This window comes from Bacillus sp. ISL-7 (assembly GCF_018613065.1).
This window is the reverse complement of sequence record NZ_JAGGQW010000016.1, coordinates 1-42,427: the sequence shown is the minus strand read 5'-3', so window position 1 is coordinate 42,427 and position 42,427 is coordinate 1. Positions and strand designations below refer to the sequence as shown.

Sequence of the window (42,427 nt, the reverse complement as noted above, 5' to 3'; positions counted from 1 at the left end):
TTGTCTTTTGTTCAACCATAAAAAATAAAAACGTAAGTTTTTCAGTGCCCTCCGCTTCAGCGCCGAGGGGCTCCCCGGCACGCCCGCGGAAAGCGAAGTGCCTGGAGCGCAAATCAACAGACATGTTGCAAAGCCTATATATTAATAATATTATAATAAATTAACACGGTGAATGGTTATAGTTATTGTAGAAAATAAGAGGCTGTCGAAAGTTTCTCGACAGCCTGAGCACTCAGAGGAGTGTTTTTTCTATTTTGTATGGAAATATTTATTAAACAACAAATTTATCTTAAAAAACAAATAACTATACAATCTAAATCATTCAAGTTAAAATGGCTTTAAGCATACAATTCCAATAAGAAAGGTGGGGATTTTGTTGGCAGATAAGATTTTATCGATTCCGCGGCCTCTAGTTAGAACAAATCAATCCATTATAGTTCTAAGTGTGATGTTAACATGGGTGTCAGGGCTAGAGTGGTATTTATTAGTTCCGTTGATTGCTGGGCTTACGGGGATTATCTTTGGTTATAATCCAATTATGCAGATTCGAAAACAATTCTTAAGGAAGGACCCAAAGTCCTACATTCCGGAAGATTGGGAACAGCAGCAATTTAATCAGAAGATTTCAGTGGCATGTCTTGGAATAGGCTTCCTTAGCTTTATTCTTGGTTGGAACACGGTTGGTTATATTTTCACTGCACTTGTTGCAGTCGCCGCTTTTGTAGCCATTTTGGGTTTTTGTATTGGTTGTTTCATTCATTTTCAATGGAAACAATATAAATATAGACGAACAATCGGATAAATACAAAAGATTTTTTAATATCTAAATAGATTCAATCTTTATATAGAAGTTCTTTAAAAGACAGTGAATTTTAATATGTTCACTGTCTTTTGCATACATTAAGATGTATAAAAATTGTATAATCTACCATTCTATTTTGTAAGCGTTTTCAAAAAAATGGGCAATTATTTTCAATAAAAACAGAAAATTAAGCTGTTTTTTTATTGAATAATTATATATATGTATGTATAATAATTCATTATGAATGACACTTAGGAGTTGGGTAAATTGAAGGCTGCAATTATTGGTGGTACCGGTTATGGATCAATTGAATTAGTGAGGTTAATCAATAAACACCCTTATTTGGAGATTGGTTCAGTTATTTCAAACTCACAATCAGGGTCAAACTTTAGCGGAATTTATCCACATCTTTCTGAGATTGTTGATCAACCTCTTGAAACCTTTGATGTTGATAGATTGTCTGAAAAGAATGATATTGTATTTTTTGCAACCCCATCAGGTGTGAGCAGCAAACTTTTGCCACAACTAGTTGATAGAGGGATTAAAAGTATAGATTTATCCGGTGATTTCCGGCTAAGGTCTGCTGAAGAATTCGAAACTTGGTATAAACATTCACCTGCTGAGGAGAAATATTTAAACCAAGCAACCTATGGTTTGAGCGAAATTTATCCAGACCAAATAAAGCCGGCCAAATTAATAGCCAATCCGGGCTGTTATCCGACTGCGACCACACTCGGTCTTATTCCGATATTAAAAACAAATTTGGCTGATGAAAAGTCGATTATCATTGATGCAAAATCTGGTGTTTCTGGCGCTGGAAGAGGACTTTCCTTAACAGCCCATTATTCGGAAATCAATGAAAACTTAAAAGCTTATAAACTAGGAGCACATCAACATATTCCGGAAATTGAGCAAGTACTTTCAGATGAGAGCGGTAATCCAATTACCATTTCATTTACTACCCATCTTGTTCCAATGACAAGGGGAATCATGTGCACGATGTACTTGAATCTAACAGAAGAAATTTCATCAAAAAAAATTATAGATTTATATAAACAATTTTATCAAGATTCTCATTTTATAAGAGTGCGGCCAGAAGGAAATGTACCATCAACAAAAGAGGTACTCGGTTCAAATTATTGCGATATCGGCCTGCATGTTGACGAAAGAACAAACCGCCTGACCATCATTTCAGTTATCGATAATTTAGTTAAAGGGGCTGCCGGGCAGGCCATCCAAAATGTGAATTTGATGAATGGCTGGGATGAGCGAACAGGACTTACAGACATTCCAATGTATCCATGAGTAAAACTACTACCTTTTATGTATAGAACGAAGGGAAATTTGAAGGGGGAAATTAAATTGACACAAGCTACATCAACAAATGAAATCGTAATTATAGAAGAAGGTAGTGTGACCTTACCTAAAGGATACAAAGCAGGCGGCATGCATTGTGGAATAAAAAGAAAGAGACTTGATCTGGGATATATCGTTTCAGAAGTTCCTGCAACAACTGCGGGAGTGTATACAACCAACACCTTTCAAGCAGCTCCATTGTTAGTTACCCAGGAAAGTATCGCAAAAGAAAATAAGATTCAAGCAATTATCGTAAACTCTGGGAATGCCAATGCCTGTACAGGAGAGCAAGGTTTACTTGATGCATTCGCTATGCAAAAGGGCTTTGCAAGCCAACTGGGAATACAAGACCATCTCGTAGCGGTTACTTCAACGGGAGTGATCGGGGAACTACTGCCGATGGATAAAGTAAATGCAGGGATAAAACAAATCCTAAATAAAGATAATGAAAATGAAAATAATTTTATGAATGCTATCCTAACAACTGACACTTGTATCAAACATTTAGCAGTGCAAATGAAAATCGATGGAAAAACAGTTTCCATTGGCGGTACCTCAAAGGGTTCTGGAATGATTCACCCTAACATGGCTACCATGCTTGGATTTGTAACAACAGATGCAAACATTGCCCAAGAAGACCTGCTTGGAGCATTGAGAGATATAACTAATCAAACTTTCAATATGATTACGGTTGATGGTGATACAAGTACGAACGATATGGTCTTAGTTATGGCAAATGGCTTGGCTGATAATGAACCACTAACTAAAGATCACCCTGAATGGAATATTTTTAAACAAGGGTTAAAAATCGTTTGTGAGTCACTTGCTAAAAAAATTGCAAGAGATGGTGAAGGTGCTACAAAACTAGTAGAAGTTCAAGTAAATGGTGCCTACAGTCAAAACGCAGCAAGTGCAGTCGGTAAAGCGATTATTTCATCCAACCTAGTTAAAACTGCAATTTATGGAACGGATCCAAACTGGGGAAGAATTGTTACTGCAATTGGCTACAGTGGTGTACCAGTTGAACCTAACGCAATTAAGGTGGCAATTGGACCATTTACAGTATTCGAAAATGGACTTCCGAGCAACTTTGTTGAGGAAGAAGTGAAGGAATACTTAGAGTCGGAAAATGTTAAATTAAGTGTTGAATTAAATCAAGGTAAATATAACGCTACAGCCTGGGGATGCGATTTAACTTATGATTATGTGAAAATCAACGCATCTTACCGCACATAAGGGAGGACCTGAAAATGAAATATATAGTCATTAAGTGCGGCGGAAGTGTGTTAGATAATCTCCCAAGATCCTTTTATGAAGATATTGTTTCACTTCATGAATCTGGTGAATGGATACCGATCATCGTTCATGGCGGCGGTCCACTAATCACATCGTTATTAAAAAATCTAAACGTCGAAACCACCTTCGTGAATGGTCTTAGAGTAACCAATCACGAAGTGTTAGATATAGTGGAAATGGTATTAAGCGGTTCAGTTAACAAACAAGTTGTTCGGAACATTATCGAAGTTGGGGGAAAGGCCATTGGCGTAAGTGGCGTGGATGGTTGCCTTTTACAAGCTGAACCAACTAAAAATGCAGATAAATTAGGATTTGTTGGGGAAGTAATTGGTGTTAACCACGAAGTAATCGAGGGAATCATTGCCCAAGGAAATGTTCCTGTAATTTCTCCAGTCGGCATCGATGCAGGTGGACAACGATATAACATTAATGGTGATATCGCTGCCTCAGCTATAGCCAAAGCTTTAGGAGCAAACCTATGTTTTATCAGTGATATCCCTGGAATCCTAGTTGAGAAAAATGGTGCTAAGACAAAACTTGATAAAGTTTCAAAGGCAACAATCGAGGAACTGATAAATAATAAGACTATTTATGGGGGAATGATTCCCAAAGTAAAAGCCGCAATTGATGGTCTTGTCCACAAAATACCCGAAGTGGGTATCATCAATGGCTCTGAAAAAAGTAGCTTAATAGATTATACAAATGGTAAAATGACTGGCACAAAAATTGTCTTAGAAGAGGGGATCGCGTAATGTCAATCAATAATTCAATCTCCCTAGCCTCGCCAGTGATGGCAACATACAGTCGATTCCCTGTTACTGTCGTTAAAGGGAAGGGAAGCTATGTTTGGGATGAAAAGGGTACTCAGTATTTAGATTTCACTTCCGGTATAGCGACCTGTAACCTAGGGCATGTGCCTGATGTCGTAAAAGAAGCACTTGAGGAGCAATTACAGAATCTTTGGCACTGTTCAAACCTCTATAACATACCGAATCAGCAGCAATTGGCCGCTCTTCTTACCGCCAATAGTTGCGGGGACCAAGTTTTCTTTTGTAACAGTGGGGCGGAAGCAAATGAGGCAGCGATCAAGTTAGCTAGAAGGTATGCCAACAAAGTGAAGGGGAAGGAATCACCTGAAATAGTAACATTTCAGCAATCCTTTCATGGTAGAACGCTAGCCACCTTATCGGCAACAGGACAAGAAAAAATTCAGCAAGGATTTTTTCCATTAGTATCCGGGTTTAATTATCTTCCTTTTAATGATGAAGAAGCACTTGAACTGCTCTATACACTCGAGCCTGCAGCCGTTCTCCTTGAGCTTGTTCAAGGCGAAGGTGGAGTAATCCCAGCGAACCAAGAATGGGTTAGTAAACTTGCAAAGATTTGCCAAGAAAGAGAAATCCTCCTGATGGTGGACGAAATCCAAACAGGGATCGGTAGAACGGGCACACTGTTTGCATATGAACAATACGGTATAGAGCCCGATGTCATTAGCATTGCAAAGGGACTTGGTTCAGGTTTTCCAATTGGAGCAATTATCGCAAAAGAAGAAGCCGCAAAAGGATTTGACCCAGGAAGCCACGGCAGTACTTTTGGAGGAAATCCATTAGCAACAGTAGCAGGACTCGCGACTGTTACACATATTACTGAAAGTAATTTATTAAATAACGCCAACGAAATTTCAGGGTACTTAGATAAAAAGTTACAAGAACTGAAGGAAAAGTACTCTTTTATAAAAGATATCCGCGGACTCGGCCTATTAAAGGGAATGGTCGTCGAAACGAATGCTTTAGGAATTGTTCAAAAGGCAATCGAAAACCATCTTCTTATCTTAACAGCCGGACCAAATGTAGTGAGAATTTTACCTCCGTTAACAGTAACAAAGGAAGAAATAAATGAATTTATTAAAGCATTGGAAATAACTTTCCAAGGTATTGAGAAAGGCGAGTGAGTATGTTGCAGAATGGATACCTTACTTTGGAAACGGGAGAAGTATTTGAAGGGGTACTAATTGGTGCCGAAAAAGAGTCTCTAGGAGAAGTGGTTTTTAATACAAGCATGACTGGGTATCAAGAGATTATCACCGATCCATCATACGCAGGACAAATCATTACCTTCTGTTATCCCATTATCGGTAATTATGGGGTTAACGCAATCGATGATGAGAGCATCACACCAGCATTATCAGGGGTGATTATCGGTGATTTATGTGAAACACCGAGCCATTATCAATCCGTAAATAAATTCTCTGAAAAACTAAAGCAGGCAGGAGTTCCTGGGATTGCAGGAATTGATACGCGTCTTTTAGTAAAAACTATTCGCAGCCGTGGGACGGTAAAAGGGTATTTAAGCCAGTCCAAGAATGGCGAAATATCAGCACCAGAAAAATCTTCATTTTGGGTGGAGAAAGTATCAACTAAAAAAATACAATATTTCAAAAACCAAGGGCCACATGTGGTGCTCATGGATTATGGATTTAAAAAGTCGATTCTCAACGCCCTGCTAGATGAAAACTGTGCGGTAACAATTGTTCCATACAATACTCCTTATGAAAAAATAAAGGCCTTGAATCCAGATGGTGTCCTGTTCAGTAATGGACCTGGGGACCCAATGGAATTAAAAAAATGGTTTCCAGAAATAAAAAAAATAAGTCAGAACTATCCTACACTGGGCATTTGTCTTGGGCATCAATTAATCGCCCTTGCATATGGGGCTAAAACAGAAAAACTAGCCTATGGGCATCGCGGTGGTAATCATCCAGTTAAGGAACTTACGACTGGAAAAGTGAAAATCACAGCACAAAATCATGGCTATGTTGTAGTTGACGAAAGTATTGACAACAAGGAATTCGATGTCACCTACCGAAACGTAAATGACCGTTCGATTGAGGGGCTAATGCATAAGAACCATCAGATACAAACCGTGCAATTTCATCCTGAAGCCCATCCAGGACCAAGCGATACAGAATATATTTTAAAAAATTTCGTAACTCAGATAGCTTCTATGGGAGAGACTGTTTATGCCATTAAATAAAAGTTTAAAAAAGGTATTAGTGATTGGATCAGGTCCAATTGTTATTGGGCAGGCTGCAGAATTTGATTATGCAGGTACACAGGCATGTATAGCCTTGAAAGAAGAAGGAATTGAAGTTGTTTTAATTAATAATAACCCGGCCACCATCATGACAGATGAAGCCGTTGCCGATAAGGTATATATTGAACCGCTTAACGTTGAAACCATTGAAAAAATCATCAAGAAAGAAAAACCAGATGGAATTATTGGTACACTAGGCGGCCAAACGGGTCTGAATTTAACTGTGCAGCTTTACGAACAAAATATTTTAGAAAAATACAATGTTGAATTATTAGGAACATCTGTTGAGTCTATCAAAAATGGTGAGGACAGAGAAAAGTTCCGTAACTTGATGCTTGAAATTGGTGAACCAATTCCAGAGTCCGCGATTATTCACAGCTTTGAGGAAGGCGTGTCCTTTGTAAAGGAAATTGGATTTCCAGTCATCATTCGCCCTGCGTATACACTTGGAGGGGATGGAGGCGGCTTTGCTTATAATGATGAAGAACTTGAAACTGTTCTAAAAAAAGGCTTAGCAGCAAGTCCGATTCAGCAGGTGTTGGTAGAAAGAAGTATCAAAGGCTGGAAAGAAATTGAGTATGAAGTCATGAGAGACGACAATGACACCTGCATCATCGTTTGCAATATGGAAAATATGGATCCAGTCGGTGTTCATACCGGGGATTCCATTGTCGTTGCTCCGTCGCAAACATTAACAGATGTCCAATATCAAATGCTTCGTGATTCTTCTATAAAAGTTATTAAAGAATTAAAGATTATCGGTGGTTGTAACATCCAGTTTGCTCTTCATCCGGCATCGAATCAGTATTACATTATCGAAGTAAATCCAAGGGTGAGCCGTTCTTCTGCACTTGCATCTAAAGCGACTGGTTATCCCATTGCCAGGATGGCAGCAAAGTGTGCGATTGGGTATCATTTGGATGAGATTGTGAATCCGATAACAGGTAATACCTTTGCATCATTTGAGCCAGCGATTGATTATATTGTGGTAAAACTACCTCGCTTTCCTTTTGACAAATTCCCTGAAGCGGACCGGACCTTAGGAACGCAAATGAAGGCAACTGGGGAAGTCATGGCGATTGATCGGACATTTGAAGGTGCCTTAAACAAAGCCATTCGCTCGATGGAAATGAATGTTTATGGACTTTGCCTCGAGGGAAATAAATTAATTGATGAAAAGAACTTGCTTGAACTTCTTAAACAGGCAAATGATCAGCGATTATTCATCATTGCAGAATCGTTTAGAAGAGGGATCTCACTTGAAAATGTTCGGCAGTTGACCGAGATTGATCCATGGTTTTTACACAAAATTAGCTCAATCGTTACGTTAGAAACGGAATTAGCTTCCTATAATTGGAGCGATGTTCCAGTTTCTTTGCTTAAGGTAGCAAAGCGGAATAATATTTCCGACAAGCTCTTATCTCAAATATATGCTATTCCTGAAAAGCGGGTAAGAAGCAAGTGGAAAGAACTCAACTGGAAACCTGGTTATAAAATGGTTGATACCTGTTCAGCTGAGTTTGATGCTGTTACACCTTACTATTATTCAACCTGGCACGGGTTTGATGAAGTTGAAGTGACGAGCAAGAAAAAGATTCTTGTCATTGGCTCTGGCCCAATTCGAATCGGCCAAGGGATTGAATTTGATTACTGTTCAGTGCACGCAGCAAATGCGATCAAGAAAAAGGGCTTTGAAGCGGTTGTTATCAATAACAACCCTGAGACTGTTAGTACCGATTATTCGATTGCAGACCGCCTTTATTTTGAACCACTCGCAGCAGAGGATGTACTTCATGTCATCGAAAAAGAACAGGTGGAAGGTGTATTGATTCAGTTCGGCGGCCAAACAGCCATAAATCTAGCCCATGATTTGGAAGAAGAAGGGATCAAAATTTTAGGTACTACGGTAAAAAATGTTGATCGCTTAGAAGATCGTAAAGAATTTTACCAGTTGCTTGAAGACTTAAACATTCCGCATATAGAGGGTCAAACCGTTTCGCATTCTGACGAATTAATAGAAGCAGCCACTAAACTTGGTTATCCAGTCCTTGTTCGCCCATCCTATGTCATTGGCGGCCAATCAATGTTTACTATTTTTTCAGAAGCGGAATTGAGCCAGTATATACTGCAACTCGAGAAAAATTCGCAAGCAACGATGTGGCCATTATTAGTAGATAAATATTTACCTGGATTAGAGTGCGAGATTGATGTCATATGTGATGGGGAAAATATCGTCGTCCCAGGTATCTTTGAACATATAGAAAAAGCTGGGGTCCATTCAGGGGATAGCATCTCGGTCTTCCCGCCGATTTCACTGTCAGAGAAAATTAAAGAAACGTTAATAGATTATGCAGAAAAAATTGCAAATTCAGCACCAGTTATTGGAATCATGAACATTCAATTTGTTATCTATGAAGGCCAGGTTAATGTGCTTGAAGTCAATCCGCGTTCTTCTAGAACAGTGCCAATCATGAGTAAGGTCACAGGAATTCCGATGATTGAATGGGCGACACGCGTTCAATTAGGAGAGACCCTCTCAGATCTATGTTCAACAAAGGGACTAATGGATGAGCCATCCTATTTTTCAGTAAAAACACCTGTATTTTCATCGAGTAAGCTAAAAGGTGTTGACCATGTGCTAGGACCAGAAATGAAATCAACCGGTGAAGCGCTTGGCATGGGAGTAACCTATCAAGAGGCACTTGAAAAGTCTATTCCTACTCTTGGCGGGCAAAAAGGTGAAAATTATATTTTTTGTTCTATTTCTGATCGAGATAAGCAAGCATCTCTTCCTATCATTCAAGAACTTGTAAGAAAACAGTACAAGATTGTTGCTACCGAGGGGACTGCTTCATATTTCCAAAACCATGGAATTGATGTTAAAAAAGTGATTAAGGACGATGCAGAAGTCATTGAACTTTTCCGAAAACAGTCCATGAAGGCTGTCATAAATATACCGAATCAAGGACGAAATAAAATTAAATTTGGTTTCCAGATTCGCGAGCATGCTGTACGCTACAAGGTACCAGTATTTACACACTTAGATACAATTGAAGCGATAATCGGCCTGGAAAAAGGATCTCAATCCGATTCTGAGGTTCGATCTATGAATGAATATTACAAGTTGGAAGAGAGAGGTGCCGTTCATGGGTGAGGCCATTAAATTAAATGAAATTAGTAATATAAATAAGCCGAAACTTAAAGGAAAGGGATTTTTACAGCTTTCCGATTTTAGTACAGATGAAATCCTCTATCTTCTAAACGAGGCGATAGAGATGAAAAAGCTTCAAAAACAAGGGAAACCGCATCCGTATTTAAGCGGGAAGGTTTTAGGGATGATTTTTGAAAAATCATCCACCCGTACAAGGGTATCATTTGAGGTAGGGATGTTGCAGTTAGGCGGTCATGCAATATTCTTAAGTTCAAAGGATATCCAGCTTGGAAGAGGAGAGAGTATTTCTGATACCGCAAAAGTGTTGTCTCGCTATGTGGACGGATTAATGATTCGAACGTTTTCACACGATTCAGTCGAAGAATTAGCTGAGCATGCAACAGTACCAGTTATTAATGGTTTAACTGACCTGCAGCACCCTACCCAAGTGTTAGCGGACCTTTTAACGATTCTTGAGCATAAAGGGAAACTGTCCGGTTTAAAGATGTGCTATATTGGGGACGGCAATAACAATATGGCTCATTCTTTAATGGAAGGCGCGATGAAGGTTGGAATGGATATTAGCATTGCCAGTCCACCTGGATATTTGCCTGATGGAGAAATAACAGAGAAGGCAATTAAAGTTGGAAACCAAACTGGATGTAAGCTCGTGATTACAAATAATCCTCTAGAAGCTGTTAAAGATGCAGATGTCATCATAACAGATGTCTGGACCAGTATGGGGCAGGAAGAAGAAACTTCAAAAAGACTCGAGGCATTCCATGGATTTCAGGTAAATAATGAACTTTGTAAGAATGCAAAGGAGGACTATATCTTTTTGCATTGCTTGCCTGCCCATCGAGGCGAAGAAGTTACAGCAGAGCTCATCGATGGTCCTCATTCAGTGGTTTTTGATGAAGCGGAGAACCGTCTTCATGCCCAGAAAGCAATTTTAAAACTTTTACTAGCATAATGGTTTCTTTTCTATGAGACTTGTTGTATAATAATTCTATCGGGTGAATAAAAATACACAGACGGTAAGAGGAGAATAAAAACAATGACAAAAGAAAAAATCATTCTAGCCTACTCAGGCGGTTTAGATACATCAGTTTCAGTAAAATGGATTCAAGAAAAATATGGCTACGATGTGATTGCATTAGGCCTAGATGTCGGTGAAGGAAAAGACTTAGAAGCCATCAAAAATAAGGCACTGAATGTCGGAGCCATTAAAGCCTATATGATCGATGCTAAAGAATTATTAGCAAAGGAATATATTTTACCAGCATTAAAAGCTAATTGCTTATATGAAGGAAAATATCCATTATCTTCAGCTTTATCTAGACCGCTTATTTCAAAACTATTAGTAGAGGTAGCAGAAAAAGAGGGCGCCACTGCTGTTGCTCATGGCTGCACAGGTAAAGGAAACGACCAGGTACGTTTTGAAGTTTCGATCCAAGCATTGAACCCAAGTTTAAAAGTTGTTGCCCCTGTTCGTGAATGGGGAATGACACGTGACGAAGAAATCAAATATGCTGAGGAGAACGGAATTCCAATCCCAGTCGATTTAGATAATCCATTTTCAATTGATGCCAATATCTGGGGCCGTGCTTGTGAGGCTGGTGTTCTGGAAGATCCATGGGCTGAGGCGCCAGAAGCAGCCTTTGATTGGACGAATCCAATTGAACTAACACCAGATGCAGCAGAGTATGTTGAAATCGAATTTGAACAGGGGGTACCTGTTGCCATTAATGGTGAGAAGCTCCCGCTTGTTCAATTAATTGAAACCTTAAATGAACTTGGCGGCAAGCACGGTGTTGGCCGTATTGATCATATTGAGAATAGATTAGTAGGAATTAAATCTCGTGAAGTGTACGAAAATCCTGCTGCGCTAATTTTAATCAATGCCCATAAAGAATTAGAGTTTTTAACTCTAACTCGTGAGGTTACACAATTTAAGACACAGGTTGAACAGCAAATGGCTAAGATCATTTACGAAGGACTTTGGTATTCTCCTATAAAACCAGCACTTGATGCATTTATTGATGAAACTCAAAAGAACGTTTCTGGAACAATTCGTGTCAAGCTTCATAAAGGTAATCATACGGTTGTTGGCAGAAAGTCTCCTTACAGCTTATACAATGAGGAACTAGCAACATATTCAAAAGGCGATGCATTTGATCATAATGCCGCAGTTGGATTTATTAAGATTTGGGGTCTGCCAACAAAGGTCTATTCAGAAGTGAATAAAAAGGAATCAATTTTAAAATAATTCGGATTGCCCTCGAATCCTTTTTCGAGGGCTGTCTTGTTAGGTTAAGGGGGAGCAATCAATGTCTAAGTTATGGGGCGGCCGTTTTACGAAAGAAACGAATAAGCTAGTTGAGGAATTTACAGCCTCAATTACTTTTGACCAAAAGCTAGCTAAGGAGGATATCGCAGGAAGTCTTGCCCATGTGCAAATGCTGGGTGAGTGCGGTATTATTCCAATGGAGGATGCTATAAAGATTAAGGACGGACTACTCTCCATCAAGAAAATGGTCGACGATAACGCGGTAGAGTTTTTAGTTGAAGATGAAGATATCCATATGAATATCGAAAAGTTATTGATAGAAAAAATTGGTCCGGTGGGAGGAAAGCTCCATACAGGGAGAAGCCGTAATGATCAGGTGGCCACCGACATGCACCTATACTTAAGAACGAAAACAACTGAGCTGATTAAATTAATAGAAGATGTCCAGCAGGCATTAATTGAGCAGGCGAAAGAGAATGTCCAAACGTTAATTCCTGGGTATACTCACCTGCAGCGTGCCCAGCCTGTATCCTTTGCCCATCATTTAATGGCTTATTTTTGGATGTTTGAACGTGATAAAGAGAGATTGATTGATAGTTTGAAGCGTATCAATTGGCTGCCTCTTGGTTCAGGAGCATTGGCAGGAACGACGTTTCCGATCAACCGTGAACGTGTCGCGGAACTGTTAGGTTTTGAAACGGTTTATCCTAATAGTATGGATGCTGTCAGTGATCGCGACTTTATCCTTGAGTTTTTATCGATTGGTTCAATAATCATGACCCATATTTCCAGATTATCCGAAGAGCTTGTCATTTGGTCGAGCCAGGAGTTTCAGTTCGTCGAGTTGGATGATTCGTTTTGCACAGGTTCAAGTATTATGCCGCAAAAGAAAAATCCAGACGTACCTGAGCTGCTACGTGGAAAAACCGGACGGACATATGGTAATTTAATCGGACTGCTCACCGTCCTTAAAGGTCTGCCACTCGCTTATAACAAGGATTTACAGGAAGATAAGGAAGGCATGTTTGATACGGTTGAAACGCTTGAAGGTTCCTTAATGTTATTAGCACCGATGATTGAAACGATGACAGTAAATAAAGACGTGATGCGTAAGGCCATTAACAATGACTTTTCTAATGCCACAGATATTGCTGATTACTTGGTAAGAAAAGGTCTGCCCTTCCGTGATGCGCATGAAGTTATCGGAAAAATTGTTTTATATGCGATTCAGTCTAACAAATTTTTGCTAGATTTGAGCTTCGAGGAATATCAGGGCTTTAGTCCATTATTTGAGGAAGATATTTATGTTGTATTGGCTCCTGAGCATGTTGTTGGTGTCCGAAATAGCTTTGGGGGAACGGCTCCAGAGCAAGTGGAAAAGCAAATCAAGCTTGCAGAGGGAAAACTAGAGCAATAAATATAATTTTTTTCAAAGCCTGCCATTTGGCGGGCTTTTAGTTTTTAAAATTTGTATTAAATACTAAAATATTAGATAATTTTCCCATGGGAATTATACCTAATGACAGGAGGAAAAAATGATGAAAATTCGTGTGTCTGCCGTTCAGTACCAACTACATACCATTCAATCCTTCGAGGAATTTACCTCACAATGTGAGCACTACATAAAAACTGCTGAGGAATTTGGGGCAGAGTTTGTCTTATTTCCAGAGTTCTTTACAACTCAACTACTTTCAATAGGTAATGGTCAAGGCAAGAACCTGACAATTAATGACCTGCCAAGTTATACCCAACAATATCTAGAACTGTTTTCAAATTTTGCACAAAAAAAGAACATACATATTATTGCGGGAACACATGTGATTGAAAGGGATGGCAAGTTGTATAATACAGCACATTTATTTTATCCAGATGGAAGAATTGGTGAGCAGGCCAAACTCCATATTACACCGACTGAAGTAAATGAATGGAATATGGCACCTGGGGATTCATTTCAGATATTTGAAACAGAAAAAGGGAAAATCGCCCTCCTTACTTGTTATGATATTGAATTTCCAGAAATTGTACGTATGGCAAAGGCCAAAGGTGCCGATGTGATTTTCTGTCCATCATGCACAGATGACCGTCATGGTTTTCATCGTGTTCGTTATACCAGCCATGCTCGTGCAGTTGAAAACCAAGTATATGTCGTCTTAACGGGAACTGTCGGTTCACTGCCGACTGTTGATTTTATGCGCGCTAATTTTGGCCAGGCGGCAATCATTACTCCTAACGATATACCATTTCCACCAAAAGGAATCTTGGTGGAAGGGGAAATCAATAATGACATGATTGTGACGGCTGACCTAGATTTAAACTTGTTATATGAAGTTAGAGAACGTGGTTCCGTTACAACCTGGCGTGATCGAAGAACGGATCTTTACACAGATTGGGAAAAATAAACTGAAGGGGTGGGTATAGAATGTATCAAAGTGAATTTTACGTCTATGACCAAGAGAGGCCTGTGCCAGTTATCATTCGCAATTATTCAAAAGTGGATTTTGGCGATCTTATCAAGATTCAATCCGAGTGCTTCCCACCTCCTTTTCCTTCAGAATTATGGTGGAATAAAGAGCAATTAACAAACCATGTGAACATGTTTCCAGAAGGTGCATTGTGTGTTGAAGTAGATGGTGAATTAGCTGGGTCAATTACCGGCTTAACTATCGACTTTGATCCTAGCGATAAAAACCATTCGTGGGAAGAAATCACTGACCATGGATATATACGGAACAATAATCCAAATGGGAATACCTTGTATATTGTTGATATTAGTGTTCGTCCAAAGTACCGCAAACTAGGGCTTGGTAAATTGATGATGCAGTCTATGTACCATGTTGTGATAGAAAAAGAGTTATATCGATTACTTGGCGGGGGCAGAATGCCTGGATATCATAAAAAAGCTGATATCATGACACCAGGACAATATTTAGATGCAACTATTAAAGGGGAAGTTCAAGATCCTGTTATCACTTTCTTGCTGCATTGTGGTCGTGTGCCAATAGGGATTATTGAAAATTATCTCGAGGATGAAGAATCCTGCAATTATGCTGCATTAATGGAATGGAAAAACCCTTTTAGATGAGTGAGAGGAATGAATCATAATGGAATATATTAGAATAACCAGTATAGAAGACCCTAATTTTAAAAAGCTTCATAACTTAATGGGAGAAATTTTTCCTGCAGAAGAAGTATTAGAATATGAGCTATGGAAAGAGCCATTAGAAGATCCGAGTATTCGCGTGTTTGTTGCTGTCGATGGAGACGAAGTTACAGGAGCAACTGAATATCGTTATTGTCCGGATTGGAATATTGCTATGACAGATTTTACAATCATCAGTAAACCAGGCTTAAGCCTTGGCCGTTTTTTAGCGCAAAACCGTTTAACGGATTTACAACAATTAGCTAAAGAAAATGGTAACGAGCTATTCGGGATGTTTGCAGAAATATACGATCCGTACCGGGTTGAACATCACGAATTTGGTGGAGTAAAGGTTATGGATCCATATGTCCGACGTGAGGTTCTATCCCATATGGGTTATAAACGCATTGATTTTTCATATGTTCATCCTTCCTGGAAAAACAATGGGGAAGCTGTAGCAGGTCTAGATTTATGTTTCATGCCAATTCAAGATGAAGGACTTAATTCACTACCAGCAGACCTGGTAAAGGATTTTCTGACGACATACTATTCAATTCTTTCAAATAAGCCGAAGGAATGGCTCGAAATGATAGATCGACTGGGGAAAAAGGAATTTGTCTCCCTATTACCACTTTAATAAAAAGAAATTTCAAATAATATTGACAACTACCTTGGAATCAACTAGAATTCTCTTTATAACTTTGAAATTTAATGAAAAACTAACTAAATAAAACTCTTATCCAGAGCGGCGGAGGGACTAGGCCCGATGAAGCCCGGCAACCATCAAGGTAATTCTTGAAAAGGTGCTAATTCCTGCAGGTTATTTTTAACCTGACAGATAAGAGGAGGAAATCTACCCTCTTCTTATGAAGAGGGTTTTTCTTATTTATATGATATAAAAAAACAACCTATTAGTTAGTCATGTCTAATATTATTTAAGGGGTGGAGAGCATGTCTGTCATTAAAGTGGCAATTCTAGGCTTTGGTACAGTTGGGGAAGGCGTTTATAGAACAATTCAATCTCATGCGGAAGAGCTTGAGATAGTGTTAGGGAGAAAAGTGGAAGTTGCAGCCATACTAATTAAAAATAAGCAGAAAAAGAGAAATATTAATAACGATGTACTAATCACTTCCGATTTTAATGAAATTTTAAGTCTTCCGCAGCTTGATGTTGTTGTCGAAGCAATTGTGGACAAAGAACCCCCCTTTACTTTTTTAAAACAAGCTATACAAAGTGGTTGCCACATAATCACTGCCAATAAAGAGATGTTTGCACACCACGGTAATGAGTTGCTCGAGTTAGCCGAGAATTATAATGTTTCGGTGGGTTACGAAGCAACAGTTGCGGGTGGTATTCCGGTTATTCAAACCTTAAGGCAGTTATTAAATGTTAACCGAGTTCGTCACATCCAAGGAATTCTTAATGGGACATCGAATTTTATCCTAACGGAAATGCGCGAAAAGAAGCAGTCATTTGCTGATGCCCTCATTTTAGCGCAAGAGAAGGGGTATGCTGAAGCGGATCCAACCAACGATGTGAAGGGATTTGATGCTTTTTATAAAACAATGATTCTCAGCAGAATTGCTTTTGGAGAACAACCCAATTGGAAGAATGTCGAGCGTGCGGGCATTACCTCGATTTCAAGAGAGTTAATTGAAACAGCAGAAAAGATGGGATTAAGGTTTAAGCATATTGCTAGTATTAGTAAGACAGGTAGTCAAATTAACGCAGAGGTTAAACCAGTCCTTGTTGGGAAATCTCATCCTTTTTATTCTATTGAAGGCGTAGAAAATGCGGTAAATATTCACTCTGATATTGTTGGTAGTATTACTTTGCAAGGACCAGGAGCTGGGATGTATCCTACTGCAAGTGCTGTTATTGAAGATTTGGTCTATGTCTGTCAAAATCGGTCGTCAAATAAGAGTATCACAAAAACAACAGCAGCATGTGATGGAGAGAAAAAAGGGAACGAAAAAGAATTATGGTTAATTCAAGGCCTCTCAAAGAATGATAATAACCCTTTGATTACATGGGTGGCCCAAACTTCTGATAAGATAGCAATTATCAAGGCAACCAAGGAAGAAATTGAAAAGTTAATTAATCTGAAAAAGGCAACGTGCTACTTTCAAATTATTGGGGAGTATGATACAGAAATTAAGAATAAAGAAGTAACTTTAGCTGTCCTCTAAAAAGCCATTATTCCCGTGATAGAAGAGCACTTTGGTGCTCTCAGATTGTCGAGAAAGGGTATTTTTCTCGGCAATTTTTTATTCTCAGCATTTAATTATTCATTGTACCTGCTAATGGGCCTGTTGATTTCCGCTCTAGGCACTTCGCTTTCCACGGGCGGTCCGGGGAGCCTCCTCGGCGCTAGCGCCTGCGGGGTCTCCCCAGCCCCGTCCTCCCGCAGGAGTCTGCGTGCCTTCCGCGGAAATCAACAGACATGTTGCAAAGCCTATATATTAATAATATTATAATAAATTAACGCGGTGAATGGTTAAAGTTATTGTAGAAAATAAGAGGCTGTCGAAAGTTTCTCGACAGCCTGAGAAGCAGGTTGCCCTGCTTCTTCTTTTTTGTTACCGCTTTTTTTAAACTTATTTATTTCTTCTCGATTTTACACGCTGGTTCGCTGCGTTAGCACGTGCTTGCGCTTCAAGGTCGGAATGGTCTGCAAATTCTGCAGAATATTCAACGTCATTTCCATCAGTTATTTTTAGGTTCTTAGGTGTTTGTGGAAGTGAACTTTTGTTACTATTACCTGTTCCACTATTATGCATACGACCCATTACTAAAAACCCCTTTCATTGTTAACTTTTTAGGAGCCGAATTGCTCCCTTTAATATCATTTACAATTAGAAAGGTAACCATGAATGGAAAATACTTCAGCAAAGCGATCAGGGCTGCTTTTTATCGTAGATTTAGTTGAACTATAGTCTCGTTTTTTTGTCGTGATACCCGCCTGCACGGTCCGCCATTTTAAATTCTCGTTGATAAGAGACTTCCTGCATACTGGTTAATGAGTATTTGCCTCGATCCTTATCTTTTTTCTTTTTTTCCGCCATTTTGCTCATTCCTTTCAACATTTTTTTAGTTAATTGTCATCAAGCTATGTGGTAAAAAATAAAAGCACGTTATGTACTTATTTCCATTTTTACCTTTTAAGAAAGGAATGATACTTTTTTTAAGAAAATATATTTTTCAATGCCAAATGTAAATCGGAATACTTAAATTGATAGCCAGTTTCTAAAAGCTTATTCGGTAATACCCTTTGTCCATCAACCACCAATGTACTCATTTCACCAAGCAGCAGACGTAGTGCAAAACTTGGGACCGGAAGCCAGTGGGGGCGGTTTAATACTCGTGCAAGTGTTTTTCCAAACTCAGTCATCGTTACCGGTTTCGGTGCAGTAAAATTGATGGGTCCATCCATTTTTTCATTTTCGATAATAAAGGATATCCCTTGGACCACATCCTCAATGTGAATCCATGACATCCACTGACGTCCATTTCCAATGGGACCACCGATAAATGATTGATAAGGGATTGCCATTTTTTGAAGAGCCCCTTGGTGTTTATCAAGGATGATTCCGAACCTGCAAAAGACAGTACGTATCCCTAATTGGCTGGCTTTTCCAGCTTCGATTTCCCATTGCTTAACTGTTTCGGCCAAGAAATCATTCCCAAAGCCATGGTTATCTTTTTCAGTAAAAATTTTATCAAAGGATGTTCCATAAATCCCAATTGCACTTGCATTGATCAGTGCCTTTGGTTTGGAATCTAATTTATTTATAATGGCTAGCAGTGCATGAACAGACTCTAAGCGACTGTTTAGAATCTTTTCTTTTCTTTTTACCGTCCAACGTCCACTATTAATTGATTCGCCTGCAAGGTTGATAAAAATATCAGTATCTTGGAGTTCATGAATGGGGCTTGAACTATCACTTAGCCACTCGACGTATCGAATTCCATCAGTACGATTTGTCTCAATCGATTTTCTTGATAAAATAATTATCTCATGATTTTTTTTCAACAGGTGTTTGGTAAGTGCTTGCCCTACAAAGCCTGTTCCGCCTGCAATCGTTATTTTCATCTTTTCCGCCCCCTTTTACGTTTAATCTTACAACAGATAATGAGGAATATGGTAAAGTATTGATGAGGTGAATAACGTGGCCATTATAACAAAGATCACCACACAACAGAAAACTCAAGATCGATTCAATATTTTTATGGATTACGGTAAGGGTAAGGGTGAGGAATTTGCCTTTAGTGTCGACAGTGATGTTCTAATCAAATTTCAATTAAAAAAAGGAATGGAGCTTGATGATTTTTCATTTGTGGAAATTCAGTATCAAGACGACATTCGCAAAGCATACAACAAAGCCATTCATTATTTAGCTAGAAGAATGAGATCAGAAAAAGAAATAAAAGATTATCTTGTATTAAAGGAAATAGATGAACCTGTCATCAATGAAATTCTTCATAGATTAACTGCACAGAAATACATAAATGACGAGGAATTCGCGTTGGCCTATGTACGAACCCAAGCGAATACCACTGATAAAGGTCCTAATGTAATTAAAATGGAATTAAAGGAAAAGGGAATAGTAGAAGGAATTCTCAACCTTGCACTAAAGGAATATCCTCTCGAGCAACAGATTGAAAAAGCAACCAAAATAAGCTCAAAGTTTTACGAAAAGAATACAAAGGAATCATTAAAAATTCAAAAACAGAAACTTGAGAATCTGCTCCTTAGAAAAGGTTATCCATATGAAGTCATTAATATTGCTGTTAATGATGTCTCCATAAACAACGAGGATGATGAGGAAATGGGAGCAATCAGATTCCAAGGGGAAAAGGCCCATCGAAAATATAGTAAATTCAGTGGCTTTGAATATGAACAAAAGATGAAGCAGGCATTATATCGAAAAGGGTTTCCGATAGAGCTCATCGAAATCTATTTATCAGAAATGGAAAAATCATGACAAAGTCGTCATGATTTTTTACTTTCAATAATTATGGAATCTTGGTCCATTTGCTCGATAATTATTTCAGCAACTTCCCTTGGTGAGCGGAAACGGGAGGTATCCTTGACATGGTCACTATTTTCCCAAAACGGTGTGTCCATTCCGCCCATATAAACAGCATTAAATTTAATCCCACTCCCTTCGTATTCTTTCTGCAGACTCTCGGTAAATCCTCTAACTGCAAATTTACTGGCCGCATAAACCGCTTCATTCACTTTTCCACGCAAGCCTGCTGTTGAAATAATATTCAAAATGCGTCCTTCCGAAGTCTTTAACAGCAGGGGTAATATTGCTTTAGTCATCATAAGAGTTCCTAAAACATTTGTGTTGATCATTTCTGTAATGTGATGTTCATTCATTTCCACAAATGGACCGAAATGCCCAACTCCAGCATTATTAACTAATCCGTATATATTATATGTATGACTAATTTCTTCAGCTTTTTTCGAAACATCTTTCGCATCTCCAATATCTATAGGAAGGATATCAGCACTTCCTCCACTTGCTTCAATTTCTTCTTTTGTAGTTGTTAATTTATCAAATGTCCGCCCTGTTAACAAAAGGTGATAGCCTTTTTGCGAAAAGAGGTGGGCTAATTCTTTTCCTAAACCAGAGCCTGCCCCAGTAATAATGATCGTTTTCATTCTAAAATCTCCTTTGTATATTAGTTCATCCTTTATTTATTATATTATAATATACTAAAATGAAGTTATAAGGGGAGTGAATTCAAATGCAACAGGAGAAACGCTACAGTACTATGTCAGAACATGAATTAAGACAAGAAATTGGCATGCTCCAAGAACAAGCCAGAAAAGCAGAACAAATGGGAATGGTCAATGAGTTTGCCGTGCTCGAACGAAAGGTTCAAATGGCGAGAGCATACCTGATTGACCCTCATTCGTTTAAACCTGGAGAAATTTATGAAATAGACGGGGACCCAGGACAATATTTTAAAATTGATTATATGAATGGTGTGTTTGCTTGGGGTTATCGACTTGCAGGAGAGGGAAAAGAAGAAGCATTGCCAATTTCATTATTGAATCAGCCAAAAAAATAATTGGACAAACCAGAGAATAAGACCTCTGGCTTGTCTTGTTTTTACAGATAGGAAGGTTTATTTATAAACCTGTGGCGACTCATCATCGCGCTCTCCAGAAGCACGCATCCGCTCCTGTGGATGGGTATTTATCGTGCCATCTGCTCTTGTTGAAGCGTATTCTGCTTTTGCTCTTGGTTCTCCCTCGAGCTTGTTATTATTTTGATTTGGGAAATTCGTTGCTTTATTTCTCATGCTGTACCTCCATTAAGGGAATGAGAACACGTGAAAAGCAAAGCATTCTCAATGCTTACCACGTAAAGATAGTATCTGCTTTTTTAAAATAGGTTATGTTAAAAGAAATTGGCAATGAGGTGGATGAATGAACGATTATCATGAAGGATTAACAAAACTGCTATTAGCTAAAAACGATCAACTTTCCTATAACCAGGCACGAACCTGGGTTGAACTTCTTTGGGATGATTTTGAAACCACTTATGCAAAAGCAGGCAGGGAATATATGGGCAGTGAAGTAGCAGAAAGAATTGTCAAACAATGGATAGAAAACTACGGTGATAAACTGCATGAATTTGCAGCAACAAACCCAAAATACAAGGATTATTTAAATCAGGAAAAGGATAGTTTAAATTAAAAAAGCGAGTGACAAAGTCACCGCTTTTTAACTTGGAATTATACTTAATTTCTTTCGTAATTTCTTTTCACTAAACACCCAACCCGTATAGGAGCTAATTGGATTTAAGTTACAATCTAATTGAACAACGGCCACAAACGGATAGTGTCCATTGCTCCGATAGCGTAAATCAATGAAGCGAACTTCGTAAAAATCAATAAATTCATCGACTTCCCATCGATAAACTGGTGAAAAGGATAAAAATGCTGAAAGGTTTTTATCCTTTTTTGCTGCCTCGATTACGGGTGTTTTCGGAACGGGTATTCGATTAAAATGGTCTAAGATTTCAACTTTTTTATTTACTGCTTTTCCCACAAAAAATTGTTTCTTGTTCATGGCAGCAATTCTCCATTGATGAAACCTCATGGTTGGTGCAATAATTATTTCTGTTGCATCGGGAATTATTCTTTTTACCTCAACCAATACCCTTTTTTTCGCCCTAAAACGAGCAAGATAGTAAGCTATAATGACTGCATACATTATCAAAAAGGTATAACCTGGATTTGCTCCTAATACCCAAATAACGATTCCAATGATATGGAACCCAAAGATAATCGGGTCAAACGTATTTATAACGCCTAGAGCGACCCATTTTGTAGAAAAAGGTCTTAGAGCCTGCGTACCGTAAGCGTTAAATATATCAACAAATACATGGATAAAAACAGCTGCAAATGTCCAAGCCCATAAATGAAAAAGATTGGCATCAGGAAAAAACGGATAGATTACGGCTAACAGGACGAGTGGCCACAATATTACAGCAGGGATGGAGTGGGTAATCCCGCGATGATTTCGAATGTATATGGCATTATTTCTTAGCTTCAAAACGGTATCTATATCAGGTATTTGCGACCCAGCAATAGTTGCAATTAAAACACTCGTCGTGGTCGCGTGGCTGCTAATTACTGCGGGATCAAGCGTAGCAAGACCACCAAGAGCAATACCCATGACAACATGAGTTCCTGTATCCAAAAGGGAATCCTCCTTCAATATAGTTCTTGTAAAACTAAACAAATTGAATTATCGTAAAACAAATATACTACTTATTATATTGCCTTTTTTCATACATGTTAACAACATCTGGAGGAACAAAAGTTATGATAATTGAACTAAAGAATATAGAAAAAATCAACATATCTGTTTTTCAAAATGATTTAATATCCTGGTTTAAACGAGAACAACGGGACTTGCCGTGGCGAAAAGACCAAGATCCATACAAAATATGGGTCTCAGAAATAATGCTCCAACAAACAAGAGTAGATACAGTAATCCCCTATTTTAACCGCTTTATTGAATGGTTTCCCACGATTGAAGACCTAGCCGAGGCAGAGGAGGATAAAGTGCTAAAGGCCTGGGAAGGGCTGGGATATTATTCAAGGGTTCGAAATTTGCAATCAGCTGTAAAGGAGGTAAGCGAGAAATATGACGGAGAGGTTCCAAACACCCCAGAAGAGATAGCTGGACTAAAAGGGGTGGGGCCATATACAGCTGGTGCGATATTAAGTATTGCTTATGGGATTCCAGAGCCGGCTGTGGATGGAAATGTGATGAGGGTCATTTCGAGAGTCCTTTCCATCTGGGATGACATTGCCAAATCATCTTCGCGGAAAATTTTTGAAAAAGCAGTGCGACAGTTAATTTCACATGAAGACCCTTCCTCTTTCAACCAAGCGTTAATGGAATTGGGAGCGTTAATTTGTACACCCACTTCTCCTTCATGTTTATTATGTCCAGTTCGAGAACATTGCCAAGCTTTTGATGAGGGAGTTCAAAATGAACTTCCGATAAAAACTAAAAAAACCAAGACACGAAACGTTCAACTTGCTGCTGCTATCCTTTTGGATGGAAATGGTAAGGTATTAATCCACAAGAGGCCGGCTACTGGACTGCTCGCAAATTTATGGGAATTCCCCAATGTTGAGATCCATCACCCCTTACTAAATGAACGGGAGCAGGTAGCGGACCTATTTCACCATTCACTTGATTTAAAAGTAAAATTTGAAAAAATTATCGGTCAGCTGGAACATACTTTTTCCCACTTAGTGTGGAATATTAAGGTCTATTCAGGAACCTTAAATTCAGTCTTTCAAGAAAATGAAGAATGGAAACTTGTTTCATTCGAAGAAATGAAAGAATTTGCTTTCCCTGTATCCTCCCAAAAAATGCTCAAGATTTTTCATGAACACCAGATGGAATGAACGCCGTATTTAAGCGGCGTTCATTTTCATTCATATACCGTTTTTGTACCATGTGTATAATCTGCTTCTTGTCGATTGATTCCGCCGCGATTCTCAATTTCTTCAATAATCTCGCGGTGAATCGTTTGTCCTTCGCTATTTAAATATGGAGTAATTTGCTGAAATGAGTGATGAAAAAAAGCAAGTTCACTGTTTTCCCAATCAGATTTAGCCATCATTGAAAGCTCTGTCATATCCCGACCAACATACATATTTTCTACTTCCTTTCATAAGTTATTTATTCCTTAGTGTTTTATAATAATTGTCTTCTATTCCTGGAAAAGTTAAAATGATAACAATACTTGAATATAGAAGGGAATAGTTAGATGACTCAGAAAGTAGCACTTATTACCGGAAGCAGCAGAGGAATCGGCAAGGCCACTGCACTTCGATTAGCTGCAGCAGGATATGATATCGTTATTAATTATGCAAGAAGTAAAAAGGGTGCCATAGAGACTGCCGAGCAAATTGAGGCATTAGGGAGAAAGGTATTAATTGTAAAAGCAAATGTTGGCGATGTTGCTAAAATTAAAGAGATGTTCGTGCAAATTGAGGCAGAATTTGGCCGCCTGGATGTGTTTGTCAATAATGCAGCATCAGGAGTTCAGCGTCCAGTCATGGAATTAGAAGAATCCCACTGGGATTGGACCTTAAACATCAATAGTAAAGCCTTGTTATTCTGTGCACAGGAAGCAGCAAAATTAATGGAAAGAAATGGCGGGGGGAAAATTGTCAGCATCAGTTCTCTCGGTTCCATCCGTTATTTAGAAAATTACACGGTTGTAGGGGTCTCTAAAGCAGCACTTGAGGCTCTGACAAGATATTTGGCAGTTGAGCTAGCACCGAAGAATATTGTCGTAAATGCAGTCTCAGGCGGTGCTGTCGATACCGAAGCATTAAAACATTTTCCAAACCGTGAAGAGCTTCTTCAAGAAGCAAAAGAAAAGACTCCTGCTGGAAGAATGGTCGAAATTGATGACATGGTTAACTGTGTAATGTTCCTTTTATCTGATGATTCAAGCATGATCAGGGGACAGACTATCATCATTGATGGTGGAATTTCATTACTTGTTTAAATTATTTTTAAATAATATTTTTTGAGGATAATCTCCACGAAGCATGGTTACATTATATTCGTGGAGGTGATATCAATGGCAAACTTCAATCAACAGCCAAACAAAACTTCAGCTGGAACTAACATCCAGGAAGTAAGACAACAAAACGCTCAATCTCAATCTGGATCTCAAGGCCAATTCGGAACTGAATTCGCGAGTGAGACAAATGCTGCTGAAGTAAGACAACAAAACCAACAATCGGCTCAAAAGTCTCAATCTGCTTCAGGACAAGGTTCCCAAGGCTCTTCAGGCCAATTCGGAACTGAATTTGCAAGCCAAACAGATGCTCAAGAAGTAAGACAACAAAACCAACAATCTCAAGCTCGTAAAAACCAAGGTAATGGCCAATTTGGTCAAAGCTAATAATAGTATGCAGAAGGCACTCTAGATTCGTATAGAGTGTCTTCTTTCTGTTTCGACAAAACTTCTCTTAAGGTTACATATTTTGTCAAAGGAGAATAAGGCCTGTTCGAGAATACATATTAGATACAACTAATAAGGCGGTGAGGGAAATGGATCATTTTAACCGATTAGTTTCCGATCAAATGGTGACGATGGAAAAATTGCTATACCTTCAAGGAGAACTTGAACGTTGTCAACAAATCGAAGAAGAACTACAAACATTGCAGGATGCTACAGACCTTGAAAGTGTTCAAGCTGATATCCGACTGAAGAAAAAAGAGTTGAAAGAGATCCAGACCATTTTTGAAAAGCAGACAGAAGAGGTAATTAATTCCTATCGGGAAATGAACCTAACAGCATCTTTTTAGGTGAAAAAACCAAAAATATCTAAAAAAATTCGCAAATTTTTACAAAGAGCCATCGAAATATGGCTCTTTTGTTTTAAAATCTGTTCCCAACCGTTATAATAATAGAAAATAGGAATTGTACTTTGTTGCCTTTTGTCATTATTTATTTATATATTGTTAAGAATAGGTTACAAAGCGTTCAGGAATGAAGGTAGGGGAGAAACATGGGCGTACCCATCGAAGGTGAACCAATGCAAATACATAGTTATAAGCACAATGGGCACATCCATCGCGTCTGGGAAGAAACAACCGTTTTAAAAGGGACACAAAATTTGGTGATTGGAGGCAATGACCGAACACTTGTGACAGAATCAGATGGCAGGACCTGGATAACAAGAGAACCAGCTATATGTTATTTTCATTCACAATATTGGTTCAATGTGATTGGAATGATACGTGAGGATGGTATCTATTATTACTGTAATATCAGTTCACCATTTATCTTTGATGGCGAAGCACTAAAGTATATTGATTATGACCTTGATATAAAGGTGTTTCCTGATATGACCTTTAATTTATTAGACGAGGATGAGTATGAACGTCATCGCCGGGAAATGAATTATCCAGCTCCTATCGATCAAATCCTAAAAAGGAATGTTGACAAGTTGATTCAATGGATTCGGCAGCGGAATGGCCCTTTTGCACCAGATTTTATCGATATCTGGTACGAACGATATTTAACATACAGACGTTAGATGGCAATTAGAATTATATGCGCCTGTTGATTTGATCAACAGGTTTTTATTTGCTTATTAAAGAAGATTCCGAAAGGAGGACCAACTTGAGCAGTATTCGCAGGTATCTTCAATTTGTAAAACCATACCGTTTGCAAGTAATTGGGACAATTATCATTGGAGTAATCAAATTTTCCATTCCACTAATGATTCCGATGCTGATTAAATATGTTGTCGATGACATTGTTGGAAGTCCTACCCTATCCCACGGTGAAAAAATGGATAAACTGATGTTCATTATGGGCGTAATGATAGTAATCTTTGTCATCGTGAGGCCGCCAATCGAATATTATCGGCAATATTTTGCCCAGTGGACGTCCAGTAAAATATTATATGATATTCGGGATACGATGTACACACATATCCAAAAGTTAAGCTTTAGGTATTTTTCAAATACCCGTGCTGGAGAAATTATATCACGAGTCATCAATGATGTTGAGCAAACGAAGACATTTGTCATTTCAGGATTAATGAACCTTTGGCTGGATATAGCCACAATTATTATTGCAATTATTCTTATGTTTTTTATGAATGTTAAGCTGACGTTTGTTTCGATTTTGCTGTTTCCACTCTACGCCTTCTCGATTAGATTTTTCTTTGGGAATTTACGGATATTGACACGTTCGCGTTCACAGGCCCTAGCCGAAGTCCAGGCCTATTTACATGAGCGGGTGCAAGGGATGCCCGTAATCAAGAGCTTTGCGATCGAAGACTATGAACAAGGCCAATTTGATAAGCAGAATAAAAACTTCTTAGAAAAGGCATTACAGCATACAAGCTGGAATGCGAAAGCCTATTCGGCTGTTAATACGATTACGGATATTGCCCCATTAATAGTCATTGGCTATTCTGCTTACCTCGTCATTCAAGGTCAACTATCACTTGGGACAATGGTTGCGTTTTTTGCCTATATTGATAAGCTTTACAATCCATTAAGAAGACTAGTTAATTCTTCCACCACAATTACTCAATCGTTTGCATCTATGGATCGGGTATTTGAATTTTTGGATGAAAAGTATGATATCGTGGATAAACCTAATGCGAGAGAATGCAGCGAGGTACACGGGGACATTTCGTTTAAGAATGTTTATTTTTCTTATGATAAAAAAGAGGAAATGGTTTTGACAAATATTACTTTAGATGTAAAAAGGGGAGAAACGATAGCGCTCGTAGGAATGAGCGGCGGCGGGAAGTCCACACTTGTTAGTCTGATTCCCCGTTTTTACGACGTGACCGAAGGAAGCATCACCTTAGACGGGGTAGACATCCGTCAATTTAAGGTTCAAACTCTGAGAGATAAAATTGGTGTGGTTTTTCAGGATAATATCTTATTTAGTGAATCGGTTATGGATAATATTTTATTAGGAAAACCAGGTGCTTCCGCTGAAGAGGTATACATGGCTGCAAAAGCGGCCAATGCCGATGAGTTTATCTTAAATCTCTCAGAAGGGTATAACACCAAGGTAGGCGAACGAGGGGTTAAGCTTTCTGGAGGTCAGAAACAACGAGTTGCGATTGCCCGTGTCTTTTTGAAAAACCCACCTATCTTAATTCTTGACGAAGCAACCTCTGCACTAGATTTAGAGAGTGAGCATGCTATACAAGAATCACTCAAGGAGTTAGCCAAGGATAGGACTACCTTTATTGTTGCACACCGATTGTCAACGATTACTCACGCAAATCGAATTGTCCTGATTGAACATGGTCAAATTGTAGAAGTCGGAACACATGACGAGTTGATGGAGAGGAAAGGAAATTATTACAAACTTTTTCAAGTGCAGCAGTTAGAACAAAAAGAAACCGAAGCAGAGTAATTTGCTTCGGTTTTTTATATATTTTCTTCGTCGATCGAGACTTCATTATGATGATACGAATGGAAGCTTGTAATCAGTGTATCAAGATGTTCTACCTGTTCACCGTAATCAATAATCGAAGCAACAATTTGCATGGTATGATAATGAAGTGGATTATCATGGTCGGTAATTTCTTGTTGATGGAGTAAAAATAAATCAAATAATTCCTTTTTATTTAAGCAGATCGTATTTTCAGAATTGGCAGGAGGGTTTGGAATTTTACCAATAAATCTAAGCATAAGCTGTTCATGATGGTAAATTAGGCAGTCTAATTGTTCCTGTATCGATTGTTGAAATTTTTCTGGAAGGTGTAATAATTCATTCTCAAAACGATGAAGTCTTTTTAAAGTATCAAGTGCCTTTTTTGCTGCAGAATGCATTTGCCGATAAATAACAAGCTTACGTGATTTTTCCAGACTATTTTTCTTAAAATAACTGCGTTCTTCTTTGTACATACTGTAGAACTGGCCCATTTGAATAATATTCTCTTTTAATTTATCAATATCTGTTTTGAGAAGATTATGATCGAAGTCATGCCGGGTGCTTAAACGGATCCATCTAATAATTTCTTCCGTTGTGCTCGTCATTCTAAAATAAAGTTTATTTTCATACTTTGGCGGCATAAATACTAGATTGACTAAAAATGCAGAAAAGACTCCAATCATGATGGTAGAAAAACGGATCCCGGCAAATGGTATGAAATCGCCACCTGGTGTTTCCATTATGGATATTAACGTAACAAGTGATAAACCAATCGTATTTTCGAGTTTAAGCTTTAAATTAATGCCAATCACAATAATAGCAGCCAAGCCAATGACAATAATATGATTGCCTAACAGAAGTACAAAAACCACTGCAAGTAAAGCACCAATGATATTTCCTTGAATTTGTTCAATGATTGTTAAATAGGAGCGATAAATGGTCGGTTGTATCGCAAATATGGCAGCAATGCCGGCGAATACCGGTGAGGGTGAATGTAATAACTGACCTAAGTAAAGGGATAACACAATGGCAATTCCCGTTTTTAAGATGCGGGCACCTAACTTCATTCCAAATAGTTTCCTTTCAAAAATAAATATATAGTTTATGGCAGCCCCAGGTAACAGTTTTACATCGAAAACAGAACTGGCGCTTTTTCAATCAGCAATAAGTTACTATACATTGATTATCATATATTATCAAGAGAAATAATATGAATTTATATTTCATTTTTTACAGGAAAATGTCATATTAAAAAACGCCCGCTAGAGCAGCGGACGTTACTATTAGTATTCTTGATCATTCTGTTGATACAGCTGGATCTGCTTGTTCTTTGACAGGAAGAACCTGCACAAATTGATTTTCAAGATCAGTTAAAAGTACACGAAGTTGATTAGCTTCGTCAGCCTGACCATTCTGATCAAGCAAGTCAGTATACTTGGTTAATAGCTCGTTAATATCCTGTTTGCCTTTTTCGTTTAGATCAACAACTGAAACCTTAGCTCCTTTTGCAATCCTTCTTTGAAGGGCTTCTTTCGTTAATCCCATCTCAGGCTGCTGGCGAATATAGATAACCCCGCCCGTCATTCCTGCACAAATCCATGGTCCTGGGTCTCCCAGTACAAGGCCGCGGCCATTAGTCATGTATTCAAAGGCAAAACCTTTAATATTAGCATTTGAACCAATGTTACCTGCTTCTTTTTCTGGAAGTGGCTTCTTAACAGCACCGCCAATAATTAGGTCAGCACCTGAAAGTCTAATCCCTGCACGTGCATCGGCATTTCCTTGTGCAACAAGAAGACCTTTTTGAGCACCATATCCAAACCCTTTTCCGACGGAACCGTTGTAATAATTGCCATCTTTACCCTTGGATTTTAGGATATAGATATTTCCACCAAAAGAAGTCTTTCCGACACCGTCCTGACCTCCGCCATTCACAGTGATGTCAATTCCTTCACTATTATAAGCACCTAAACCATTTCCAGGAATGGAACCACCCTTATATTTAAGTTGTACGGATGGAAGTTGCTTGTATGAACCATCAAGTCTTCCACGAACACGATGACATGAAACACGGCTTCCTAGCACACGTTGTTCAGAAGTGACACTTACAAATTCGCGAGATGAGTGTAACTGATCGACACTGCCATCAAGATACTCTGCACCCACTGCAACCTGCATTTGAACTTCTTCAATTGATTTAGATGCTTCTGTTTTTGCAAATTGGCTAATTTCTAGCGGCTTTAACAAATAGGAGAGGCTCAGCTGGCCTTGGCCTTTCATTTGCTCTAATAAATCAGAACGTCCAACAGCATCCTGTAAATTGCGAATACCAACCGATGCTGCAATTGTCTTTAACTCTGTCCCAATTGCTGTGAAGAGATTCATAATTCCCTGCACTGCTAAATCTAATTGGCGTGGAACAAAACGTCGTAAGCCATGATCCTTCGCTTGTGCTTCTGATTCAATTTGTGTCGCGATACCAACATGACAAGTATCTAAATGGCAACCACGGCAAGTCGTACATCCAATTGCCAGCATTGAAAGCGTACCGAAACCAACTCGGTTTGCACCAAGAAGCATGATCTTCATAACGTCCATGGCACTTTTCATACCACCATCAGCCCAGATTTCTACTTTATGGCGAAGGCCGCTTTCAAGTAGGGCATTATGTGCTGCTTTTACACCAATTTCTACTGGTAAACCAACATGCTGAAGGGCATGTATTCTGGCAGCACCAGTACCGCCATCGAAGCCGCTCAAGGTGATAATGTCTGCACCAGCTTTGGCAATACCGACAGCAATCGTTCCGATATTCGGTACAACTGGAACCTTAACAGCAATTTTTGCTTGATCGTTTGCCGTTTTTAATTCAAGAATCATTTGTGCTAAATCTTCAATTGAGTAGATATCATGGTTGTTTGATGGTGAGATCAAATCAGAACCAAGTGTTGCATTACGTGCTTCTGCAACCTTCGCAGTTACCTTTGAACCTGGTAAGTGACCGCCTTCACCTGGCTTAGCTCCTTGCCCAATTTTGATTTCTAATAGATTCGAAGAGTTAAGTAGTTCAGCATTTACGCCAAATCTTCCAGAGGCAATCTGCTGACCTCTTGTTTTTGGATATTTGCCAAGCATATCTTTGATTTCTCCGCCTTCACCATTTAGGCTGATCATGTTTAACCGGTCTGCTCCTTCAGCATAAGCTCTGAATGCTGTTTCGTTCTGAGAACCAAATGACATCGAAGAAATAAGAAACGGTAAATCATGGTCCCCAACACGAAGATTAACCTCATCAGGTGAGAGAGATTTATGACTCTTTTTAAGTTGAACTAAATGGCGAATCGTTGTTGGATTCTCCGTTTCTTGTTCGGAGATTTTATCACGATAACTACTGTAGTCACCAGTAGCAGCCACTTCACCAATGGCTTTCCAAATACGTGGGAAGAGATGGAAAGTCTTTCCGACTCTTTCCTTTTCATTATGGTAATCTTCTGCTCTAGACAAAGCATCCATCTTCATGGCTTCAAAATCAGTTTCAAGTTCCTTCGAGCCAAAAAAGTTAACGATGTTTATTAGGCTAGCGATTTCCTCATGTAATCCAATACTTGAGAAAAGGCGGCCGTAACCTCTCAGTTCGTGAATGCCTATTGTTGAAATTACTTTTTCTAATCCTTTTGTCAAAGCACTATATAGATTGGTTAAAGGCTTAGTTGTCTCGTCTTGAACCGTTAAGAACATGTAATATGGGCTAATTAAATCTGCCCCTAATCCAAAAGCAGTGATAATGTCATGAAGTGATCGTATAGCTCCAGAACGTAGAACTAAAGAACAATCCCTTCTTATTTCTGCCTTAACTAGTGCTTGATCAATCGCAGATGTTACTAAGTGCGGATCAATCCAATAGGAATCTTCTTGGTGTGCTTTTGCATCATCAAGAACAAGTAATGTTTTTCCAGCCTGAACTGCTTGAACTGCTTCATTTGCAAGTCTTTCTAATGCAAGCTCTAACTTTTCTTCTTTTTTGAAGGTAGTAGATATAAAGGTTACTAACTTTTGTTCCTGAAAATGGTGGACAACTTGATCAAAACTTGGCTGATCTAAACTTTCAGATAGGCTGTAGCCAGCTTTTCCTTCCAATAATAGAGGAGTTGTTAGTTCGATTACAGTTTCACTATTTTCTTTATTGAATAAGGTTGGACGCTTACCAATAATTACACGTGTGGAAAAGTGTTCTGTTTCACGGTCTCTATCAATAGCAGGATTCGTTACAACGGCAACACTTTCTTTAAAATAATCGGCAATATTTTTACGCTCTGGGTTAAGCGCAGCAAGTGGGGCATCATGGCCAAGTGAACGAATGGGTTCCACACCTTTTTCTGCCATTTGTTCGATTAATTGGATATGATCTCTTTCCCAGCCAAAAGCTTTATATTGTCCATTATGGATTTTGTCAGGATAATTCATTGTTACTGTTTTACCTAAAGCTGGTGGCAGCAAACGCGTTCTCGATTCATTGAAATTTAACTTATCAGAGAAACGAGTATAGACCTCATTCTGAAAACGAGCTTGTTCATATACTTCTAACGTTTCACCGTTCCATTTAAAGCCAACCTTTTCACCTGGTGCTAAAGGCTTCGGATCGTTCGTATATTCGCTCGAAGAAATGATTCCTGGTTCTGAAGAAAACAGATAAGAACTATCAATTTCAAGCATCCAAAGCGGACGAAGGCCAAGAGCATCCACACTAAATACTGCTTCATCTCCAAATCTAGAAATAATACCTGCAGGTCCTTGGGCAAAGTGTCCCCATGCTTCCCTTAAATAGGTATATAGATCTTGGAGATTTTCAGGATATGCCTTAATTTCATTGATAATTGGCGGGAATAAAACATCCATTGCTTCAAATAATGAAAATCCTTCACGGCAAATTAATGTTTCCATTGTACGGCTTAAATCTTGGGAGTCACTGCCATCTTTGACAAGCGGTACACCAATCATTTTTGCTTCATCACGAAGCTTTGCAATGGTATTAATCTCCCCATTATGCCCGAGAACACTAAACGGCTGTACCCGGAAAAAGCTTGAAAGTGTATTCGTAGAATAGCGATTATGTCCGAGTGTCATGGTTGAAGCAACAAGTGGATTCGCAAGGTCATAATAGTAACGTGGAAGAATATCCCCAGCCCCCATTACCTTATAAACAACATGGTTCTGACTTAGTGAAGCCACATGGACATGCTCGTTTGTTTCTAAATCAACTAATGCATCGAAAAGGGATTTTGATAATTCCTGCCCTTTTTTTGTGGAAAGACAGGCAAATTGCCAAAAAACAGGGTTTTCCTGAATAGCAATGGGACCAAGTGCAGAAGTGTCCGTAACCTTATCAGTTTCATAAACTAAATCAAAGTCGTATTTTTCCAACTTCTTAATTAATTCTTGTTTAGTAGTTTCCCAGTTTACCTTTTGACTAATGAAAACATGACCAACAGCAAATTCTTCTTTTTCAGCTAGTGATGGTTCCTGGCCAGCCTGAAGCAATTTTTCTTTCCAAAGCTCGACAGGGATATCGGTATGAATGCCAACGCCATCGCCTTCACCGTTAATAAAACCTGCGCGATGATTCATTGTCACAAGAGCGTCTATACAATCAAATATATTTTTTCTAGTTGGGCTCTTAGTTTTTTCAAGGCACGCGACAATCCCGCAGGCATCGTGTTCTTGTTTATGGAAATCTTTGAAAAGCGAAGGGGTCCATTTTTGTGTCATCTTATTAGGCTTTAGCAGATATCTGCTAAGGCCTCTTTCACCTCCTATGAAACTTAAAGTTTGAGAATATAGTGTTTGTAGTTAGTTTTCGGTTGTTACTTTAACGAGGTATAAAGTTAAAAAGTATATCTAAAAATAATAATATAATAGTATCATAAGAATTTTCAGAAATCAAATAAATATGCAGTAATTTGGATAAGAAAATAGTGGTTAAAAGGTATAGGATAAATGAGGGAACATCTTATTGTAAACGTTTTCAAGATGATTTTATAAAAAAAAGGTAGTGATTTCCACTCCCTTTTGTGCATAAAATGTGCATATTTATTCGTTGTTAAGTGAGAAAAATGCATTTCCTACCGCATGTAGAGTTGCTTCAACATCTGCTTCAGTATGAGCGATTGTCAAGAACCATGCTTCATATTTGGATGGAGCAAGGTTTATTCCTTGATGGAGCATATGTTTAAAGAACTTTGCAAATGTTTCACCGTTTGTGTTTTCAGCTTGTACATAGTTTTCGATTTTTTCATTTGTAAAATAAACAGTTAACGCACCCTTCAAACGATTAATGGTAATTTGAATATTATTTTCCTTAGCTGCCTCTAAAATTCCTTCTTCAAGCATCGCACCTAAACGGTCTAAATAGTCATATATTCCTTCTTGTTTTAAAACCTCTAGACAGGCGATACCTGAAAGGATGGAAGCGGGATTCCCTGCCATTGTCCCTGCCTGGTAGGCTGGTCCGAGCGGTGCAACGGTTTCCATAATTTCTTTTCGGCCACCGTAGGCACCAATAGGAAGACCACCGCCAATGATTTTACCTAACACGGTTAGATCTGGCTGGATACCTAATAAATCTTGAGCACCGCCGTACATAAAGCGGAAGGCCGTGATGACTTCATCATAAATCACAAGTGCGCCTGCTGCATGAGTAATCTCATTAACTTCCTGCAGGAAACCTGGCTTTGGTTCTACAATCCCAAAGTTACCGACAATGGGTTCCACTAATACTGCTGCAATTTGGTCGCCCCATTTAGCAATTGCCTCTTTAAATGGTTCGATATCATTGAAAGGTACCGTTATCACTTCTTGCGCAATACTTTTCGGAACACCCGCAGAATCTGGAGTGCCTAATGTAGATGGCCCCGAGCCTGCTGCAACAAGGACGAGGTCTGAATGACCGTGATAACAGCCTGCAAATTTAATGATTTTATCTCTGCCAGTGTAGGCACGAGCAACTCGGATCGTTGTCATCACGCCTTCCGTTCCTGAGTTTACGAAACGAACTTTTTCCATAGAAGGAATTGCTTCTTTTAACATTTTCGCAAATTTCACTTCATGGGGTGTTGGTGTACCATAAAGGACGCCGCTTTCTGCCGCACGTTTGATTGCCTCTGTGATATGTGGGTGGGCATGACCGGTAATAATGGGTCCATATGCTGCGAGATAATCGATATACTGATTGCCGTCGACATCCCAAAAGTAAGCACCTTGTGCGCGCTCCATTACAACCGGAGCACCTCCGCCAACAGCTTTATAAGAACGAGAGGGGCTATTAACTCCACCAACAATGTGTTCAAGTGCTTCATTATGTAATCTTTCTGAATTAATAAATTTCATTTTTTTTCCTCCTTAAATTGCTTCTTACCTATTTTATCACTTTTCTTCTCCCACTTAATCTGTTTTCACTTTTGCGAAAATTAATGGGGTGCTTGATTGTTGTTTTATCAACCTCAATTGGCTAAACTAATTCTTTAGGGCATTGTTTCGGGAGGAAAAAATGAAAAATGTGATTGAAGTCAAAAATTTACGAAAAGAGTTTAAGTCATATTCCAGCAGGACAGGTTTAAAAGGGGCGTTTCGGGACTTACTAACAAGAAATTATAAAGTTGTTCCGGCTGTAAATGATATTAATTTTACAGTGAAAAAGGGTGAAATGGTCGGTTATATCGGTGAAAACGGTGCCGGGAAATCAACTACGATTAAAATGCTTACAGGAATTTTAACGCCTACTTCTGGACAAATCATCGTTAATGGCATGAATCCTCATAAAGAACGGGAACGATTTGTTCAAACCATTGGAGTTGTTTTCGGACAGCGTTCGCAATTATGGTGGGATATTGCTGTTCAAGAATCCTTTCGCCTTTTGAAAAAGGTGTATAAGGTATCAGATGCAGAGTATAACAGCCACATGAATCATGTGATACAAACATTAGATATCGAGCCGCTCTTAGATAAGCCTGTGCGCAAATTATCTCTTGGCCAAAGAATGCGGTGTGAGCTTGCGGCTGCGTTGATTCATAATCCGCCACTATTGTTTTTGGATGAACCGACGATTGGCTTAGATGTACTCGTTAAGTTGAAGATTCGTGATTTTTTAAAAGAAATCAATGAGAAATATCAAACGACAATCCTCTTAACCACCCACGATTTAACCGATATTGAGGCATTATGCGAGCGGGTGATTATGCTCGATGAAGGTAAGGTTATTTATGATGGTGCGCTAAAGAATCTCCAGGAGAAATGGGGCGAAGGAAAAGAACTTCAGTTTCAGTTTCTAGAGAAGGTTGGAATTTCTGCCGTGCAAAATCTCACCAGCGGAATGCCTGTTAAGTGGGACCTTGACGAAAAAAAGCAAATCTTTACCGCCACACTTGATGATAATGATGAACTTATTTCACAAGTAATTGCCAAAGTAGTAGCTGCATTTAAAATTAAAGATATTAAAATAAACGAAACATCTACAGAAGAAATCATTCGAAATATTTATGAAAAGGGTGCAGTATAAGTGGAGAAATACCTTGAAATGATTAGAATCCGCTTTTTAATGATGCTTGCATACCGTACCAATTATTACACAGGAATTCTAATCTATAGCATTAACATTGGGGCCTATTATTTTTTATGGTCGGCGATTTATGGTTCTAAGGAACATATTGTTGGTTTATCTGTCACTCAGATGACCACATATGTAGCGGTCTCCTGGATGGCGCGAGCATTTTACTTCAACAATCTTGATCGTGAAATGGCATTAGAAATTATGGAAGGTAAAGTGGCTATTGAATTAATCAGGCCCTATAATTATCTTGGTATGAAGACGATGCAAGGTCTGGGGGAAGGGATTTTCAGGTTATTCTTTTTTTCTGCACCGGGAATGATCATTGTTTACTTCGTCTTTCCTATTAAATTCACCTGGGATCCAAGTGTCTGGGGATTGTTTGCGCTCTCAATCCTGTTAAGTTTTTTTATTAATACGGAACTGAATTTATTAACTGGGATCACTACTTTCTTCTTATATAATAACTCTGGGCTAATTCGGGCAAAACGTGTCGTTATTGATTTATTTTCAGGGCTGCTACTGCCGATTAGTTTTTTTCCAGGCTGGGCACAGGATGTGATGAAGTTTCTTCCTTTTCAAGGAATCAGTTATTTTCCTAGTATGATTGTTACTAAAGGTTTTTCCCATACCCAGGCACTAGAAGCAATTTCTCAACAATTTGTTTGGGTAATCATATTATTTTTTCCAATCCAAATTCTTTGGATTTTGGCGAAGAAACAACTGATTATTCAAGGGGGGTAAGAGTTGTTTTATATATCTATGTTTTTTCAATATATATCTCAATATTTAAAAACGAGACTTCAATATCGAGCAGATATTTTTGTAGAGTTTTTCTCTGATTTACTATCACAAGCAATAAACCTTATTTTCATATTGGTCGTCTTTGGACATACCAATTTGTTAAATGGCTGGAACAGGGATGAAATCATATTTATCTATGGATTTTTTCTAGTACCTTCCGCAGTCTTTTCTGCCTTCTTTAACATTTGGGATTTTAATGAGCGCTATATCGTAAAGGGAGAACTGGACCGTATCTTAACTAGACCGATACACAGTCTCTTTCAAATAATTCTTGAACGAATTGAATTGGAATCATTGTTAGGGGCATTAACAGGACTTGCTGTCATGTTTTACGCGGGGAGTCGGTTGGGACTGGAAGTCCATTGGTTCGATCCAATCTTGTTTATTGTTTTTGTCCTCGGTGGGGCATTGGTTTATGGTGGAGTTTTCATCATGATCGCCTGCATTAGCTTTTGGGCAGATGCGCGTACATCTCTTATGCCGATGATGTACAATATTAGCAACTATGGCAGGTACCCAGTTAATATCTATAATAAACTAATTCGTTTTGTACTAACATGGGTGATGCCATTTGCCTTTGTTGGTGTTTATCCTGCTGCCTTTTTCCTTGGAAAAAAAGAATGGTTTTGGTATTCGTTTTTAACACCTGTGATGGGAGTTGTTTTTTTCGTACTTTCCGTAATGCTTTGGAATCAAGGGGTAAAAAAATACCGAGGTGCGGGCAATTAACTAGAATTTGATATTTTATTGGTCAAGCGTGCATAGAAATTAAATACCAGATGTTAAATTAGAGGTGGTCTGTGGTGTTTTTTTTCTTGCTTCCAATCGTCATCTTTTGCATCTTTATGAGTTTAAGGACGCTTTTTATTCCAAATACCGTAAAAGGTAAATTGGTATCAATTGATAATTTTTTGTATTTAGGTTCTGTGTATTTGACTGTCATTATTGGTTTTGGTCTTATTTATTTGCTTTTTGAGTTAATCGGAATGTCATTATTGATAGAGGTAAATAATCAAAACAAAAATATTTTTGAAACAAGCTTTTACTTTAGTGCAATGACCTTATTTTCAGTTGGGAATGGCGATGTCATTCCACATGGGATAGGAAGAATCCTTACCGTTACAGAGGCGTTGATCGGTTATACACTACCTGCTGCATTTGTTGCCCGCGTTGTTTTTGATCGGGAAAAGTAAGTTAGAGATGCAGGATAGTTGTTTTGTCAGCCGGGATTTTGCTACGCTAATGATACGGAATAATTTACAATGGGAGTGGTAGGGATGACTGTTGAAATCGGAATACAGGTACCGAATTTTGAGTTAGAAGCCAATAATGGCGAAACAGTAAATCTTTCAAAATTTCGGGGTACAAATGTTGTTATTTATTTTTATCCAAAAGACATGACTCCGGGCTGTACAACCGAAGCATGTGATTTTCGGGATCAAATTCAACAATTTACTGAGGTAAATGCCGTAGTTTTGGGAGTTAGTCCGGATCCGGTTGACCGCCATCAGAAATTTGTAGAGAAATATGGGTTGCCATTTTTGCTACTTGCAGATACGGAACATCTTTTAGCGGAAGCATTTGGAGTTTGGAAGTTAAAGAAAAACTTTGGGAAAGAATACATGGGTATAGAAAGATCTACTTTTATTATTGATAAGGAAGGCAAACTCGTCAAAGAATGGAGAAAAGTCAAAGTTAAAGGTCATGTAGAAGAGGCTTTATCATACATACGAGACCAGTTAAGCTGATCTGCTTTCTGAAGCCTATTTTGCGCAGAAAAGGCATTTGTCCAATGCAAGAAACGTTAGATTGAATATCATTTTATTAGGGCATACCTCCTCAGATAAACTTTGGGTCCATAGTGGCCCATTTTTTTATGGAAATAAAAAGGAATATAGGATTTATCATGAAATAAGTTCTATGCTTGGGTTTGCGGTGAGTCATTTAATAAAATTTCCAAGGGAAAGAAATAATTGATAATATTTATCATAAAATACAAACAAACATGGAAATAGGAAATAACATTTCCCGTTAATGAGATAACAATATTGACAAAAGTACAAATTACTTAGTAAAATTAATTATAACAATTACAATCTAAGAATACTTTTTAGAAAGAAGGTGCATGGCGATGAATCAGTTAAAAGAAGCGTTGGATACCTTGAAAGAAACAGGTGTACGGATTACTCCGCAGCGTCATGCGATACTTGAATATTTAATAAACTCGATGTCACATCCTACCGCAGATGATATTTATAAAGCTCTAGAGGGAAAATTCCCTAATATGAGTGTGGCGACAGTTTACAATAATTTACGAGTATTTCGTGAAGTGGGTCTAGTGAAGGAATTAACTTTTGGAGATGCCTCCAGCCGTTTTGATTTTGTAACATCCCATCATTATCATGTGATATGTGAGAAGTGTGGGAAAATTGTTGACTTCCTTTATCCGGGCCTAGATGAAGTGGAGCACTTAGCATCGCATGTGACCGGCTTTAAAGTCGAGAATCATCGTATGGAAATTTACGGTACTTGCCCAGAGTGCGCAAGTAAAGAAGTGCATTAAATAGGATTGCGGCTGATTTTAGAAAAATCAGTCTTTTGCTGTAAATAAAAGAGGAAGAAGTAATCCATGGCAGCTATTCTGCAGATTGGTTTACTTCTTCCTCTTTTTATTTTTAGGATTTTTTATTATAGGACTCATCGAATTCCTTGCCTATTAAATTAGGGTCAAGGGTTAATGGCTCACGACAATACATACACATATCCACTCTACCAAGCATTTTAGTATGCTTACCGCAGCTTGGACATTTTACTTGGATGGATTTTGTAGAAAGCATTCCAATCCAAAAATAAACAATAGTACTGGCAATAATAAAAAGAAGGCCTAAAATCATAAAAATGGTCATAATAAGTGGTGAAGATCGAAAAAAGATACCACCATACATAACAATGAAACCAATGAAAATTAACGATAATGCAAAGGTACGAATTTTATTTATTTTACTCGAATATTTTGCCATGTAACTCCCTCCTAGAGAAAACTATACCATATTTATAAATAGAAAAGAAAAGTCTACGTAGAAGAATGTCGAAATTTGTCTTTGGATAAAGAAGGAGATTTGTTTTCCTTGTCGAACTTATATTGCTACCTGAAAAAAAATGGAGGAATGAAGATGGAAGACATCCTTCGGCCTATTTATCAAGAAAGGGCGAGCCAATTAAATACCCTTGGAGTATTAATGGTACAAAAAAAACAAAAGTTAAGCCACATAACAGATTCATTTGATGAAATTCTCTTAGTTCTTGTCAAAGAAGCGGATCAGCCGCTATTCATTAAGCACTATACTTACTACGATAAAAAGGCAGCAATGCATATCATCACAGAAGCGCAGTTGCAAGAGTGGATATTATTAGGATCGAATCGGAAAATATTTGAATGGCTTCATGAGGCAAAAATCATTTTTGATCGAAACGAATACGTAGCCAATTTAAAAACGGAATTGCGAGAATTTCCTTTTAACGGACGCAAAATAAAAATGGGTTTAGAATTTGCTAAATTGATTCGGCGATATGTGGATGGAAAAGCTTTGTTTGAAGGTCATCAGTTTTTAGATGCATACAACTATGTTGTCCATTCGCTGCACCATCTTGCCAGGTTAGCCATATTAGAAAATGGACTCCATCCAGAACTGACTGTTTGGAATCAAGTAAAACAGATTGAACCAGAAATTTTTAAACTATACGAAGAACTTGTCTATAGCGAAGAAACGCTTGAGAAAAGACTTGAGCTGCTGTTCCTTGCCAGCGAGTTCATGATCCATTCGAGAACAAATATTGGGACAGTCCATTTGTTAGATATTCTTAGTCGTAAGGAAATTTGGATGTTTAATGAAATTATGAGTGAAGAAGAGTTGCTCCCATACTCAGTCGATTTGGGTGTGCTTCTTGAATATTTAATTGATAAACATTTGATAGAAGTAGTTAATATTGAAACGAAGGGCCAAGGGGTTTTTCATAGAGGTTATCAACTCAATAAAAAATTATCTTAAAAAGACAATAAAACCTATTGACCTTTTCGTTGTTACTTGGTATATTAATAACCGTCGCTGAGAAACAAACTAAATGATGTTTTCGTAAGTGACGGTTTTAAAAAAGTTATTGACACTTTCAAATGCTTTGTGTTATATTAATAAAGTCGCTTACGAGCGAATGAGAAATTGATCTTTGAAAACTAAACAAACAAAATCGTGCAAACAAACAAAAATTTTTAGTTTCAATTAAGAAACTAAGCCAACGTAACAAAATGAGCTAATCAACTTTCTTGGAGAGTTTGATCCTGGCTCAGGACGAACGCTGGCGGCGTGCCTAATACATGCAAGTCGAGCGAATCAATAGGAGCTTGCTCCTGTTGGTTA

At 38.4% G+C, this 42,427-nt stretch carries 41 protein-coding genes, 1 rRNA gene and 1 riboswitch; of the genes, 31 read left to right on the top strand and 11 right to left on the bottom strand.

Going from position 1 to position 42,427, the window contains the following annotated elements; translation table 11 throughout:
- The first annotated feature begins 376 nt into the window (after positions 1-376).
- The 14 genes from J7E66_RS04340 (at position 377) to J7E66_RS04275 (ending at position 17,317) form a co-directional block, all read left to right on the top strand.
- The gene (locus tag J7E66_RS04340) at positions 377-802 is read left to right on the top strand and encodes a DUF4395 domain-containing protein (RefSeq protein WP_214998194.1); all 426 of its coding nucleotides are present in this window, start codon (positions 377-379) and stop codon (positions 800-802) included.
- A gap of 267 nt (positions 803-1,069) precedes the next feature.
- Positions 1,070-2,107, top strand: coding sequence for an N-acetyl-gamma-glutamyl-phosphate reductase (gene argC / locus J7E66_RS04335; protein ID WP_214998193.1), 1,038 nt, complete (start codon positions 1,070-1,072; stop codon positions 2,105-2,107).
- 18 nt (positions 2,108-2,125) lie between these two features.
- Entirely contained in the window at positions 2,126-3,394 is a 1,269-nt protein-coding gene (argJ, locus tag J7E66_RS04330) for a bifunctional glutamate N-acetyltransferase/amino-acid acetyltransferase ArgJ (protein WP_214998192.1), read from the top strand.
- Positions 3,395-3,408: 14 nt separating this feature from the next.
- Positions 3,409-4,206, top strand: coding sequence for an acetylglutamate kinase (gene argB / locus J7E66_RS04325; RefSeq protein ID WP_214998191.1), 798 nt, complete (start codon positions 3,409-3,411; stop codon positions 4,204-4,206).
- Positions 4,206-5,405: an acetylornithine transaminase gene (locus tag J7E66_RS04320; protein WP_214998190.1), complete on the top strand. Its 1,200-nt coding sequence runs from the start codon at positions 4,206-4,208 to the stop codon at positions 5,403-5,405. Before argB ends, J7E66_RS04320 begins: the two co-directional genes overlap by 1 nt.
- A 5-nt stretch (positions 5,406-5,410) precedes the next feature.
- Positions 5,411-6,487: a carbamoyl phosphate synthase small subunit gene (locus tag J7E66_RS04315; RefSeq protein ID WP_214998196.1), complete on the top strand. Its 1,077-nt coding sequence runs from the start codon at positions 5,411-5,413 to the stop codon at positions 6,485-6,487.
- Positions 6,474-9,701 (top strand): carbamoyl-phosphate synthase (glutamine-hydrolyzing) large subunit, encoded by a 3,228-nt coding sequence (gene carB, locus J7E66_RS04310; protein WP_214998189.1) that lies wholly within the window; start codon positions 6,474-6,476, stop codon positions 9,699-9,701. Before J7E66_RS04315 ends, carB begins: the two co-directional genes overlap by 14 nt.
- On the top strand, positions 9,694-10,671 hold the full coding sequence (argF, locus tag J7E66_RS04305; RefSeq protein WP_214998188.1) for an ornithine carbamoyltransferase: 978 nt from the start codon (positions 9,694-9,696) through the stop codon (positions 10,669-10,671). The genes carB and argF overlap by 8 nt, the downstream gene beginning before the upstream one ends.
- Positions 10,672-10,755: 84 nt before the next feature.
- On the top strand, positions 10,756-11,967 hold the full coding sequence (locus J7E66_RS04300) for an argininosuccinate synthase (RefSeq protein WP_214998187.1): 1,212 nt from the start codon (positions 10,756-10,758) through the stop codon (positions 11,965-11,967).
- A gap of 61 nt (positions 11,968-12,028) precedes the next feature.
- On the top strand, positions 12,029-13,405 hold the full coding sequence (argH, locus tag J7E66_RS04295) for an argininosuccinate lyase (protein WP_088085851.1): 1,377 nt from the start codon (positions 12,029-12,031) through the stop codon (positions 13,403-13,405).
- Between the two features lie 121 nt (positions 13,406-13,526).
- The gene (locus J7E66_RS04290; RefSeq protein WP_214998195.1) at positions 13,527-14,387 is read left to right on the top strand and encodes a carbon-nitrogen hydrolase family protein; all 861 of its coding nucleotides are present in this window, start codon (positions 13,527-13,529) and stop codon (positions 14,385-14,387) included.
- A gap of 20 nt (positions 14,388-14,407) precedes the next feature.
- Entirely contained in the window at positions 14,408-15,070 is a 663-nt protein-coding gene (locus J7E66_RS04285) for a GNAT family N-acetyltransferase (protein ID WP_214998186.1), read from the top strand.
- 19 nt (positions 15,071-15,089) lie between these two features.
- Positions 15,090-15,764: a GNAT family N-acetyltransferase gene (locus J7E66_RS04280; RefSeq protein ID WP_214998185.1), complete on the top strand. Its 675-nt coding sequence runs from the start codon at positions 15,090-15,092 to the stop codon at positions 15,762-15,764.
- 96 nt (positions 15,765-15,860) lie between these two features.
- Positions 15,861-15,972: riboswitch (SAM riboswitch) on the top strand.
- 106 nt (positions 15,973-16,078) lie between these two features.
- Positions 16,079-17,317: a homoserine dehydrogenase gene (locus J7E66_RS04275; protein WP_214998184.1), complete on the top strand. Its 1,239-nt coding sequence runs from the start codon at positions 16,079-16,081 to the stop codon at positions 17,315-17,317.
- Between the two features lie 408 nt (positions 17,318-17,725).
- Here J7E66_RS04275 and J7E66_RS04270 read toward each other — a convergent pair whose 3' ends face one another.
- The 3 genes from J7E66_RS04270 to J7E66_RS04260 form a co-directional block, all read right to left on the bottom strand.
- Positions 17,726-17,917: a YfhD family protein gene (locus J7E66_RS04270; RefSeq protein WP_168242292.1), complete on the bottom strand. Its 192-nt coding sequence runs from the start codon at positions 17,915-17,917 to the stop codon at positions 17,726-17,728.
- Between the two features lie 141 nt (positions 17,918-18,058).
- Positions 18,059-18,193: a YfhE family protein gene (locus tag J7E66_RS04265; protein WP_082797355.1), complete on the bottom strand. Its 135-nt coding sequence runs from the start codon at positions 18,191-18,193 to the stop codon at positions 18,059-18,061.
- Between the two features lie 119 nt (positions 18,194-18,312).
- Positions 18,313-19,221, bottom strand: coding sequence for a TIGR01777 family oxidoreductase (locus J7E66_RS04260; protein WP_214998183.1), 909 nt, complete (start codon positions 19,219-19,221; stop codon positions 18,313-18,315).
- A 76-nt stretch (positions 19,222-19,297) separates the two neighbouring features.
- Here J7E66_RS04260 and recX point away from each other — a divergent pair, with 76 nt between their 5' ends.
- The gene (recX, locus tag J7E66_RS04255) at positions 19,298-20,113 is read left to right on the top strand and encodes a recombination regulator RecX (protein WP_214998182.1); all 816 of its coding nucleotides are present in this window, start codon (positions 19,298-19,300) and stop codon (positions 20,111-20,113) included.
- 8 nt (positions 20,114-20,121) lie between these two features.
- Here recX and J7E66_RS04250 read toward each other — a convergent pair whose 3' ends face one another.
- Positions 20,122-20,799: an SDR family NAD(P)-dependent oxidoreductase gene (locus J7E66_RS04250; protein ID WP_214998181.1), complete on the bottom strand. Its 678-nt coding sequence runs from the start codon at positions 20,797-20,799 to the stop codon at positions 20,122-20,124.
- 86 nt (positions 20,800-20,885) lie between these two features.
- Here J7E66_RS04250 and J7E66_RS04245 point away from each other — a divergent pair, with 86 nt between their 5' ends.
- A complete protein-coding gene (locus J7E66_RS04245) occupies positions 20,886-21,212 on the top strand; it encodes a YfhH family protein (protein ID WP_214998180.1) in 327 nt (108 codons plus the stop codon).
- Positions 21,213-21,269: 57 nt separating this feature from the next.
- Here the strand turns inward: J7E66_RS04245 and J7E66_RS04240 are convergent, their stop codons facing one another.
- Positions 21,270-21,446, bottom strand: a complete 177-nt coding sequence (locus tag J7E66_RS04240; RefSeq protein WP_066070009.1) for a small, acid-soluble spore protein K — start codon at positions 21,444-21,446, stop codon at positions 21,270-21,272.
- Positions 21,447-21,573: 127 nt separating this feature from the next.
- On the opposite strand from J7E66_RS04240, the gene J7E66_RS04235 reads away from it, so the two are divergent.
- On the top strand, positions 21,574-21,843 hold the full coding sequence (locus J7E66_RS04235) for a YfhJ family protein (protein WP_214998179.1): 270 nt from the start codon (positions 21,574-21,576) through the stop codon (positions 21,841-21,843).
- Between the two features lie 27 nt (positions 21,844-21,870).
- On the opposite strand, the gene J7E66_RS04230 is transcribed toward J7E66_RS04235, so the two are convergent.
- Positions 21,871-22,851, bottom strand: a complete 981-nt coding sequence (locus J7E66_RS04230) for a metal-dependent hydrolase (protein WP_214998178.1) — start codon at positions 22,849-22,851, stop codon at positions 21,871-21,873.
- Positions 22,852-22,976: 125 nt separating this feature from the next.
- Between J7E66_RS04230 and mutY the strand changes: the two genes are divergently transcribed.
- On the top strand, positions 22,977-24,077 hold the full coding sequence (mutY, locus tag J7E66_RS04225; protein WP_214998177.1) for an A/G-specific adenine glycosylase: 1,101 nt from the start codon (positions 22,977-22,979) through the stop codon (positions 24,075-24,077).
- A 26-nt stretch (positions 24,078-24,103) separates the two neighbouring features.
- On the opposite strand, the gene J7E66_RS04220 is transcribed toward mutY, so the two are convergent.
- Positions 24,104-24,328, bottom strand: coding sequence for a hypothetical protein (locus J7E66_RS04220; RefSeq protein ID WP_168242299.1), 225 nt, complete (start codon positions 24,326-24,328; stop codon positions 24,104-24,106).
- Between the two features lie 114 nt (positions 24,329-24,442).
- Here J7E66_RS04220 and fabL point away from each other — a divergent pair, with 114 nt between their 5' ends.
- The 5 genes from fabL (at position 24,443) to J7E66_RS04195 (ending at position 28,588) form a co-directional block, all read left to right on the top strand.
- Positions 24,443-25,192 (top strand): enoyl-[acyl-carrier-protein] reductase FabL, encoded by a 750-nt coding sequence (gene fabL, locus J7E66_RS04215; RefSeq protein WP_214998176.1) that lies wholly within the window; start codon positions 24,443-24,445, stop codon positions 25,190-25,192.
- Between the two features lie 75 nt (positions 25,193-25,267).
- A complete protein-coding gene (locus J7E66_RS04210; RefSeq protein ID WP_214998175.1) occupies positions 25,268-25,594 on the top strand; it encodes a gamma-type small acid-soluble spore protein in 327 nt (108 codons plus the stop codon).
- Positions 25,595-25,743: 149 nt separating this feature from the next.
- Positions 25,744-26,001 (top strand): YgaB family protein, encoded by a 258-nt coding sequence (locus J7E66_RS04205; protein ID WP_214717005.1) that lies wholly within the window; start codon positions 25,744-25,746, stop codon positions 25,999-26,001.
- A gap of 203 nt (positions 26,002-26,204) precedes the next feature.
- Positions 26,205-26,735, top strand: coding sequence for a nucleoside tri-diphosphate phosphatase (gene ntdP / locus J7E66_RS04200; protein WP_088085870.1), 531 nt, complete (start codon positions 26,205-26,207; stop codon positions 26,733-26,735).
- Between the two features lie 86 nt (positions 26,736-26,821).
- Complete coding sequence (locus J7E66_RS04195; RefSeq protein WP_214998174.1) at positions 26,822-28,588, top strand: ABC transporter ATP-binding protein; 1,767 nt, start codon at positions 26,822-26,824, stop codon at positions 28,586-28,588.
- A gap of 14 nt (positions 28,589-28,602) precedes the next feature.
- Here the strand turns inward: J7E66_RS04195 and J7E66_RS04190 are convergent, their stop codons facing one another.
- The 3 genes from J7E66_RS04190 to J7E66_RS04180 form a co-directional block, all read right to left on the bottom strand.
- The gene (locus J7E66_RS04190) at positions 28,603-29,676 is read right to left on the bottom strand and encodes an FUSC family protein (protein WP_214998173.1); all 1,074 of its coding nucleotides are present in this window, start codon (positions 29,674-29,676) and stop codon (positions 28,603-28,605) included.
- Positions 29,677-29,905: 229 nt separating this feature from the next.
- Complete coding sequence (locus J7E66_RS04185; RefSeq protein ID WP_214998172.1) at positions 29,906-34,375, bottom strand: glutamate synthase-related protein; 4,470 nt, start codon at positions 34,373-34,375, stop codon at positions 29,906-29,908.
- Positions 34,376-34,696: 321 nt separating this feature from the next.
- Positions 34,697-35,992, bottom strand: coding sequence for a glutamate-1-semialdehyde 2,1-aminomutase (locus J7E66_RS04180; RefSeq protein WP_214998171.1), 1,296 nt, complete (start codon positions 35,990-35,992; stop codon positions 34,697-34,699).
- Between the two features lie 160 nt (positions 35,993-36,152).
- Here J7E66_RS04180 and J7E66_RS04175 point away from each other — a divergent pair, with 160 nt between their 5' ends.
- From J7E66_RS04175 to perR, 6 genes are all read left to right on the top strand, one after another.
- Complete coding sequence (locus J7E66_RS04175; protein WP_214998170.1) at positions 36,153-37,160, top strand: ABC transporter ATP-binding protein; 1,008 nt, start codon at positions 36,153-36,155, stop codon at positions 37,158-37,160.
- Positions 37,161-37,952, top strand: a complete 792-nt coding sequence (locus tag J7E66_RS04170; protein ID WP_214998169.1) for an ABC transporter permease — start codon at positions 37,161-37,163, stop codon at positions 37,950-37,952.
- A 3-nt stretch (positions 37,953-37,955) separates the two neighbouring features.
- Positions 37,956-38,741, top strand: a complete 786-nt coding sequence (locus J7E66_RS04165) for an ABC transporter permease (RefSeq protein ID WP_098929927.1) — start codon at positions 37,956-37,958, stop codon at positions 38,739-38,741.
- A gap of 71 nt (positions 38,742-38,812) precedes the next feature.
- Positions 38,813-39,205: an ion channel gene (locus tag J7E66_RS04160; protein WP_214998168.1), complete on the top strand. Its 393-nt coding sequence runs from the start codon at positions 38,813-38,815 to the stop codon at positions 39,203-39,205.
- A gap of 84 nt (positions 39,206-39,289) precedes the next feature.
- The gene (gene bcp / locus J7E66_RS04155; RefSeq protein ID WP_214998167.1) at positions 39,290-39,760 is read left to right on the top strand and encodes a thioredoxin-dependent thiol peroxidase; all 471 of its coding nucleotides are present in this window, start codon (positions 39,290-39,292) and stop codon (positions 39,758-39,760) included.
- 377 nt (positions 39,761-40,137) lie between these two features.
- Positions 40,138-40,575 carry a peroxide-responsive transcriptional repressor PerR gene (gene perR / locus J7E66_RS04150; RefSeq protein ID WP_168242311.1) on the top strand — a complete coding sequence of 146 codons (438 nt, stop codon included), beginning with the start codon at positions 40,138-40,140 and terminating at the stop codon, positions 40,573-40,575.
- A 112-nt stretch (positions 40,576-40,687) separates the two neighbouring features.
- On the opposite strand, the gene J7E66_RS04145 is transcribed toward perR, so the two are convergent.
- On the bottom strand, positions 40,688-41,032 hold the full coding sequence (locus J7E66_RS04145) for a YgzB family protein (protein ID WP_214998166.1): 345 nt from the start codon (positions 41,030-41,032) through the stop codon (positions 40,688-40,690).
- A gap of 153 nt (positions 41,033-41,185) precedes the next feature.
- Here J7E66_RS04145 and J7E66_RS04140 point away from each other — a divergent pair, with 153 nt between their 5' ends.
- The gene (locus tag J7E66_RS04140) at positions 41,186-42,061 is read left to right on the top strand and encodes a nucleotidyltransferase-like protein (protein WP_214998165.1); all 876 of its coding nucleotides are present in this window, start codon (positions 41,186-41,188) and stop codon (positions 42,059-42,061) included.
- A 269-nt stretch (positions 42,062-42,330) separates the two neighbouring features.
- Positions 42,331-42,427, top strand: a 16S ribosomal RNA gene (locus J7E66_RS04135); the annotation flags it as partial.

Excerpts from the sequence above, each read along its gene's own strand:
- argJ (WP_214998192.1), top strand. The coding sequence starts at position 2,126 with ATGTATAGAACGAAGGGAAATTTGAAGGGGGAAATTAAATTGACACAA.
- argB (WP_214998191.1), top strand. The coding sequence starts at position 3,409 with ATGAAATATATAGTCATTAAGTGCGGCGGAAGTGTGTTAGATAATCTC.
- J7E66_RS04320 (WP_214998190.1), top strand. The coding sequence starts at position 4,206 with ATGTCAATCAATAATTCAATCTCCCTAGCCTCGCCAGTGATGGCAACA.
- carB (WP_214998189.1), top strand. The coding sequence starts at position 6,474 with ATGCCATTAAATAAAAGTTTAAAAAAGGTATTAGTGATTGGATCAGGT.
- argF (WP_214998188.1), top strand. The coding sequence starts at position 9,694 with ATGGGTGAGGCCATTAAATTAAATGAAATTAGTAATATAAATAAGCCG.
- J7E66_RS04300 (WP_214998187.1), top strand. The coding sequence starts at position 10,756 with ATGACAAAAGAAAAAATCATTCTAGCCTACTCAGGCGGTTTAGATACA.
- argH (WP_088085851.1), top strand. The coding sequence starts at position 12,029 with ATGTCTAAGTTATGGGGCGGCCGTTTTACGAAAGAAACGAATAAGCTA.
- J7E66_RS04290 (WP_214998195.1), top strand. The coding sequence starts at position 13,527 with ATGAAAATTCGTGTGTCTGCCGTTCAGTACCAACTACATACCATTCAA.
- J7E66_RS04285 (WP_214998186.1), top strand. The coding sequence starts at position 14,408 with ATGTATCAAAGTGAATTTTACGTCTATGACCAAGAGAGGCCTGTGCCA.
- J7E66_RS04280 (WP_214998185.1), top strand. The coding sequence starts at position 15,090 with ATGGAATATATTAGAATAACCAGTATAGAAGACCCTAATTTTAAAAAG.
- J7E66_RS04275 (WP_214998184.1), top strand. The coding sequence starts at position 16,079 with ATGTCTGTCATTAAAGTGGCAATTCTAGGCTTTGGTACAGTTGGGGAA.
- J7E66_RS04270 (WP_168242292.1), bottom strand. The coding sequence starts at position 17,917 with ATGGGTCGTATGCATAATAGTGGAACAGGTAATAGTAACAAAAGTTCA.
- J7E66_RS04265 (WP_082797355.1), bottom strand. The coding sequence starts at position 18,193 with ATGGCGGAAAAAAAGAAAAAAGATAAGGATCGAGGCAAATACTCATTA.
- J7E66_RS04260 (WP_214998183.1), bottom strand. The coding sequence starts at position 19,221 with ATGAAAATAACGATTGCAGGCGGAACAGGCTTTGTAGGGCAAGCACTT.
- J7E66_RS04250 (WP_214998181.1), bottom strand. The coding sequence starts at position 20,799 with ATGAAAACGATCATTATTACTGGGGCAGGCTCTGGTTTAGGAAAAGAA.
- J7E66_RS04245 (WP_214998180.1), top strand. The coding sequence starts at position 20,886 with ATGCAACAGGAGAAACGCTACAGTACTATGTCAGAACATGAATTAAGA.
- J7E66_RS04240 (WP_066070009.1), bottom strand. The coding sequence starts at position 21,446 with ATGAGAAATAAAGCAACGAATTTCCCAAATCAAAATAATAACAAGCTC.
- J7E66_RS04235 (WP_214998179.1), top strand. The coding sequence starts at position 21,574 with ATGAACGATTATCATGAAGGATTAACAAAACTGCTATTAGCTAAAAAC.
- mutY (WP_214998177.1), top strand. The coding sequence starts at position 22,977 with ATGATAATTGAACTAAAGAATATAGAAAAAATCAACATATCTGTTTTT.
- J7E66_RS04220 (WP_168242299.1), bottom strand. The coding sequence starts at position 24,328 with ATGTATGTTGGTCGGGATATGACAGAGCTTTCAATGATGGCTAAATCT.
- fabL (WP_214998176.1), top strand. The coding sequence starts at position 24,443 with ATGACTCAGAAAGTAGCACTTATTACCGGAAGCAGCAGAGGAATCGGC.
- J7E66_RS04210 (WP_214998175.1), top strand. The coding sequence starts at position 25,268 with ATGGCAAACTTCAATCAACAGCCAAACAAAACTTCAGCTGGAACTAAC.
- J7E66_RS04205 (WP_214717005.1), top strand. The coding sequence starts at position 25,744 with ATGGATCATTTTAACCGATTAGTTTCCGATCAAATGGTGACGATGGAA.
- ntdP (WP_088085870.1), top strand. The coding sequence starts at position 26,205 with ATGGGCGTACCCATCGAAGGTGAACCAATGCAAATACATAGTTATAAG.
- J7E66_RS04190 (WP_214998173.1), bottom strand. The coding sequence starts at position 29,676 with ATGAAGTTAGGTGCCCGCATCTTAAAAACGGGAATTGCCATTGTGTTA.
- J7E66_RS04185 (WP_214998172.1), bottom strand. The coding sequence starts at position 34,375 with ATGACACAAAAATGGACCCCTTCGCTTTTCAAAGATTTCCATAAACAA.
- J7E66_RS04180 (WP_214998171.1), bottom strand. The coding sequence starts at position 35,992 with ATGAAATTTATTAATTCAGAAAGATTACATAATGAAGCACTTGAACAC.
- J7E66_RS04175 (WP_214998170.1), top strand. The coding sequence starts at position 36,153 with ATGAAAAATGTGATTGAAGTCAAAAATTTACGAAAAGAGTTTAAGTCA.
- bcp (WP_214998167.1), top strand. The coding sequence starts at position 39,290 with ATGACTGTTGAAATCGGAATACAGGTACCGAATTTTGAGTTAGAAGCC.
- perR (WP_168242311.1), top strand. The coding sequence starts at position 40,138 with ATGGCGATGAATCAGTTAAAAGAAGCGTTGGATACCTTGAAAGAAACA.
- J7E66_RS04145 (WP_214998166.1), bottom strand. The coding sequence starts at position 41,032 with ATGGCAAAATATTCGAGTAAAATAAATAAAATTCGTACCTTTGCATTA.
- J7E66_RS04140 (WP_214998165.1), top strand. The coding sequence starts at position 41,186 with ATGGAAGACATCCTTCGGCCTATTTATCAAGAAAGGGCGAGCCAATTA.